Origin of the sequence: Vibrio jasicida CAIM 1864 = LMG 25398 (genome assembly GCF_000400365.1) — a bacterium.
GTDB classification, from domain to species: domain Bacteria; phylum Pseudomonadota; class Gammaproteobacteria; order Enterobacterales; family Vibrionaceae; genus Vibrio; species Vibrio jasicida.
Genome location: NZ_BAOG01000054.1, coordinates 57,672 through 115,342 on the forward strand (window position 1 = coordinate 57,672; position 57,671 = coordinate 115,342).

At 45.6% G+C, this 57,671-nt stretch carries 43 protein-coding genes and 1 pseudogene (2 of these 44 cut by a window edge); 33 read left to right on the forward strand and 11 right to left on the reverse strand.

From position 1 onward, the window contains the following. From VJL_RS16020 to VJL_RS16035, 4 genes and pseudogenes are all read left to right on the forward strand, one after another. Window positions 1-1,528 carry the 3' portion of a DUF262 domain-containing protein gene (locus tag VJL_RS16020; protein ID WP_038879361.1) on the forward strand. It extends 386 nt beyond the left edge of the window, so the window shows 1,528 of its 1,914 coding nt (coding positions 387-1,914); its start codon lies beyond the left edge, outside the window; it ends in the stop codon at window positions 1,526-1,528. Window positions 1,529-1,718: 190 nt separating this feature from the next. After that, window positions 1,719-2,303: pseudogene (locus VJL_RS16025) on the forward strand (class I SAM-dependent methyltransferase); the annotation flags it as partial. 20 nt (window positions 2,304-2,323) lie between these two features. After that, window positions 2,324-3,451 carry an HNH endonuclease gene (locus VJL_RS16030; protein ID WP_038879367.1) on the forward strand — a complete coding sequence of 376 codons (1,128 nt, stop codon included), beginning with the start codon at window positions 2,324-2,326 and terminating at the stop codon, window positions 3,449-3,451. Window positions 3,452-3,661: 210 nt separating this feature from the next. Further along, window positions 3,662-4,384: a transglycosylase SLT domain-containing protein gene (locus tag VJL_RS16035; protein WP_038879369.1), complete on the forward strand. Its 723-nt coding sequence runs from the start codon at window positions 3,662-3,664 to the stop codon at window positions 4,382-4,384. Between the two features lie 24 nt (window positions 4,385-4,408). Here VJL_RS16035 and VJL_RS16040 read toward each other — a convergent pair whose 3' ends face one another. Beyond that, window positions 4,409-5,200, reverse strand: coding sequence for a 2,3-dihydro-2,3-dihydroxybenzoate dehydrogenase (locus VJL_RS16040; RefSeq protein WP_038879373.1), 792 nt, complete (start codon window positions 5,198-5,200; stop codon window positions 4,409-4,411). A gap of 102 nt (window positions 5,201-5,302) precedes the next feature. On the opposite strand from VJL_RS16040, the gene VJL_RS16045 reads away from it, so the two are divergent. The 6 genes from VJL_RS16045 to VJL_RS16070 all read left to right on the forward strand — a co-directional run bounded on the left by VJL_RS16045 (window position 5,303) and on the right by VJL_RS16070 (window position 15,403). Further along, window positions 5,303-6,400, forward strand: coding sequence for a hypothetical protein (locus tag VJL_RS16045; protein WP_038879376.1), 1,098 nt, complete (start codon window positions 5,303-5,305; stop codon window positions 6,398-6,400). A gap of 289 nt (window positions 6,401-6,689) precedes the next feature. Further along, entirely contained in the window at window positions 6,690-7,910 is a 1,221-nt protein-coding gene (locus tag VJL_RS16050) for an isochorismate synthase (RefSeq protein ID WP_050566674.1), read from the forward strand. Further along, window positions 7,907-9,526 carry a (2,3-dihydroxybenzoyl)adenylate synthase gene (locus VJL_RS16055; protein ID WP_038879378.1) on the forward strand — a complete coding sequence of 540 codons (1,620 nt, stop codon included), beginning with the start codon at window positions 7,907-7,909 and terminating at the stop codon, window positions 9,524-9,526. Before VJL_RS16050 ends, VJL_RS16055 begins: the two co-directional genes overlap by 4 nt. A gap of 65 nt (window positions 9,527-9,591) precedes the next feature. Further along, window positions 9,592-10,482: an isochorismatase gene (locus VJL_RS16060; RefSeq protein ID WP_038865588.1), complete on the forward strand. Its 891-nt coding sequence runs from the start codon at window positions 9,592-9,594 to the stop codon at window positions 10,480-10,482. Between the two features lie 33 nt (window positions 10,483-10,515). Next, entirely contained in the window at window positions 10,516-14,463 is a 3,948-nt protein-coding gene (locus VJL_RS16065) for an enterobactin synthase subunit F (RefSeq protein WP_038879380.1), read from the forward strand. Beyond that, on the forward strand, window positions 14,456-15,403 hold the full coding sequence (locus VJL_RS16070) for a hypothetical protein (protein ID WP_038879383.1): 948 nt from the start codon (window positions 14,456-14,458) through the stop codon (window positions 15,401-15,403). Before VJL_RS16065 ends, VJL_RS16070 begins: the two co-directional genes overlap by 8 nt. Window positions 15,404-15,411: 8 nt before the next feature. On the opposite strand, the gene VJL_RS16075 is transcribed toward VJL_RS16070, so the two are convergent. Beyond that, window positions 15,412-16,125, reverse strand: coding sequence for a 4'-phosphopantetheinyl transferase family protein (locus VJL_RS16075; protein WP_239032696.1), 714 nt, complete (start codon window positions 16,123-16,125; stop codon window positions 15,412-15,414). A 149-nt stretch (window positions 16,126-16,274) separates the two neighbouring features. Here VJL_RS16075 and VJL_RS16080 point away from each other — a divergent pair, with 149 nt between their 5' ends. Further along, complete coding sequence (locus VJL_RS16080; RefSeq protein ID WP_038879386.1) at window positions 16,275-18,236, forward strand: TonB-dependent receptor domain-containing protein; 1,962 nt, start codon at window positions 16,275-16,277, stop codon at window positions 18,234-18,236. 113 nt (window positions 18,237-18,349) lie between these two features. Here VJL_RS16080 and VJL_RS16085 read toward each other — a convergent pair whose 3' ends face one another. Then, window positions 18,350-19,657, reverse strand: a complete 1,308-nt coding sequence (locus tag VJL_RS16085) for a hemolysin family protein (protein ID WP_038879388.1) — start codon at window positions 19,655-19,657, stop codon at window positions 18,350-18,352. Between the two features lie 182 nt (window positions 19,658-19,839). On the opposite strand from VJL_RS16085, the gene VJL_RS16090 reads away from it, so the two are divergent. Beyond that, window positions 19,840-21,072 (forward strand): DEAD/DEAH box helicase, encoded by a 1,233-nt coding sequence (locus VJL_RS16090; RefSeq protein ID WP_038879391.1) that lies wholly within the window; start codon window positions 19,840-19,842, stop codon window positions 21,070-21,072. Between the two features lie 109 nt (window positions 21,073-21,181). Here the strand turns inward: VJL_RS16090 and VJL_RS16095 are convergent, their stop codons facing one another. Beyond that, on the reverse strand, window positions 21,182-22,783 hold the full coding sequence (locus VJL_RS16095; protein ID WP_038865577.1) for a BCCT family transporter: 1,602 nt from the start codon (window positions 22,781-22,783) through the stop codon (window positions 21,182-21,184). 412 nt (window positions 22,784-23,195) lie between these two features. Here VJL_RS16095 and VJL_RS16100 point away from each other — a divergent pair, with 412 nt between their 5' ends. The 8 genes from VJL_RS16100 (at window position 23,196) to VJL_RS16135 (ending at window position 34,405) form a co-directional block, all read left to right on the forward strand. After that, window positions 23,196-23,858 (forward strand): potassium channel family protein, encoded by a 663-nt coding sequence (locus VJL_RS16100; RefSeq protein WP_038865576.1) that lies wholly within the window; start codon window positions 23,196-23,198, stop codon window positions 23,856-23,858. Next, the gene (locus tag VJL_RS16105) at window positions 23,855-25,222 is read left to right on the forward strand and encodes a TrkH family potassium uptake protein (RefSeq protein WP_038879394.1); all 1,368 of its coding nucleotides are present in this window, start codon (window positions 23,855-23,857) and stop codon (window positions 25,220-25,222) included. The genes VJL_RS16100 and VJL_RS16105 overlap by 4 nt, the downstream gene beginning before the upstream one ends. Window positions 25,223-25,449: 227 nt before the next feature. Then, window positions 25,450-28,431 carry a M6 family metalloprotease domain-containing protein gene (locus VJL_RS16110; RefSeq protein ID WP_038879397.1) on the forward strand — a complete coding sequence of 994 codons (2,982 nt, stop codon included), beginning with the start codon at window positions 25,450-25,452 and terminating at the stop codon, window positions 28,429-28,431. Between the two features lie 170 nt (window positions 28,432-28,601). Beyond that, a complete protein-coding gene (locus VJL_RS16115; protein ID WP_038879400.1) occupies window positions 28,602-29,417 on the forward strand; it encodes a hypothetical protein in 816 nt (271 codons plus the stop codon). A gap of 178 nt (window positions 29,418-29,595) precedes the next feature. Then, a complete protein-coding gene (locus VJL_RS16120; protein ID WP_038879403.1) occupies window positions 29,596-31,065 on the forward strand; it encodes a protein adenylyltransferase SelO in 1,470 nt (489 codons plus the stop codon). A gap of 216 nt (window positions 31,066-31,281) precedes the next feature. Further along, window positions 31,282-32,280, forward strand: a complete 999-nt coding sequence (locus VJL_RS16125) for a TRAP transporter substrate-binding protein (protein WP_038865570.1) — start codon at window positions 31,282-31,284, stop codon at window positions 32,278-32,280. 88 nt (window positions 32,281-32,368) lie between these two features. After that, a complete protein-coding gene (locus VJL_RS16130; RefSeq protein ID WP_038865567.1) occupies window positions 32,369-33,040 on the forward strand; it encodes a TRAP transporter small permease in 672 nt (223 codons plus the stop codon). A gap of 3 nt (window positions 33,041-33,043) precedes the next feature. Beyond that, window positions 33,044-34,405 carry a TRAP transporter large permease gene (locus VJL_RS16135; RefSeq protein ID WP_038879405.1) on the forward strand — a complete coding sequence of 454 codons (1,362 nt, stop codon included), beginning with the start codon at window positions 33,044-33,046 and terminating at the stop codon, window positions 34,403-34,405. Window positions 34,406-34,442: 37 nt separating this feature from the next. Here VJL_RS16135 and VJL_RS30005 read toward each other — a convergent pair whose 3' ends face one another. The 3 genes from VJL_RS30005 to VJL_RS16150 form a co-directional block, all read right to left on the reverse strand. Continuing rightward, window positions 34,443-34,625, reverse strand: coding sequence for a hypothetical protein (locus VJL_RS30005; RefSeq protein ID WP_038879460.1), 183 nt, complete (start codon window positions 34,623-34,625; stop codon window positions 34,443-34,445). A gap of 77 nt (window positions 34,626-34,702) precedes the next feature. After that, the gene (locus VJL_RS16145; protein ID WP_038879408.1) at window positions 34,703-36,040 is read right to left on the reverse strand and encodes a sigma-54-dependent transcriptional regulator; all 1,338 of its coding nucleotides are present in this window, start codon (window positions 36,038-36,040) and stop codon (window positions 34,703-34,705) included. A 12-nt stretch (window positions 36,041-36,052) separates the two neighbouring features. Further along, a complete protein-coding gene (locus VJL_RS16150; protein WP_038879411.1) occupies window positions 36,053-37,849 on the reverse strand; it encodes a sensor histidine kinase in 1,797 nt (598 codons plus the stop codon). Between the two features lie 523 nt (window positions 37,850-38,372). Here VJL_RS16150 and tig point away from each other — a divergent pair. The 7 genes from tig to VJL_RS16185 all read left to right on the forward strand — a co-directional run bounded on the left by tig (window position 38,373) and on the right by VJL_RS16185 (window position 47,230). Beyond that, the gene (gene tig, locus VJL_RS16155; RefSeq protein WP_038865559.1) at window positions 38,373-39,680 is read left to right on the forward strand and encodes a trigger factor; all 1,308 of its coding nucleotides are present in this window, start codon (window positions 38,373-38,375) and stop codon (window positions 39,678-39,680) included. 105 nt (window positions 39,681-39,785) lie between these two features. Continuing rightward, window positions 39,786-40,412 (forward strand): ATP-dependent Clp endopeptidase proteolytic subunit ClpP, encoded by a 627-nt coding sequence (gene clpP / locus VJL_RS16160; RefSeq protein WP_005430931.1) that lies wholly within the window; start codon window positions 39,786-39,788, stop codon window positions 40,410-40,412. A 72-nt stretch (window positions 40,413-40,484) separates the two neighbouring features. Continuing rightward, entirely contained in the window at window positions 40,485-41,765 is a 1,281-nt protein-coding gene (clpX, locus tag VJL_RS16165) for an ATP-dependent protease ATP-binding subunit ClpX (protein WP_038865557.1), read from the forward strand. A 130-nt stretch (window positions 41,766-41,895) separates the two neighbouring features. Then, window positions 41,896-44,247 carry an endopeptidase La gene (gene lon / locus VJL_RS16170; protein WP_038879414.1) on the forward strand — a complete coding sequence of 784 codons (2,352 nt, stop codon included), beginning with the start codon at window positions 41,896-41,898 and terminating at the stop codon, window positions 44,245-44,247. A 191-nt stretch (window positions 44,248-44,438) separates the two neighbouring features. Then, window positions 44,439-44,711 carry a non-specific DNA-binding protein Hbs gene (hbs, locus tag VJL_RS16175; RefSeq protein WP_005430934.1) on the forward strand — a complete coding sequence of 91 codons (273 nt, stop codon included), beginning with the start codon at window positions 44,439-44,441 and terminating at the stop codon, window positions 44,709-44,711. A 214-nt stretch (window positions 44,712-44,925) separates the two neighbouring features. After that, window positions 44,926-46,785, forward strand: a complete 1,860-nt coding sequence (gene ppiD / locus VJL_RS16180; protein ID WP_038879417.1) for a peptidylprolyl isomerase — start codon at window positions 44,926-44,928, stop codon at window positions 46,783-46,785. Window positions 46,786-46,930: 145 nt separating this feature from the next. Beyond that, window positions 46,931-47,230: a ComEA family DNA-binding protein gene (locus VJL_RS16185; protein ID WP_038865551.1), complete on the forward strand. Its 300-nt coding sequence runs from the start codon at window positions 46,931-46,933 to the stop codon at window positions 47,228-47,230. 134 nt (window positions 47,231-47,364) lie between these two features. On the opposite strand, the gene rrtA is transcribed toward VJL_RS16185, so the two are convergent. Beyond that, the gene (gene rrtA / locus VJL_RS16190) at window positions 47,365-47,916 is read right to left on the reverse strand and encodes a rhombosortase (protein WP_038879420.1); all 552 of its coding nucleotides are present in this window, start codon (window positions 47,914-47,916) and stop codon (window positions 47,365-47,367) included. Between the two features lie 3 nt (window positions 47,917-47,919). Between rrtA and VJL_RS16195 the strand changes: the two genes are divergently transcribed. Continuing rightward, complete coding sequence (locus VJL_RS16195; RefSeq protein ID WP_038879423.1) at window positions 47,920-48,537, forward strand: tRNA-uridine aminocarboxypropyltransferase; 618 nt, start codon at window positions 47,920-47,922, stop codon at window positions 48,535-48,537. Window positions 48,538-48,556: 19 nt separating this feature from the next. Here the strand turns inward: VJL_RS16195 and VJL_RS16200 are convergent, their stop codons facing one another. From VJL_RS16200 to VJL_RS16210, 3 genes are all read right to left on the reverse strand, one after another. Beyond that, a complete protein-coding gene (locus VJL_RS16200) occupies window positions 48,557-49,891 on the reverse strand; it encodes an anti-phage deoxyguanosine triphosphatase (protein WP_042602167.1) in 1,335 nt (444 codons plus the stop codon). 3 nt (window positions 49,892-49,894) lie between these two features. Continuing rightward, window positions 49,895-50,479 (reverse strand): 5'-deoxynucleotidase, encoded by a 585-nt coding sequence (yfbR, locus tag VJL_RS16205; RefSeq protein WP_038865545.1) that lies wholly within the window; start codon window positions 50,477-50,479, stop codon window positions 49,895-49,897. Between the two features lie 114 nt (window positions 50,480-50,593). Next, window positions 50,594-51,808 (reverse strand): pyridoxal phosphate-dependent aminotransferase, encoded by a 1,215-nt coding sequence (locus VJL_RS16210; protein WP_005437583.1) that lies wholly within the window; start codon window positions 51,806-51,808, stop codon window positions 50,594-50,596. 217 nt (window positions 51,809-52,025) lie between these two features. On the opposite strand from VJL_RS16210, the gene VJL_RS16215 reads away from it, so the two are divergent. The 5 genes from VJL_RS16215 to menC all read left to right on the forward strand — a co-directional run. After that, window positions 52,026-53,333, forward strand: a complete 1,308-nt coding sequence (locus VJL_RS16215; RefSeq protein WP_038879424.1) for an isochorismate synthase — start codon at window positions 52,026-52,028, stop codon at window positions 53,331-53,333. After that, a complete protein-coding gene (menD, locus tag VJL_RS16220; RefSeq protein WP_038879428.1) occupies window positions 53,330-55,048 on the forward strand; it encodes a 2-succinyl-5-enolpyruvyl-6-hydroxy-3-cyclohexene-1-carboxylic-acid synthase in 1,719 nt (572 codons plus the stop codon). The genes VJL_RS16215 and menD overlap by 4 nt, the downstream gene beginning before the upstream one ends. Continuing rightward, window positions 55,035-55,829 (forward strand): 2-succinyl-6-hydroxy-2,4-cyclohexadiene-1-carboxylate synthase, encoded by a 795-nt coding sequence (gene menH / locus VJL_RS16225; RefSeq protein WP_038879431.1) that lies wholly within the window; start codon window positions 55,035-55,037, stop codon window positions 55,827-55,829. The genes menD and menH overlap by 14 nt, the downstream gene beginning before the upstream one ends. Window positions 55,830-55,855: 26 nt before the next feature. Next, entirely contained in the window at window positions 55,856-56,722 is an 867-nt protein-coding gene (menB, locus tag VJL_RS16230) for a 1,4-dihydroxy-2-naphthoyl-CoA synthase (RefSeq protein WP_038879434.1), read from the forward strand. Between the two features lie 129 nt (window positions 56,723-56,851). Further along, a protein-coding gene (menC, locus tag VJL_RS16235; protein ID WP_038879437.1) for an o-succinylbenzoate synthase crosses the window boundary here: on the forward strand, window positions 56,852-57,671 show its 5' portion. The gene runs 170 nt beyond the window's last position; 820 of the gene's 990 nt are visible here — the first part of the coding sequence; it begins with the start codon at window positions 56,852-56,854; its stop codon lies beyond the right edge, outside the window.

Consider the following 57,671-nt stretch of genomic DNA (forward strand, 5'->3'; position numbering starts at 1 on the left):
TCCAAAATCCTCCAGAGCATTAGATGACATCTATACAGGCAGAACCAATGGCGAGTCAGAAGAGCCTAACATTCATGCTGCCTTCAACATCATCAAGCGTTACTTCAAAACCAAAGGATTAGATACACAGGCGAAGACTAAGCAATTCTTTGATTATTTATTAGAAAGCGTCACCATCCTTAGAGTCGTCGTGCCACCACAAACCGATCTTAACCACTACTTTGAGATCATGAATAACCGTGGTGAGCAGTTAGAAAAGCATGAAGTTTTGAAAGCGAAGTTTATGGCTACGCTCGATAATGATGAGGAGAGAGGCTGCTTTTCCACTGTTTGGGACGCTTGTTCGAATATGACGCGCTATACCCAAATGGGCTTCCAATCGGACTTACGAAAAGAGGTATTCGGCTCAGATTGGCAGACAATGCCAATAAGCTTTGAAGCGATTCAAGAAAAGCACACGAGCAAGCAGCAAAAAGAAGATGCAATGACTCTGCGAGAAATCATCAGTAACAAGGCATCTAGCTCAAATACTGACGATGATGATCGAGAGAAAGAAGAACGCTTTGGTTCGGTTATCGACTTCTCAAACTTCTTACTTCATGTCTTAAAACTGATGAAGACGGAAGAGAACGTTTCGCTTGATGATAAGAAGTTGATCGATGCATTTATCTCTAAAGACGATGGCTTGAGGGTTGGCGCTAAAGCTTTTGTCTATGAACTGCTTAAATGTCGAATTCTGTTTGATAGTTATGTAATCAAGCCTGACCAGTACGATGAAAAGCGTAAGTGGAGCTTGTTAAGGCTTAACTCTTACATAAACAAAAATAGTTTGAGTCCAGAGTACCCAAATACCTTCAGTAGCGATAACAACGAAAAGATTCGTATGATCTTGGCAATGTTCCATGTTTCGAACCCTGCTTTGGTATATAAGCGTTGGTTGAATGACGCTTTGCGGGTATTGAACGATCTCGCTACACATGAGCGGTTGGAAGTTGATGATAGTTCGTACTTAGCTGCACTTGAAAAGCAGAGTGACAAGTATTTTGATGAGATTTGTGGTGGTTCTCAGCTTGAGTTTACAGAGAACAATGTCGGTGTGTTACATCAGGGAACTGGTGTACAAAACTTTGTTTTTAACCGTTTGGATTACCTACTTTGGCGCAATCTATCAGACGGGAAGCCAGTTGGCGACATTACTAAAGAGACTCTAGGAGCCCACTTCACAAGCTTTCAGTTTGCGTTCAGGACCTCTGTTGAGCACTACTTCCCACAAACCGACCCATCTGGTGCAAGTAAGATGCAGGACGTAGATCGCTTCGGTAACCTTTGTCTTATTTCGCCAAGCAGCAACTCAAGGCTTAGTAATTACTCTCCTCAAGATAAGAAGAAGTTCTATCAAGAGAACAATCGTGCAGAGAGTTTAAAGCAAGCCATCATGATGAGTTATGACGATTGGGGACCTGATGGTAAAGGAAGAGCTAACATCCAGAGTCATGAAACACAAATGATAGAGGTGTTAAGAGGCTAAAGCCACTTTTAACCCACTCGGTTTACTTTTACGTATCACTTATCCCGATAGCTACTCGAGTTATCGGGGTTTTGTCGTTTTAGGCGACAGTACCTCTAACGCAACGTCTCCTACAACTTTTGCACTACCTTCTAGTCTTTGCAATCAATAGCACTTAATATGTGTTCAGTTCAATTGCAGCCTTACCTTTATGTCCTCTACCTTCAATTTCTATAACCAAAATGCGAGCTCATTAGCGGAGCAATACAACTCGACGACGTTTGAGAACGTTCATGCGAGCTGGCAGGCTTTTTGGCCTCATGCAGGCGATCGGATCTTGGATGTGGGAGCGGGGTCTGGGCGAGATGCGAAATGGATGTCGGAGCAAGGCTGTGAGGTGATTGCTCTTGAACCAGCGGCATCTCTACTAGAGCTTGGTAAAGTTAAGACGGGTGATTTGGTTACTTGGCTTGATGATGCCTTGCCTGCTCTTGAGAAAACCACCAACTTGGGACTTCGCTTTGATCTGATATTGGTGAGTGCGGTTTGGATGCATCTTGCGACTTCTCATCGTGAGCGTGCTTTTCGTAAACTCTCTAATCTGCTTGCGCCTAATGGCCGCTTGGTCATAAGCCTTCGCCATGGAGAGTTTACTGATGGGCGCAAAGCTTATCCTGTCTCCGTTCAAGAGTTAGAACAACTGGCAAAGAACAGTGCGCTTATGGTTAGGAATGTCTCGGACAGTGACGACCAACTCAAGCGTGATGATGTTCATTGGCAGACGGTTGTTATTTCAAAGCAAGAGAAGGATTAGTTGTGTCTCTCCAACATTATGCTGATAAATTCAGTAATTTGAACGTGAATAGTTCAAACGGAAAAAAGAGTCCTCACAAAGTGTGTATGCTTCTTGCCGTTATGGATTTGATGCAGGCTGGACATATCGTTTCAAACAAGATTGAACTTAATTCTGTTCTTAAAGAGCGATTCACACATCACTTCGAAAACTTAGCAATAGGAAATGATCGAAACACACCTGAGAACCCTTTTTTCTTTTTGAGAAGTGAGGGGTTCTGGCATCACTCTTATAATGAAGGCTATTCCATAGAAAATACAAAAAGGTACTCATCAAAGGCCATTTCATACGCTTACGTTGATGATGAGCTATTCGAATATATGAATAGCTACATAGTCTCGAATGAATTGAAAGAAGCGCTTGTTTCCAACTTATCAGACTTATCTTCATTGTTTTATCAATGGTTACTTGATTTGGGCAAATCAGAGAAAACGGCAAAGAACTACTTAGGAGCAGTCCGTGGTTCAATTTCTAACTGGTTGATGGATGCCGGAAAAATAGAAGCATCTATCACAGAAATAAAATCTTACTCAGACTTTAAGAGTTATAAGAAACAAGCGGTGCAGTTACCAGAGTTTCAAGTGCGCGATATAAAAGGCAAGGGTATGTATAGTGCAGCATTGTCTCACTACGACACCTTTCTCGCTGACTTAGCCCAGATTGATGTGAATGCAGATATCCGGCATGTAATGAATAATAAGCAACTAAGCACAACTGAAAAGACAATTTTAGTAAACACCAGAATGGGACAAGGTCACTTTAGAAACAAGCTCATTGATATGTGGGGAGGTTGCGCTGTTACAGGGTTTAAGAATACCCAATTACTGTTAGCATCGCATATTAAACCGTGGCGAGATTCCAACAACGAAGAACGATTAGATAAGTTCAACGGATTATTGCTACTTCCTAATCTGGATAAAGCATTCGATCTCGGTTTCATATCATTTGATGATAAAGGAAAAGTTTTAATATCACGCTACCTAGAAAAACCAGAAGTTCTTGGTCTACGCGAAGACATGTCTTTTCACGTCCATAATAGCCATAAGTATTACCTTGGCCATCATAGAGGGGTGCTGTTTAAGGGGCACTAGACTAGGAATGAACACTACTCATTTTAGCTTGAACTCATAAACAAATTTCTCATTGTTTTCAACGTACAGAAAAACGCTGAGTATACTTTTCAAACAACCTTATTTATAAACTTTCCATTTCTTATAAAGCTCACAGATCTACCTCACATTTTTGTGCCTCATAACTGATACAGATATTAAAAGAGTGAGAAATGGATTACAGTTTGGGACATGTTTTCCAAATGTGGTTGTATCGTGAAAACGGTTTCTAAGCGATTGTATCAGCTATTAAAAATTGAAAAGCTTAAGCACAAAAAAGATAAGGTTTTTTCCTTTCAAAACAGGTTGATAGATAATAATTCGAAAAGCCTGAACATTTTTTCACCTTCATCTTTATTCCTTAAAAAAAGTGATGTTTCTTCAGCGTCTTTATCGGTTCCAACTACCGATGCCCTTGCTTGGGGAAATCGCGTCTCGGTAGAGTTCAAAATCAAGGTTTACAACATTTCTAAAGAGCTCAATATCGATCCTAATCATTTGATGGCTTGCATGGCGTTTGAAACGGCTGAGACATTTAGCCCAAGTATTAAAAATGGATCGGGAAGCGGTGCGACAGGGTTAATTCAATTTATGCCTTCAACCGCAGAAGCTTTAGGAACAAGCACAAAGAAGTTGGCCAAAATGAGTGCTGTGGATCAGCTGGATTATGTCAAAGCGTACTTTATGCCATACCGAAATGACATGGCGTGTCTTGAGGATGTGTATATGGCGATCCTTTATCCTGCTGCAATCGGCCAACCGCCAACACATGTGCTTTTCAAGAAAGGCTCGATCGCTTATCGCCAAAACGCGGGGATTGACCGCAAGAACTCAGGCAAAATCACATTAGCTGATGTGTCCTATAAAGTGAGGCGCAAGTTAGAGAAGGGCATGCACCCCAAATTTTACGGTTAAACTTTCCGATATTTTGGCGGGGGATCAGAAGGTTGCTCCGCCATCCACTCTCAAATCATGCATGGTGATATGGCCAGATTTATCACTGAGCAAAAATTCAATCGCATTGGTGATGTCTTTGGTTTCGGCAATCTTGTTTAACGGAATGCCAATTCGATGCGACGCTAAGTTGCCTTGAACCGTTTCTCGCTCGCCATAAGATTCATTCCACATTTGCTCTTGCATTGGTGTTCTGGTTGAACCGGGGCTAACAATATTGCAGCGAATGCCATGCTCTGCCAGTTCTAATCCCAAACATTGCATCCACATGTGCAGGCCAGCTTTAGATGTGCAGTAGGCGGACATCTTCACGCGTGGTGTGTCTGCGGCATTTGATCCTACTGCGACAATCGCGCCTTTTCTGCCGTTTTCGACCAACATTTTTGCAAGCTTTTGGGTGAGTAGCATGGTGCCTTTTAAGTTGATATCTAGGGTTTTATTGAGCGCTTCATACGGCAGTTCGATAATAGAGGCGAGGTGTAATGTGCCAGCACAAGTGATGATGAGCTCTGGGATGAGGTTATCCTGCTGGAGGCTCTGGCAGGCATTGAGGATCGCATGTGGTTCGGATAGATCAAACGGGAGCAATGTGGTGCATTGTTGTTGGTTGGTCGACAAGCTTTGTTGTAGTCCATCCAATGTTGCTTGAGTCACATCGCAAGCAATAACATGCGCCCCTTGGTCTAATAAGCTTTTAGTACATGCTAGGCCAATCCCTTGTCCGGCACCAGTGACCAAGCACAGTTTGCCGTAGAATTCTGAGCGGTTTTCACGCATCACCTTCTCCCTTTCGCGATACAAATATGAAATCTAAGTTGGATAGATGATAATGATTTTTGTTATCGTTGTCATTATATTAACAAGGAGGTATAGAATTCAATGAAAATATTAGGCTGGAAAATCAAGCCCTTGATACTGGTTTTAGGGTTGGTTGGGATCTCAGGGTGTGAGTATTTACCGCACTTTGCAAAGGTCGATTTGCCGGAGCAAAAAATTGAACAAGTGGTTGAGCAAGCTAAGCCCGCTGATGCTGCAATTCTGAAGGCATTCGAGCAACACAGTTTTGTTGGGATTGGCGATTACCATTGGAATGACGCTTTTTTACGTTACGCAACGGAACTGGTTTCGACCGATGCTTTCTCTGACCAAGTTACCCATGTTGTGGTCGAATTTGGTAATGCGAAATATCAACCTGTATTGGATAAATATCTGGCAGGCGGTGAGGTCAGCGAATCACAGCTGAATGAGGTGCTACGTGGTTCGATTTACTTTATGGCTTGGATGCCAGATGCGTATATCAACTTCTTCAAGGCGATCAGGGCGCGTAATTTGTTGTTACCTGAAGGCAAAAAAATTCAGGTGCATCTCGCGGAAGCGCCCTTTGAATGGGGTGGTGTCGCGGATGCAAAAGTTTGGAAACAAGCGGCGCAGAGTAAAACGGATTACTTTTACCAAATTGCTCAAGAGCGAATTGAGCACAATGAAAAAGCACTGTTGATTTTCGGGGCTTTCCATCTGGTGAATGCACCGAAGGACTATGTCGCGAAAACGCAAGCCAGCGCTTGGCCGCTTGCGACTCGATTAGAGCAAGCGTTTCCTGATAGTACGTATTTAATTTGGCCGATGACAGAGCCCGAAGTCGTGCAAACCTTCCACAATGTAAAATCGCCAGCGCTACTCGAGGTGACGAATAGTCCTATTGAGCCACTTCGATTCATCGATTTATTACCTAAAGCGCGCTATAAACTGGCGGCAATGGATAAGATGGATGCCCCAGTCGGGGAACTGTTTGATGCGTTTCTGTACCTTGGTGAGAATGCGCGCTCCACCTTATTTCCACGTGAAGTGATGGCAGATCGTGAATGGGTGAATGAGATGCAAAGGCGTGTCGATTTGATCGGAGGCAAGATGCAAGATCGCTTCAACGAGATACGATCGCTGAGTGATGAGAAATATGGTTTTTCTGATAACGGGTAATATGGCTAATAAGCATTTCTAAGTAAGAACTATCACAACAATCAATGGCTGACAGCATAAGGTGTCAGCCATTTTTTATGCGTCATTTTGAGGCTATTTTACTGATAAGACTAAAGAATTATTTGCGTTTTTCCATATTAATACTATGGGATTAATTTATAAAACTATAAATAATACGAATGATAATTATTATCAAAAGTGTTTGAATAAATGGTTTTGTGTGTGTAGTCTCACCTCTTAAATGAGAAGGAATCTCATTTGGAACGCCATGTTTAATACAGTTTGAGAGATGATTATGCTTCGTAACTCAACGGGAAGCAGCACTATGCTCACAGAGTTTCTTAATGCCCATACGGATGATGCTTCGTTCTTCTTTAGCTCTCCGACAGTGACGTTATTGACTCAAGGGATTGCTGCCGAATTTTCCCAACAAGTCAGGTTCTCAGAATTAGATACTCACATCAGCCAATTATTGGAATCGGCGAAGGAAGAGGGCAATGAAAACCCTATCGCTGTAGGTGTGATCCCATTTTCTGAACACAACCCAGTACATTTTATTGTCCCTGAACGTCTGATTACGACATCACCAATTCGACCGGATAAAGTGTCGGATGTGGATGGGTTAGCGGATTGTCATCCATCTTCTATTCAACCCATTCCCGATCCTAGTGATTACATGCGTAGCGTTGAACAAGCCGTAAGGAGTTGCTGTCGAGAGGATGTGGAACTCGACAAAGTCGTCTTATCTCGCACCATGCAAGTCGAGACGGAAGAGGATATTGACCGCGCTCGTTTCCTAAAAACGTTACTCAAACAGAATCCCGGTGGCTACACCTTTTCGACTCGCATTGGAGGAAGCCATTCCGATGCATATTTAATGGGCTCTAGCCCTGAGCTTCTTGTTTCGCGCAAAGGCCCTCATGTTTGCTCCAACCCGCTAGCAGGCTCCCGTCGTCGCAGTGACAACGAATCAATGAACCAACAACAAGGTGAGTTGATGATGGAAAGCAGCAAGGATCTTCACGAGCATGCGGTGGTTGTAGATGCCGTCGAGAAAGCGCTCCAACCTTGGTGCCATAATTTGTATGTGCCGATGGTGCCATCGGTGATTGAAACCAAAGCGATGTTACACCTTTCGACTCGTATCGAGGGCATGGTTTCAGATGCCAATACCAGCGTATTAAAACTCGCGAGTGCATTGCACCCGACACCTGCGGTATGCGGTTACCCTACAGCGCAGGCTTATGATTTTATCAGCAATGTAGAGCCCTTTGACCGTGGTTACTTTACCGGACTGGTTGGCTGGGTGGATGCCCGCGGCAATGGAGAATGGGTTGTCGTGATCCGTTGTGCAGAGGTCGAGAAAAAACGTCTTCGCGTTTACGCGGGTGCTGGCATTGTTGCTGGCTCAGAGCCACAAAGTGAACTGGAAGAAACCGGCAACAAGATGCGAACCGTGCTTAACGCATTGGGTATTGAAATCCGTGAGAACATGGAGGTGGTTCAATGAACCGCCCGTGCATGAAGGCATCAGGATTTACCCCATGGCCGCAAGAGATGACTCAAAAGTATCGCGATGCAGGGTTTTGGACGCAGCAAACCATCCCAGAGATGCTTGAGGCGAGCGCACAGCGTTATTCAGAATGCGTAGCTTTGGTTGCGGGCGATCAGCAATGGACTTACCAAACGTTAGTCGAACAAGTTGACAAGCTTGCTGCCGGGTTCCAGCACAAGCTCAATCTAAAATCCGGTGATAAAGCGGTTTTGCATTTGCCCAACGTTGGTGAGTTTTATTTGAGTTTCTTTGCCTTGCTTAAAATTGGGGTTCAACCCGTTTTAGCGTTACCTGCGCATCGCTATTCGGAGATTCGATACTTTTGTCATTTTACTGAAGCGAAAGTATTGATTACCGCACCTCAATTAGGCGTCAAAACCGCTGAGATAGCTCAACAAGTGGCCGCAGATTTACCGAGTTTAAAAACGGTAGTGTGGGCTGGTGAAGAGAGCTTAATGCCTACCGGTGCTCAAGCGCTAAACACACTGTTTTTGGAAGAGGTTGATGCTCAATCTGATGTCGCCGAAGACTTTGCTTTTTTCCAACTTTCTGGTGGGACAACGGGTACGCCAAAGCTCATCCCAAGAACCCACATTGATTACCTTTATAGCGTTAGTGCGAGCAATGACGTTTGTCAGTTCTCTGCTTGCACTCGTTACTTATGCGTTTTACCTGCTGCGCACAATTTCCCATTAAGTTCGCCTGGTGCGTTGGGCTGCTTTATGGCTGGTGGCATGGTCGTACTAGCGCCAGATGCCAGCCCTCAAACGGCCTTTTCTTTGATTGAAAAACACCAAATCACTGTCGCGGCTTTGGTTCCTCCATTGGCGTTGTTATGGCTAGATGAAGCAGCAAGAACCCAGCAAAACATTACGTCACTTCAGTTACTGCAAGTCGGTGGCGCTCGTTTTAGTGAAGAGGCGGCAAAACGAGTGAAGCCAGAGCTTGGTTGTACTTTGCAACAAGTGTTTGGCATGGCTGAAGGGCTGGTAAATTACACCCGTTTGGATGATCCAGAGTCAGAAATTGTCACTACGCAAGGCCGTCCTATGTCACCTGCAGATGAGCTTTTGGTACTAGACGAAGCAGGTAATCCGGTTCCGAAAGGGACTGCGGGGATTTTGTTCGTGCGTGGTCCTTATACCATTCAGGGTTATTACCATGCACCGGAACACAATCAGCGTTCTTTCACCGATCTTGGTTATTACCGTACTGGGGATATCGTCGTCATGACTGAAGCCGGCAATTTGCAAGTTGTGGGGCGGGATAAGGACCAAATCAATCGTGGTGGTGAAAAAATTGCGGCCGAAGAGGTGGAGAATCACCTTCTTGCTCATGACTCCGTTCACGATGCGGCGGTGATTGCGATCCCAGATGAATACCTTGGTGAGCGCAGTTGCGCGGCATTGGTGTGTAGAGCGCAAAATCCCAAGCCTATTGAAATCAAGCGATTCTTGCGAGGTCGAGGATTGGCGGATTTCAAAATTCCAGATCGCGTGATCTTTGTTGATGTTCTACCCAAAACGCCAGTAGGAAAGATCAACAAAAACAAACTTCTAGAACTGATTTAATCGAACCACCACACCACGATATCAACGGTGTTGTGTGTATAAATAAAATTTTGGAGATTAGCCCCATGGCCATTCCATCTATCTCTGGTTATTCACTATCTAAGCCGATGCCAGAAAACCGCGTAAATTGGTCTGTAGAGCCAAAGCGCGCTGTGTTATTGATTCACGATATGCAGCAGTATTTTCTCAATTTCTATGATGTCGATAGTGAGATGATCCAAACGCTCACTCATCATATTAAGCAAATTAAACAAGCGTGTATCGATGCGGGTATCCCTGTGGTTTACACCGCTCAACCGGGTGACCAACGCCAAGAAGACCGTGCCTTACTAACGGACTTTTGGGGACCAGGTCTGAAAGCGGATGATGATATTACGCGTATTTTCCCTGCGCTTGCGCCTTCTGAACAAGACATTGTTTACACCAAGTGGCGTTACAGTGCGTTTCAGCGTACTCCGCTTAAATCCATGATGGATGAAACGGGTCGTGACCAGCTGATCATCGTAGGTATTTATGCCCACATTGGTTGTTTGCAAACCGCTGCCGAAGCGTTCATGACCGATATTAAAGCTTTTATGGTTTCTGATGCTGTCGCAGATTTCTCAGCGAACGATCATGAAATGGCTCTCAATTATGTCGCAGGTCGCTGTGGCTATGTGTTGGATAAGCAGCAATTGCTATCTCAAATCAGCAGTGCAGATGAATTTGTCGGTGATGACTTTTCCATTCCTCAATCTCAGCAACATTTAACTCAGCAGTTAGCGGCATTGCTAGAAGTGCCAGTCGATGAAATGACGCCGGAAGATAGCCTGCTGGATTTCGGTTTAGATTCGGTTCGTATGATGTCACTGGTCGGTGACTGGCAGCAAGCTGGTCTAGACGTGAGTTTTATGGAACTTGCCGCCAAGCCCAGTGTGCAAGATTGGTGGCAACTGATTGAGAAGAAGCTGACTTAACAGCCTACGAGGAAGAGTAACAAAGGAATGGACATGTACGATTTACCTTATACAGCGGAGCAATTGCTGCCGCTTACGGATGCCCAAGCAGGGATTTGGTTTGCTCAGTTGCGCGACCCGGATAATCCAATTTACAAGACTGGCGAATACTTAGTGATTGATGGCAAGGTGGATGAGCCTTGTTTTGTTGAAGCGGTAAAAACCGCCATTGATGAAGTTGACTCGTTACACGCGAAGTTTGTCACTACCACCGAAGGCCCTCGCATGGTGATTGATAGACAAAACTGGCAGGTAGAGCGAATCGACTTCTCGCAACATGATGTGCCACTCGAGTCTGCAGTCGATTGGATGAAGAAAGAGTTGAAGCAGCCCGTTGATTTGGAGCAAGGCCCACTGTTTATTATGGCGCTGCTTAAGCTTGCAGAAGATAAGTTTGTTTGGTTCCTGTCACTTCACCACATTGCTATTGATGGCTACAGCATGTCGTTGATCGCTTCGCGTATTGCTCATATCTATGGCCAACTTACGAAGGGAGAGCAGTTTGACGAGATCCAATTGGTGGATCAACACGCGTTGCTTAAAGAAGACAACGACTATAAAGCGTCGGAAAAATACCAAAAAGACCGTACCTTCTACTTACAACGTTATGCCGACCACTCTGATACGGTTAACTTAGCGGGTAAACCGACAGTGACATCTGATCACTTCTTACGCTTGAAAGGCGCGATGCCAGTAGAAGACTTCCAGCATATGGAATCGTTGGCGAAGCAATGCCGAACGCACTGGTACAGTGTGCTGATCGCTTCCATTGCTGCGTATGTTCATCGTATGACGCGTTCCAACGAGGTGGTGCTTGGTGTGCCGTTGATGGGGCGCTTAGGTTCAGTGGCAATTCAAACGCCGGCGATGCGAGTGAATATCTTGCCAGTGCGAGTGAGTTTTACTCAAGGTACGGACATCAAAACGCTAGTTAAGCAGGTAAACCAAGAATTCTCATCTGTTCGTCGTCACCAAGGGTACCGCTATGAAGAACTGCACCGCGAATTGAATCTAGTAAAAGACAACCGCAATCTATTTGGCCCTTTGGTCAATATCATGCCGTTTGAGTATGAACATAAATTTGGCGAGTTGGCTTCGAAAGCACATAACCTGTCAGCGGGGCCCGTGGATGATATTTCCTTCTATTGTTATGAGCTTGACGGTCAACTTCACATAGATATGGATGCCAATCCAGAGCTGTATTCTGGCCAAGACATTAAAGAGCACCAGCAGCGCTTGTTCCACTTTATGAGCGACTTTTTTGCAAGCGCGCAAGCTCAAGATCCATCGTTATGCCAAATCAGTGACGTGAATATTCTTCTCTCTGGGGAGAAAGAAAAGGTCATCGAAACTTGGAATGATACTGACCACGAGGTGCCAGAAACGACCCTAGCTGCCTTGTTGGCAAGGCAACGTATTCTGACGCCTCATGCTCCCGCCCTCATTTTTGAAGGACAAAAGCTCAGCTATGAGCAGTTAGCGAAAAAAGTGTACTCCTTGACTAACTGGTTAACCGCGCAAGGGGTTGAGCTGGGAGATCGCATTGCGGTTTGCATCCCAAGAAGTGAAGAACTGATTGTTGTACAACAGGCGATTCTTGCTGCTGGTGCGGTTTACGTACCGATCGATCCAGATTACCCAGAAGGCCGAATCCACTACATGTTGGAATCTTCTGCACCGAAGTTTGTATTCTCGACGACCGAGCTACAAAGCAAATTGCCGCAAGGTGTGGAGGTGAAGTTGGTTGATGACGCGACGTTGCCAACTATTTATAAGGTGGTTGAGGCATTACCACCACAAGTGCGTCCGGAACCTCACTCTCCGGCTTACATGATTTATACCTCTGGTTCTACGGGCAAACCAAAAGGTGTTGTGGTTACTCACGATGCTATCGTCAACCGACTACTTTGGATGCACGACCAATACCCAATTGATGCCAAAGACCGAGTATTACAAAAAACGCCTGCAGGTTTTGATGTCTCTATTTGGGAATTTTTCTGGCCAATGATCGTCGGTTCATGCTTGGTGGTCGCAAAACCGGAGGGGCATAAAGATCCTATTTATCTGCAAGATCTTATCCATCGAGAGAAAATCACGACCTTGCACTTTGTGCCTTCAATGCTGCAAATCTTCGTCCAACAAGCCGATGCCAATTTGTGCCAGAGTTTACGCCAAGTTTTTTGTAGTGGTGAAGCGCTACCGATGGAATTGGTGAATCATTATTACCAAGACTTTAGTGCGCCATTGCACAACTTGTACGGTCCGACAGAAGCGGCTGTTGATGTGACTTATTGGCCAAGTGAGGCGAATGCGCAAGGTAATTCGACACCAATAGGCCGCCCTGTGTGGAACACCCAAATTTACATTTTGGATGATGCATTAAATCCAGTACCGCCGGGTGTCGTCGGTCATCTTTATATTGCGGGTCGACAATTAGCGTTGGGTTATCACGGCCAGCCAGAACTGACCGCAGAGCGTTTCATTGAAAGCCCATTCGGACCAAAAGGCAGCCGAATGTACTTATCTGGTGATTTGGCTCGTTGGCGAAAAGACGGGGCGATTGAATACTGTGGGCGTAGTGATTTTCAGGTCAAGATTCGAGGTTTCCGTATTGAGCTTGAAGAAATTGAAAACGCCTTAGCAAATCACCCAAGTGTCGCGCAAGTTGCGGTATTGGCGCAGGAATATGCCGATGGTGACAAACGCCTCGTAGCGTATGTTACGGCAGAAGATCCAGAACAGGGTGTTGATAGCAACTTGCTGCAGCGATTCCTTGCCGAACCGCTGCCAGAGTACATGGTTCCAAGTTACTTTGTGACGTTGGATACTTTCCCGTTAACGCCAAACGGTAAGCTGGATCGCAACGCGTTGCCGAAGCCAGATTTGTCTGGTCAGGTCGGTACAAAAGGGCCAAGCAACCTTGTTGAAGAACGTTTGTGTAAGCTGTTCTGCCAACTGCTTGATTTACCTGCGGTAGGCGTTGACGACAACTTCTTTGAACTAGGTGGTCACTCTTTGCTTGCCGCACAGTTGATTGCTCATGTGAAAGAAATCATGGGAATTGAACTGTCATTGGCAGCCGTATTTGAATCGCCGACTGTCTCTGGGATTGCCGCCAAGTTGAATGGCAGTGAAAGTGATGATGCCCTGAACATGTTATTACCACTGCGTAAACGTGAAGGGAAAGCGGCCATTTTCTGTGTACACCCTGCGGGTGGCTTAAGTTGGTGCTACGCGGCTTTAACGCCGATCATTCCATCCAATGTTCCTCTCTATGGCGTGCAAGCTCGTAATCTGGGTGACCCTTCTGCGCCATTGCCAAAGAGCATGAAAGAAATGGCAGAAGACTACGTTGCCGCGATTCGTGAAGAGCAACCTTTTGGTCCTTATCATCTTCTGGGCTGGTCAATTGGTGGCATGATTGTTCACCTAATGGCGGGCATCTTACAAGAACAAGGCCAAGAAGTTGGTTTGGTTACGCTGTTAGATTCTTACCCTGCAGAGCAGTGGCAAACCATCCATCCACCAGGAGAAGAGCAAGCGCTCGGCGCACTGATTCGTATGGCCGGCGTTGAGTTTGATGAAGCCGCGCATTCCAGTATTACGAAGCCAGAAGTGATCGATATCTTACAGGATGCGGGCTCGTCTATGGCGCACTTAAGTACTGAAACTATCACGGCGATGATCGACGTCGTAATCAACAACAACCAACGTGTCCGTGATGCCATTGACTATCAATATCAAGGCGATGTGCTGTTCTTTAATGCTGAGAAGCCACCAGAAGAGGCCTTTTTGGATCGCAATGGATGGTTCAAATACATGGACGGTGACTTGAAAGTGATTGATGTGGCCTGTATTCACCGTGACATGATGCGCCCAGATATGCTGCGTGAAATCGGTACGCATATGGTGAAAGAGTTGAGAGAGAATTTCGATGTTTGATTCGACAGCTCAATTTAAGCCAAGTGCGATGTTGGAGGGGATGATTTCCCCTCTGACTTTCTTCAAAAATAAGTTGGAATCAGGCGCTATTTTGGCGCTTGGCGAGGCACATTGGTATGCCGATTTATTTGAGCAAATGACCGAGGTGTTGCTCGATCCTCAATTGGATGGGGCATTCACGCATTTGTTCATCGAGTTTGGTAACGCTAAGCATCAAGCGCTGCTTAACAACTACTTATTGGGAGAGGCGGTCACCGACACTGAATTGTCTGCCGTATGGTTAGATTCAATCGCCTTTCCTGCATGGATGCATCCGTGTTACGGCCAATTTTTTCATCGATTGCGAGCAGCGAATGCTGAGCGCAACGTGCCGATCAAAGTCGTGCTGACGGAGCCGTCGTTCAATTGGCAAGCCATTCAACATCCTTCTGAACTGAGTAAGTTGAATGCTCAACGTGACCAAGCCTTAGTGGACGGCGTTGAAAAGCTGCAACAGAAACAGGCACAGAGTGTGGTGGTGCTTGTTGGAGCAAGACACATTCTTAAGCGTTCCCCAACCTTAGGGTTCATGTCCAAACATAAAACTTTTGGTGACCTAGCGAAACAGAAGTTTGGCGAACAATATGTATCAGTTTGGCCACACATTTTACCAAGTGAATGGGGCTGCACTGAGCGGGGTATTTATACAACGACGCAGCATCATCTTAAAAAGAAATCGTTTCTCGACATTATTCCGAAAAAGCCACCGGTGAACCCTTACGCGTTTACTTCCCTTGAGCAGCTGGTGGATGCCTATTGGTATTTAGGTCCACAAACGCGTCAGTTCGATGCCAAGGGCGTCACAGTACCACCAATGTGGAAAGCGCTTTTAGAACAACGGTTGCCGCTGGTTAATGCTCGACAACAAATGGTGATCAAAAAGGTTATTGAACAAAAATAATGACACATTCATGAGGAAAAAAAGCACAACGAGAAAACGTATTGCTCGGTAAAGCAATAGCGGCCATGAAAGGAGAGATTCGGCAAGTTAGCCTGCAATAAAGTTCGATTCTCTCCAATCAGTTCGAAGTGAAATTGACCGGTGTTTTCAGCGTCCGGCTGCAGGGTGATTTGTGCATCTAGAAAGTCGAAGTACACCTGAACAAACGGGTAGAGACATTTAAACAGGCTCTCTTTAATGCTGAATATCAGTGTATCTGGGAGGGTGTTGGACGTCTCCATTAATGCCTTTTCGCTCTGGGTGTAGATGCTAGAAAAAAGGTGCGAGGCGAGAGGGGTATTGTTTTCCACATCAATACCCAAACTCGGTACTTCACTTTTTAACGCACACGCTGCGAGGCATAGGCTGTCGGTGTGACTGATGCTGCCGCTGATGAGGCTCGGGAATAAGGGCTCTCTAGCTTTGCCTGAAAGAATGGGTACCTGAGCTAATTCAGAATCGTTTGATACCAATCGCTTTATGGCTTCTCGAGCGGATTGACGTCCGGCTCGGAATTCTCGTTGACGCTTTTTAACGGCTTTATGAATTTGTTGCTCTTCCTCGAGAAGGCCCACTTTATCGTACATATCGGGTGTGGCTTTCACGATGTGAACCGTTGGACTGGCACTTTCTAAGTGAAGACAGAGAGGGGCAAGAATGTTAACTAGCTTGTCGTTTTTCAATAGTGTCACTTTTCAACCTGTTGCAGTTCAAAAATACAATACAGCTCAAATGTAAATGCTAATGCGAGTAATAATAATTGTCATTTATACATTCGTTTATTAGAGTTTGCGAGCTCAATTTATTTATAAAATAGATATAAGGATATGCAGTGAAAAGTTTAGTTAAAAAGCCCACATTTATGCCTTCTATGCTCGCAGGAGCACTTTTGACGGCGCTAAGTGGTTATGCTGTTGCTGATGATCAAGATGAAGTGTTGGAAATGGAACGTATGGTTGTTACTGCAACCCTTACCCAACACTCAGAATTGACCGCACCAGCTTCTGTTTCGGTTATCACCGCAGAAGACATCTCAAAGATGCCAGTGAAAGATATCTCAGAAGCGATTCGTAGTGCGACGGGTGTGAGTGTTTTGAGCAGCACCGCTTATGGTCGTAATACTATCCGTATTCGTAGTTTGGATTCCAAGCACACGCTAATCTTGATCAATGGTCGTCGAATTAACTCACAAGATGCGCTTATTCGAGGTAATGACTTTGACCTATCGAGTATCCCTTTAACGGCGATTCAGCGTATTGAAGTGGTTCGTGGCCCGGTTTCTTCCCTTTATGGTTCTGAGGCCATGGGTGGTGTGGTGAACGTGATCTTGAAATCACCAACGGAAGAGTTATCCGGCTCGGTTGGTCTTGAATACGAGAGCATTCTTGAAGGTGACGGTGGTGATGGTCTGAAAGGTCATGCTTACGCGAGCGGCGAACTGACGCAAAATGTAGAGGGCAGCATCATTGTTGAAAGCTCTACACGTGACCCTTGGCGCACAGACACAAATCCTAATTTTGATGCGCTAGAGCAGAAAGACACGACCAATGTGTTTGGTGAGCTCGCATGGCAATTAACCGAAGAACAGCGTTTGATTGCGGATGTTATCTACACCAAAGATGAGCGTGAAGCAGATTGGGTTCACCCTCGTTCAGGCCCTCAAACGAACACACAAGACTCGACGCGCTGGAACTACGGTTTAACGCATGAAGGCGCTTGGGACACGGTAGATTCACAAGTACGTCTCTACGGTGAGAGCATGCAACTTGACGATGCAAGTACGGCTTACACTAACGGCGCTGCGGATGTCGACTTACAAAATAATACTCTCGATTTCAAACTTTCTGGTTTGTGGCGAGATTCGCATGAGTGGGTATTCGGTGGTGAATACCGTACTTCTGAGCTGAAAAACAGCCGTGATGTTCCATCTGGTGATATCGATAACTACCAAGGTGCGGTATTTGTTCAAGGTGAATTTGATCTCGACAAACTGGCGCTGACATTGGGTGGCCGTCAAGATTTTCATGAGGTCTATGGCAGTCACTTTAGCCCGCGTGCTTATGCCGTTTACAGCATCACCGATGAGTTTGTTTTGAAAGGCGGTGCTGGTGGTGGCTTCCGAGCTCCTGGCATGATGGAAAGCAGCGACCAAGTTCGCGTAATCAGTTGTGGTAACCGTTGTTGGTTAACGGGTAATGATGATCTTAAACCGGAAGAATCAGAAAGCTACGAAGCAGGTCTTGCGTACGAATCAACATCAATGGGCGTAGGTCTGATGTACTACTACACGGACTTGAAGAACAAGATCGAACGTGACCTAACCAAGGTTGTTGGTATGGATGGCCCTATGCCAATCTTCACTTACCAAAACATCGGTAAAGCGGAGATCAAAGGTATTGAGCTTGAAGGTTGGTATGACATTACAGACAGCATCAACCTGAAAGGTAACTACACTTACACGGACGCTAAAGACAAGAGTACAGGTGATACGCTCATGCAAACACCTGAGCATCTAGCGAACCTGGACGTCAATTGGGAAGTGTTTGATTCATTCACAACGTTTGCTCGTGTGAATTACATCGGTGAACAAGTGATCACGAACCTAAGCCGTGAAAACAAAACGGTGGATGGTTACACGCTAGTCGGTCTTGGTGTGGGTTACGATTTCCAACAGTTGAACCTTAAAGCGGGTTTAAACAACATTTTTGATGTCGAGTTGGACGATGAAGACGATTACTACGGCTACTCTGAAAAAGGCCGTAGTGCGTATGTAAGCGCAACGTACTTGTTCTAATCGAAACGAAGATCGTGAATCTCATTTAGCAAAACAGCCTCTATCGAGAGGCTGTTTTTTGTTTGAGTCAAACACTCGTAAATTCGTAATTAGCCTTATTGCTCAGCTTCGAATTATCTCACCATTTCCGTTACTTTAACTTGTGTGATCCGATTGCTCTTGACCTGCAACACGTCAAATTGCCACTGTTGATATTCAACGGTTTCTCCTTGAGCAGGCACGCGGCCAATTAACCAAGTCAGAAAACCATTTAAGGTTTGGAAGCCCTCGCTTTCTTCTCCCTCAACGCTGCTGAGCTCAAGTTTGTATTTCAGCTCATTCATCGGAATCAAGGCGTCCATTATCCAACTGCCGTCTTTCTGCTTTTTCGCCCAGATTTGTTGCGGTGCCATGCCTAACTCACCAGCGATAGATTTGAGCAAATCGTAGTGTGTCACTAGGCCCTGCACGTCGCCATATTCGTCAACGATAAAGACCATTTCGGTGCTGGTTTGCTGCATGTAGTTGAGCAACGGTAGCCCTTTCATGGACTCAGGAACAAAACGTGAACGTTTGAGTAATTTTGCTAACCGCGATATTGATAGCTCGTCATACTCATCGAGCAACGCTTTAGAAGAAATGGTCCCAATGATGTTATCCAAGCCGCCTTTACATACCGGCCAAACGGAATGCTGAGTTTGACGTAAATTCTTCAGTATTGCATCGAGTGGTAAATCCAGATCGAGATAGTGAATGTCACAGCGTGGTGTCATTAAAGAGAGCGCCAAGCGGTCATTCAAGTGCAGAAGGTTACGGATCATCAGCTGTTCCTGAGGCTCGATTGCACCACATTCAGAACCTTCACTGACCACAGCAAATATATCTTCTTCTGTTACGATTTCACCGGTGTGGTTTTGGCGTAGCAATCTCAGTAAAGATTCTGTCGATAGCGTCAGTAACATGACAAACGGAGTCGTTAACTTGGCCAACCAATGAATAGGGTAGGCCACAAGAACAGCAATACGCTCTGCGTTGTTTTGAGCGAAGCGTTTCGGAACTAGCTCACCCACTACGATTGCAAAGTAGGTGATCATGACGACGACAATAGCGGTGGCAAGGATGGTGGCGACCTCTCGTTCTAGGCCTTGTGCGACAAGCCAATGCTCAAAGGGAACTGAAAGGGTGGCTTCACCAAAAATACCGCTGAGGATACCAATCACGGTGATGCCGATTTGGATTGTGGAGAGGAATTGCGTTGGGTTGTTTTTTAATTGCAGAGCGAGGCGGGCAGAAGCGCTGTGTTGGGCAAACTTTTTCAGTCGGCCGCTTTTGGCTGTGACTAACGCTATCTCAGACATGGCAAAAACACCATTAAGCGCGATTAATCCAACCAGTAATAAAATATCCATGAAGTTTTCCAGTGATGCACACTCTTGCAGCATAACGAGGTTCAAGGGGAAGAAATGTGAGGTGGTCAATAAATCATCACGCTGTAACAATCAGATGCCTTATTAAAAGGATAGAATTTGCTTATCGTCTCCGGCTTGTTCAGGTATGAATGATTCTGTTACTTAGTTCGGATTCTGATACACTACGCGCCCATTTCCTCTGTTGAGACTTTTCTATGCCATTTTCTAAGCTTGGTTTAAGCGCACCTATCACTGATGCAGTGAAGGCGCTGGGTTATGAAAAACCGACTTCTATCCAACAAAAAGCCATTCCGATTGTTTTGCGTGGCAGCAATTTGATTGCCGCAGCACAAACTGGTACCGGTAAGACTGCTGGCTTTGTACTACCAATCTTAGAAAAACTCAGCAAAGGGGAAACTCAGCGTAAGAAGCGCGCTCGTGCGATCATTTTGACCCCGACACGTGAGTTAGCACTTCAAGTACACCAGAGCATCGAGGCATACGGCAAAAACTTATCGCTTCGTTCTATGGCGATGTTTGGTGGTGTGGATTATGCGCCACAGAAACAAGCGCTGATTGAAGGCGTGGATATTGTCGTAAGCACGCCAGGCCGTTTGATTGACCTTTACGGCCAACGTGCCATTCACTTTGATGAAGTGGAAATGCTGGTTCTGGATGAAGCCGATAAGATGTTGGATATGGGCTTTATCGATTCGATTGATAAGATCGTCGATTGCATGCCAGAAGACATTCAAAGCTTGTTGTTCTCAGCGACGCTATCAAACCCAGTTCGTGACTTGGCGAAAAACGCTATCGTTGACCCTGAAGAGATCACCATTGCGAAGCACAGCGCATCTAAGTCGAACATCAAGCAGTGGATCACTACCGTCGATAAAGACATGAAGTCGTCACTACTGAGCCATATGCTGACGGAAAACGACTGGTCGCAAGTGTTGGTGTTTATCGAGACAAAACACGGCGCGGCGAAGTTGGTTTCTCAACTAGAGAAGCGTGGTATCGTGGCAGAGGCGTTCCACAGTGGTCGTAACCAACGCGTTCGCCAAGAGTTGATTGAGCAGTTTAAAGCGGGTGAAATCCAGTACTTAGTGGCAACGGGTGTTGCGGCGCGTGGTATTGATATCGACAACCTACCTGTTGTTATTAACTACGACTTGCCATTCCCAGCGGATGAATACGTTCACCGTATTGGTCGTACTGGCCGTGCTGGTGCACAAGGTGAAGCGATTTCACTGGTATCAAAAGATGACTTCAAAAACCTATGCATGATTGAAAGCCGTCTGGGTCACTTGCTTGAACGTTTGGAAATCGAAGGTTTCACACCAAGAAAGCCTGTGCCAATTTCTATCTTGAACTACGTACCAAAGAACAAACGTAAACCACAAGACAATGATCGTCCTCGTCGAGACAACGCTGACAAGCGCGATTAAAAATAATCCTTGTTAAAGACGCAGAACTAAAAAAAGAAGCCGCATTTCGATGCGGCTTCTTTGCTTTTTACAACCCTGTTCAAGCTAGGTGGGGTCAGGTTCTGTCTGTCTAGTTCGCTTTCGCTAAACGTCGCTGAATGAACTGAGGTTCTGTGCGCATACCCATCACCAGACTGACACACATAACCAATAGAATGATGGTGAATGGCAGACCAGTTGAAATCGTACCGGCTTGCAGGGCTTGAATTGCTTCTGTACCACCAATCCACAGTAGAACAGCCGCAATAGCACCTTCTATGGTTGCCCAGAAGATACGTTGTGGTACTGGCGCATCCACTTTACCACCAGCGGTAATACTATCGACAACCAGTGATGCAGAGTCTGACGAGGTAATAAAGAACACCATGATCAGAACAATCGAAATGACAGACAAAATCGAGCTCATTGGCATTGCTTCATAAGCATAGAATAGTGACAGTGTTAGGTCGGTAAGCCCATTCGTACCAAGCTCTCCCACTTTGTTCATTACTTGGTCTATCGCAATGCCACCAAATGCGGACATCCAAATTAGCGTTATGAGCGTCGGAATTAAAATCACAGCAGTAAGGAATTCGCGAACCGTACGTCCTTTTGATACTCGTGCAATGAACATACCCACACATGGTGACCATGAAATCCACCAAGCCCAGTAGAACACCGTCCAACCGTGCATCCACGCTTCATCTTCTCGGCCATACGGGTTGCTAAGAGGAATAATGTTCTCAACGTAACCCATTAGCGTAGTCGGGATAGTACTCAACGCGACGGCAAGACCCGCTAGGATAACAAAGACCAATAGAGCAAAAGCCATAGTAAGGTTGATGTTGCTCAGCACTTTTACGCCGCCATCGATTCCTCGAATGACCGACACAACCGCAAGTGTAGTAACGAAAGCGATCACCCCAAGTTGCATTCCAATGCCACTTTCAATGCCCATCACATGCGCGATACCGCTTGCAGCTTGCTGCGCGCCTAGACCTAACGAGGTTGCTAGACCAAAGAGTGTTGCGAGCACGGCCAGAACATCAATCACATGGCCAAACCAACCCCACGTGCGATCACCAAGCAGTGGGTAAAAGACGGAACGGATTGAAAGTGGTAGGCCTTTATTAAAGGCAAAGAAAGCCATAGACAGTGCAACAACGGCGTAGATTGCCCAAGGGTGCAGACCCCAGTGGAACATGGTTGCCCCAAGTGCGACTTGTTTGGCTTCTTCTGTAAATGGCGTTACGCCAAGTGGAGTCTCGTACCAACCTGTAAAGTATGCGACAGGTTCGGCAACGCCCCAAAACATGAGACCGATGCCCATGCCAGCAGCAAACAACATCGCAATCCAAGAAATGTTGGAATGTTCCGGCTTTGCGTTCTCACCGCCAATGCGGATCTTGCCAAAAGGAGAAAAGATCAAACCAATACAGAAGATTAAAAAGATATTGCCAGCCCACATGAAGAGATCATCAAAGCTGCCTATGATCTGCCATTTGACACCATCAAGGCTTGCTTTTGCAGTGGCTGGGTCGACGAGCAGAAGTGCGATTAAAAAAATAATGATCAAGCCAGCGCTGGTGCCAAAAACAGGGTTATGAACATCAAATCCCCACTTTTGAACGTTGTCTTGGCCGACCGTGTAGTCAGTATTATCAATACTGTACTTATCCTTAGTTGTAGACATCATCCCTCTCAAAACTACTTAGAGTACAAACTAATTTGTCGGCGCGCACTATAACAAACGTCAGAGTAAATGGCTAATTTGTTGATGAAAAGATCAACTTGGTTGGTTTTTATACGTGCAAAAAGCAAAGAACACGAAATAATTTTCGGGATTGATAGTCTTTACAAATAAAGCATCTGTCAAAAATATATATTGATAACTGTGTGAATAGCATGAGTGTGAGTCAGTTAGCTATTGTTCTGATTTAATTGACAATAAGTAGGAAAACTCGCTAGTTGCGTCTACGCTTTAAAAAGTTTTTGTGCGAATGTTTCAGTTAATCTTCTGTCAATTTTCTGTCGTCTAGTTTGCAGATGATAGGGAATAGGCGCAGACTTTCGCGCTTGCTATTCAACGCATAAATGAGGCACAAATGAAAACGGGTGATAAGCAATTTGCTGTAATTGGTCTAGGTCGTTTCGGCTTAGCCGTGTGTAAAGAACTGCAAGATTCTGGCTCACAAGTTTTGGCGGTAGACGTTAATGAAGATCGTGTAAAAGAAGCGGCGAGTTTTGTTAGCCAAGCCATTGTTGCAAACTGCACTCATGAAGAGACGGTGACCGAACTTAAGCTCGATGACTATGACATGGTCATGATCGCCATCGGTGCTGATGTTAATGCCAGCATCCTCGCCACTTTGATCGCGAAGGAAGCCGGCGTGAAATCCGTTTGGGTGAAGGCAAACGACCGCTTCCAAGCTCGCGTACTGCAAAAAATTGGTGCAGACCACGTGATCATGCCAGAGCGAGACATGGGTATCCGCGTTGCACGTAAGATGTTGGATAAGCGTGTGTTGGAGTTCCACCCTCTGGGCAGTGGCTTGGCAATGACTGAGTTTGTCATTGGCTCTCGTTGGATGGGCAAAACTTTGGGCGAACTGGCTTTGTGCAAAGTGGAAGGTGTTCAAGTGCTGGGCTTTAAGCGTGGTCCCGAAATCATCAAAGCGCCCGAGCTCACTACGACATTAGAAATTGGTGACCTTATTATTGTTGTCGGCCCTCAAGATAAATTAGCAAGCAAGCTGAAATCATTATGAGCCAATTTCACCAGAGTGTTTTTTTTCAAGCAGAAGACGGCATACGAGATAAAGCGAAAGGTGGCGAGCCGCGCATTATATTGCTGAGCTTTCTCGGTGTGTTATTGCCTTCTGCTGTTTTGCTAACCTTACCTATGTTTTCGGTGACCGGTCTGTCGATTACCGATGCGCTATTTACTGCGACTTCTGCCATCAGTGTGACGGGGCTTGGGGTCGTTGATACGGGGCAACACTTCACCTTGGCCGGTAAGATTTTGCTGATGTGCTTGATGCAAATCGGTGGGCTAGGGCAAATGACGTTATCTGCGGTATTGCTTTATATGTTTGGTGTTCGCCTTAGCTTGCGCCAACAAGCCTTGGCAAAAGATGCCTTAGGACAAGACCGTCAGGTTAACTTGCGTAAGCTGGTTAAGAAAATCGTGGTGTTTGCCCTGATCGCAGAAACGATAGGTTTTATTTTCCTTTCTTTCCGTTGGGTGCCTGAAATGGGTTGGCAAACGGGGATGTTCTACGCACTGTTCCATTCTATCTCTGCGTTCAACAACGCCGGATTTGCATTGTTCTCAGATAGCATGATGAGCTTTGTGAATGACCCAGTGGTGATCTTTACGTTGGCGGCATTGTTCATATTCGGTGGTTTGGGTTTCACTGTTATTGGTGACTTGTGGTTGCATTGGCGAAAAGGTTTTCACTTTTTGCACTTGCATACCAAGATCATGTTGATTGCGACCCCCGTATTGCTTGCCGTTGGGACCATCATGTTCTGGTTATTGGAAAGACACAATCCGAACACAATGGAATCTTTGCCTGTGGCGGGGCAGTGGTTAGCGGCGTTCTTCCAATCTGCCAGCGCACGTACAGCGGGTTTTAATAGTGTCGATCTAGCACAATTTACTCAACCAGCTCTGCTGGTGATGATTGTATTGATGCTTATCGGTGCGGGTTCTACCTCAACTGGCGGTGGTATTAAGGTGTCTACCTTTGCTGTCGCGTTTATGGCGACATGGGCGTTCCTTCGTCAGAAAAAGCATGTCGTCATTTTCAAACGTACCGTCAATTGGCAAACCGTTACTAAGTCGCTTGCGATTATTGTTGTGAGCGGGGCTATTCTCACGACGGCAATGTTTTTGCTCATGCTCACCGAGAAAGCCGACTTTGATAAGGTGATGTTCGAGACGATTTCTGCTTTTGCGACTGTTGGATTAACTGCTGGTTTGACGGCTGATCTTTCTGAACCAGGCAAGTACATCATGATAGTAGTGATGATCATTGGTCGTATTGGTCCACTGACGCTGGCTTATATGCTAGCGCGTCCAGAACCAACGCTAATCAAATACCCAGAAGACAATGTCTTAACTGGTTAGTAATAGATCTGTTATCAGCAAACGATTACGCGAGTATGGCGGTTTAACTGCGCTCGCGTTTTTTATAAATACGCTGCAGAAATGAGAATAATTTCGATTTATTTGCATTAGTAGTATTTCAATCCTTAACGATTTCTGTACTATCCCATAGTTCTTTCATATACAACTTGTTGTTTTATTTGCGTATGGAATGCGTAATTCGCGCATCGAACTCATGGAGCCGTAGTTTGAAGTTCAAGACACTAGCACTCACCATGCTGGCCGCTTTCGTATCTGGTCAAAGCATGGCAACCACCCCTCCTTCCCCCAATTGGCGAGTAGTCGCCCTAAGCGATGGTACTTCTAGTGATGTGATTCTGCGTGGTAGCGCAAGTTTTCACTGGCACGAAGATAAACAAGGTAATGCGCTGATCAAACAGGGTGAGACTTGGTTTTACGCCCAAATTGAACGTAAATCCGATCGCCCTATTTTGGTTTCAACGGGTGTTGAAAAGACACAAGCAGCCACTGCACCTGCCATTGCAAAAAATCGCCCAAGCGTCTTGCTCAAGCAGTCGATGTCTTCATTGAAAGGCATAGAACCAAGAGCGCGCGCCAATATGATGCGCCAAGCTCAGGGAATTCAAGCGATGAGTGGGGCGAGTGTTAAGCAGCAACCACTATTGGTTGTCGAAGTGTCCTTTAATGATCAAGCGATGGTGCATGATTTCCAACCTTTGGTGTTTGGTGAAAATCGTCAAAGTGTGGTGGATTACTACGACAAGAACTCGAAAGGGCAATATCGTGTTGTTCCAGCCGTTGAAACATACGGGACGGAAAATGATGGTGTGATCGGTGTTAGCGTTAACCAAAACCACCCAGATTGTAACAGCAGTTTTGGTGGTGATGCGTGTGATGTAAAGACCAAGGCCGTTTTTGCGGAGGCCTATCAAAAATTGGACCCGTACTTAAACTTGGCCCAATACGATGTCAATGACAACGGGCGTATTGACCCGACAGAACTGTCAGTGATGTTTATTTTTGCTGGTGGTGACCGTTCGACAGACTATCTTGATCGTCCATCAATTTGGCCGCACAAATTCTCTCATGATGATGTAACCATCGACGGTAAAACGATCACAGAGTATTGCGTGTTTGCTGATTTCCAAGTGACGCACCAATCGACATTGGGAGTGATCGTTCACGAACTCGGTCATCTTATGCTTGGTTTACCGGACCTATACTCCTACAACGGTTTGGCCTCTATTGGTCAGTGGGGAGTGATGGGCGCTGGTTCATGGGCGATGAAACCAGGGGACAGCTATGCTGGCGATACTCCCGTTAATATGAGTGCGTGGAGCAAGCATGCCGCTGGGTTTGTCGTACCAGAAATTGCCCAAACGGACGAATCTTCCTCGGTATCGAATGGCGAGGTAGAGCTGGTTTACCTTGATCCTTACTTAAAAGAACATGGCCCTCGCGTTTACCTTGAAAATCGTACCCATGTTGATTACGACCGTGCATTGGCAGGAGAAGGTGTTCTCGCTACGTCGGTGAATATCTTGAATCCTTTCAATGGTGCTGGCGATATGCAGGTGCAAATCTTGCAAGCCGATGGTGAGCGTGAGCTTGAGTGGGGATTCCCAAGTGACAGTGGCGATTTGTACCCAAATGGTGCTACGGCTATCTCTGATTTCTCTATTCCTAGCTTGAGTAGTATTACGGGATACAACACTGACGTCACTATTTCGAATATTACGAGTAACGCCAGTAGCGCGACCTTCTCATTAACGATGCCAAATGAGCCAAATAAATCGGCTTGGAAAAATTCGTTCTATCAAGGCTATGTGATGTCGGGAACGGATAATGCGTTGGGCATTGCTATTGACCTCAAAGCCGCATCGCAACTTGATGGCCTTCAGGTTTACGCCACGTTAGACAGCTTTGAGAATTCGATGAATTATAAGGTGTGGCGTTTTCCATCAACAGGTTTAGAAACTTACAGCCTGTGGTTAGAGGAAAGTGAAGCTCAGTTGCTACAAGAAGGTTCTTTGCAAGGTTCCTCACGTATTCTTTTTGATCAACCTAGTCAGCTAAGTGCGGGTCATCACTTGCTAGTCGTTGAGCTTGAAGGTGGGCGTTTTGAAACTAATTTCAATTTTGAAAGTGCGTTAGCGACAGAATTGCAATCTCAACCAACGATGTGGGCTGGTCGCAGCAACGCGATTTACGCAAATGGTTTAACGAGACAAAGCTTTTCTTTCATTCCTTTCGCCGCCTTATTTGATATCGACACAAACAGCCTTGTTGAAGCAAAAGCCGATATCATTGAAACCGATAAGAATGTTTCTGTTGATCTGAACTTAATGGACAATGACTTTGTTGCTCCAGGTTATCAATTTAATGTTGAATACACGCAGCAACCGACACATGGATCTATTAGTGGGAATAAATACCAACCACAAATGGGCTTTGTAGGGACTGATCGTTTCCAATATCGTCTTGTTTCTTCTGATGGTGCATTGAACTCGGCATCAGTCACCGTTCAAGTGACAGTGAATGGTCAAAATGAAGCGCCAACCGCGAGTATTGACGTTGATACCAGCAGCATGAGTGTTGATGGCAAAGTAAGCTTGTCAGCGGCATCGAGTACGGACCCAGATGGCGATACGCTTGAATATACGTGGGTACAAACCTCCGGTACGGCAGCAACATTGACGAATACAAGCAGCGCAGACGCAAGTTTTAGTGTCGTTCAAGGTACGAAAGCCGGTGAGGTTCTAACGTTCCAAGTGACGGTCACCGATCCAAGCGGATTGTCTTCAAGTGCAACAGTCGATGTTGAAGTTGAGAATACTGCGCCGGTGACGCAACCAGACTCTGCCAGTGTTGAAGCGGGTAAGAGTATTGTGATTGATGTGTTGAGTAATGATTCGGATTTCAATGGAGACACACTCATATTGCAAAGTGTAAATAACTTGTCTGGAGACGGCTCTGCGAGAGTCCTTAACGGTAAAGTCGAATATCAAGCACCAGATGATGAAGTCGCGAACGTTCAGTTGGAATACACTGTTTCTGATGGCATGGGTGGTACTACCAAAGGATCCATCAATGTTTCCGTCGTGGCTTCAGTTAAGAGTGTCGATTTCAAAAAATCTGACAGTGGCGGTAGTGTCTCTTATTGGGCATTAATGTTACTGGCGCTACTTGGTTGGCGTCGCCGTACTTAATTTATGTTTCAAAGCCACTCTTTTGAGTGGCTTTTTTCTGTTCATTCTTATTCCAACAATGTATTCATCGATCTTTTTACTATGAGATGAGTTTCACCTTTATTTTTGTACGCTTTCTATTCTTGAGGCGTAATCTATGGCTAGGTATTTATAAAAGTAAGGATATTTTTATGTCTGATAATCGGTTTTCTGTTGCGGCTATTTGCCAAGAAGCAGTAGTAATGGTCAGAGCAAATCTGCTCGCGATAGTTGTCGCTTGTATTCCTTTGATCGTGGTTCACACGATCTTTATTACCCAATACCAAGAAGCCCTAGTTCAAGGATCGCAAGAGCCTGACTTTTCTAACTTTGGTGCTGGTTTCTTTATTACGACTTTCCTTTTGTACCCGCTGGTTGCGGCAATGGCGGCGGTTCGCATCCACCGTATTTATCTTGCTCATGAATACATGCGTTCTGTTCTCGATGTGATGCGCTTATCCATGCGAGAGTTACGGTTTATTGGTTGGTGGATTTTGTTCGGTTTATCAATGGGCTTGATCATCGCGTTACCGATATTTCTCGTGACGTTTTTTATCGTCTTTGAAGGCGGAGAGATCAGTGAGTTCACAATGAACCTTGTTACCTTGCTGCTGAGTGTTCCGGGATACTGGGTTCTTTCCCGTTGGTCCTTAGTGTTACCTGCAACGGCGTTAGATCGTGAACCGAGAAGCCTTGGTAATGCATGGCGACAAAGTCGTCCTTTCAACAAGCAGATTTTTATTTTGATGGGGCTAATTCCTTTGGTTGTGGGATCGGTTAGTCAATTTGTGTTCGCTGAGTTCACCCATCTTTTCGCATTGATCGTGTCTGGCGTTATTTTCGGTATTTTTGGAGCCTTCCAAATCGCACTTCTATCTTTGAGTTATCGAACGATTCTGGATATCGAACGCGCTCGGTTTAAGGGTGTTCCAGATTCTCAGAGCGATGCATACGAGTTTCGAGGGTAAGCCATCATGGCAGCCCCGTTAACGATGCTGTAAAGCGGGGCCGCTTATTTTTACTCCTTTCTCTAAAGTGGTTTCTTTGATCTGCTCTTTCTGAAATACCCATGAATAATTCGTGGCTGAAAGCTATGGCATACAGGGCGTATACTTTCTAACAGGAAGCCGTATTTGAGGAACCATCATGCCTATCTTAGAAGGTGTCAATTTCACCCATCGATTTAGTGAACTACCATCTGCGTTTTTCACCTATGTTACTCCGCAGCTCTTAGACAATACGCGTTGGGTAGTGTGGAATGGCGAGTTTGCTCAACAGTTTGGTTTACCAGTGAAAGAGAGTGACGAGCTTTTGGAGGTATTTTCTGGGCAAACGGATTTTGTGCCTTTCGCGCCTTTAGCAATGAAGTACGCTGGTCATCAGTTTGGGGTTTATAACCCAGACTTGGGGGACGGTCGCGGCTTGTTGTTCGCTGAAATGCAGCACAATGATGGCACTTGGTTTGATATTCACCTCAAAGGAGCAGGGCTTACCCCGTACTCGCGAATGGGGGATGGTCGCGCGGTACTACGTTCTACTATTCGTGAATATCTGTGCAGTGAAGCGATGGCTGGGTTAGGCATTCCGACCACCAGAGCACTGGGTATGATGGACAGCGATACCCCCGTTTATCGCGAGAAGATGGAATATGGTGCGTTGTTGATTCGCGTAGCAGAAACGCACATCCGTTTTGGTCACTTCGAGCACTTCTTTTATACCAATCAACTTGCTGAGCAAAAGCTGCTCGCTGACAAAGTGATTGAATGGCACTTCCCTGCGTGCTCCCAAACGGAGAAGCCATACGCAGCTATGTTCGAGTCTATTGTGGAGAAAACCGCAGAGATGATTGCCTACTGGCAAGCTTACGGTTTTGCGCATGGCGTGATGAACACCGATAACATGTCGATACTCGGACAAACTTTCGACTATGGCCCGTTTGGCTTCCTCGACGATTATGATCCAAATTACATTTGTAACCATTCAGACTACCAAGGTCGTTATGCGTTTGAGCAGCAGCCACGCATCGCGCTGTGGAACTTATCTGCCTTAGCGCATGCATTATCGCCGTTGGTGGTGCGAGAAGATCTTGAAGCGGCGCTTGGTAAATTTGAAGTTCGCCTGAGCCAGAAATTCAGTGCACTGATGCGAGCCAAACTCGGTCTCCATACTAAGGTGGACGAAGATGGACGTTTGTTCGAAGCTATGTTTGAGCTGTTGAACCAAAACAAAGCTGACTACACTCGCTTCTTCCGTGAGTTGTCTAATCTCGATGTTAAGTCGCCTCAAGCTGTGATCGATTTGTTCCTTGATCGCGAAGCCGCTAATGCATGGGTGGATTTGTATCTTGCTCGCTGCGAATTAGAGGTTGATGAACGAGGTGAGTGTGTTAACGCAGCCACACGATGTGGATGCATGCGTCAAGTGAATCCGAAATACATCTTACGTAACTACCTTGCGCAGCTTGCCATTGATAAGGCAGAGGAGGGAGATTTCAGTGAAGTAAATCGTCTCGCTGAGTTGCTAAAGCACCCATTTGATGAACAGCCAGAGTTTGATGATTATGCCAAGTTACCTCCTGAGTGGGGTAAGACGATGGAAATCAGCTGCTCTTCCTAAAATGTGTCATTTCCCACCCATAGAGCCTGTTCTCGTGGGTGGATTTAACCCCTTATCTTCACCATTGATTATTCTTTATTATTTAAGTTGCTGAATAATAGGGATTAATTAACTTGGCCTGCAACTTGCCCCTTGTTGAACATCCGTACCCATTACCCTCTACCCATTTAGGTACTCATGGAAAGGATGGGATGTGATTCAACAAGGAGAATAATAATGTTTAAACCTCTAACCCTTCTGTCTGTCTCTGCTCTTGCTGTCACTAGTTTTAACGCTGCCGCAAATTGTGACCCTGGTGAAACCGTCATCAAGTTCAGCCACGTAACTAACACTGATAAACACCCGAAAGGCATTGCAGCTTCGCTGCTAGAAAAGCGCGTGAACGAAGAGATGAACGGCAAAGTCTGTATGCAGGTTTTCCCTAACTCGACACTGTACGATGATAACAAGGTGCTTGAAGCGCTCCTTAATGGTGATGTTCAACTCGCTGCCCCTTCTCTTTCAAAGTTTGAGAAATTCACCAAAAAGTACCGCATCTTTGACCTTCCTTTTCTATTCGAAGACGTGGCGGCTGTTGACCGTTTCCAAAACTCAGAATCTGGCGAGAAGCTAAAGAACGCAATGAAGCGTCGTGGCTTACAAGGTCTCGCTTTCTGGCACAACGGTATGAAGCAGATGTCTGCCAACAAGCCATTAATGCTGCCAAGCGATGCCGAGGGGCTGAAGTTCCGCGTGCAAGCATCAGACGTTTTGGTCGCTCAGTTCGAGCAACTTGGTGCGAACCCGCAAAAAATGTCATTTAAAGAAGTGTACGGCGGTCTTCAAACCAAAGTTATAGATGGTCAAGAAAATACGTGGTCGAACATTTACGGTAAGAAGTTCTTCGAAGTACAAGATGGCATCACTGAAACCAACCACGGCATTCTGGATTACCTTGTTGTAACGTCAAACGACTTCTGGAAAAAACTCCCAGATGATCAACGCGAGCAGCTTAATACCATCATTCAAGAGGTAACGACTCAGCGCAATGCAGAATCGACACAAGTTAACCTTGCGAATAAGAACAATATCATTGAAGCGGGTGGGGTAGTTCGAACTCTAACGCCTGAGCAACGCCAAGAATGGGTGACTGCACTTCAACCTGTGTGGAAAAAGTTTGAGAAAGACATCGGTACCGATCTTATTGATGCCGCAATAGCGTCTAACCAACAATAAATATTACACGAGCACTACGATTGGCCCTCATGTACTCAGCGTTCTGAGGAAGAGGGCCCTTTTCTCCCAATAATGATGTGATGTAATTATGGAACAGACTTTTTTTGCCAAGGCAGGGCGAATCACTGACGCCTTAGAAGAAACGCTGATTGCATTTTTTCTCGGTGCAATGACGTTGCTGACGTTTGCCAATGTGATTTTTCGCTATGTCTTTAACGACAATATACTTTGGGCGCTGGAGCTGACCGTATTCATGTTCGCATGGATGGTGTTGGTTGGTGCGTCTTATGGAGTAAAGAAACATTTTCACATTGGTGTCGATGTCATCATCAATATGGTTTCTGAGCCTAAACGTAAAATACTCGCGTTGCTTGCCGCTGTTTGCTGCCTAGCGTTTTCGGTTCTACTACTGATTGGTTCTTGGAATTACTGGTACCCATTTGCGACGGAGCGTGCATGGTATGAGACGGATGACATTCCAATGCCAGAGATGTTTCAATTCTTGGCCGATTGGCTTAATGAAGGTGAACGCTACGAAAAGCTACCAAGATTTATTCCTTACTTTGCGCTGCCACTTGGTATGGCGCTGCTGACGTTCCGTTTTGTACAAATTACATGGCAAATTGCGACAGGTAAACTCGACCGTCTAATTGCAGGTCATGAAGCGGAAGAAGAGTTAGAAGCGTTAAAGGAAGAGCTGAGTGAAGCGGCGGATGCCATTCCAAATAGTTCTTCTTCATCAGATCGCAAGGAGCAATAAACCATGGATATTCTGTTTTTATTCTTGATGGTGATTGGCTTCATGCTGATTGGTGTGCCAATTGCTGTCTCGTTGGGCCTTTCTAGTATTCTGTTCTTATTGATGCACTCGGATGCGTCTTTGGCCTCTGTTGCTCAAACTCTGTTTAATGCGTTTGCTGGTCACTACACCCTTTTAGCGATTCCCTTCTTTATTTTAGCCTCAAGCTTTATGTCTACCGGTGGTGTAGCCAAACGTATTATCCGCTTCGCGATCGCCATTGTCGGCTGGTTCCGTGGTGGCTTAGCGATGGCGTCGGTTGTGGCGTGTATGATGTTTGCCGCGCTTTCGGGGTCATCTCCAGCAACGGTAGTCGCGATTGGTAGCATCGTTATCGCCGGTATGATCAAAAACGGCTACTCGAAGGAGTTTGCGGCGGGTGTTATCTGTAATGCGGGGACATTGGGCATTTTGATTCCACCTTCAATTGTGATGGTTGTGTATGCCGCTGCGACGGATGTATCGGTGGGGCGTATGTTTCTTGGCGGTGTGATACCGGGCTTGCTTGCGGGTGTGATGTTGATGATTGCTATCTACATCGCCGCGAGGATTAAGAACTTACCCAAACAACCTTTTGTTGGTTGGAAGGAAACGTTCGCTGCCGCCAAAGACGCCAGTTGGGGATTGTTGTTGGTGGTGATCATTCTTGGTGGTATTTACGGTGGTATCTTCACGCCAACAGAAGCCGCGGCGGTGGCAGCAGTTTATTCGTTTTTGATTGCCAACTTTATCTATAAATATATGGGACCATTTGCGGATAAACATAATACCAAACCAGCGTTGGTGAAGATCTTCCAAACGTTTGTCCATAAAGACACCAAGCACACGCTCTATGAAGCTGGCAAACTGACCATCATGCTGTTGTTCATCATTGCCAATGCTTTGATTCTTAAACATGTACTGACAGAAGAACGCATCCCGCAAATGATCACTGAATCTATGCTGTCTGCGGGGCTCGGCCCGATCACCTTCTTAATTGTGGTCAACGTGTTGCTGCTGATTGGCGGTCAGTTTATGGAGCCTTCAGGGTTGTTGATTATCGTCGCACCTTTGGTTTTTCCAATTGCAATCGCACTAGGTATCGACCCTATTCACCTTGGTATTATGATGGTGGTGAATATGGAGATAGGCATGATAACGCCACCTGTGGGGCTTAATTTGTTTGTAACCGCCGGGGTGGCGAAAATGTCGATGATGAACGTGGTGAAAGCGGCTTTGCCTTGGGTGGCGGTGATGTTCTTATTCCTCATTATCGTAACGTATGTACCTTGGGTTTCGACTTGGCTACCAACCACGCTGATGGGACCAGAAATTATCACTAAGTAATGGTTTTTAGCCACAAAAGCAAAAGAGGTGTGACTGTTCACACCTCTTCGTTTATGGATTTATAGGTTGGCCTTCTCGGATCGGGTTTGATCCTCCGCTCGTAGCCAAGCCACTTCTTTTTGTTTTTGCGCCTATCTTCGCCAGAACGCCTTTCTTCTTGATAATGCCCGTCGACCATTACTGTATCAGTGATCACCGGTATTTTAATTTTTTCTGTCATATCCGTATGAGCCATCTTTTCGTTGTTATAAAAAGTATGATTCAAGTTGGATATAACAACAAACCGCAAACTGCGTTTTATTTATATAGATCTTTATCTATCTGATAGCGTTGCATTTTGTCATACAGGGTTTTTCGAGGCACATTCAATTGTTCCATGGTTTGCTTAATACTGCCGCGGCTTTCTAGTAAAACACTCTCTATTGCTGCTTTCTCAAATTCTGCCACTTGTTCTGCAAGGCTTGATGCCGTCGTTGGATGAGAGGGTGTCTCTCCAAGTTGTATCAGTTTACCCAGTAAGACAAAGCGTTCGGCTGCGTTGCGCAGTTCACGAACATTACCGGGCCAATCATGGGCCATTAATTGAGCGAGATCTTGTGACGAAAGGCTAGGTGAGGTTTTACCATAACGTGATGCAGCGACTAACAGAAAGTGGTGGAACAGCGCAGGAATGTCCTCTTTTCGTTCGCGCATGGGTGGTAAGTCGAGCGTGACTACATTGAGACGATAATACAGGTCTTGTCTAAAGTAGCCTTCTTCAGCGGCTTGCTTTAAGTCGACCTTAGTTGCGGCAATGACTCTGATGTCCAATGGCAGTAATTCATTTGATCCTACTCGTTCAATCACTCTTTCTTGAAGAACACGTAGTAATCGAATTTGTGCCTGAATTGGCATAGATTCGATTTCATCTAAAAACAGAGTGCCGCCCTGAGCGAATTCAAATTTGCCGATACGACGGGTTTCTGCGCCGGTAAATGCGCCTTTTTCGTGACCGTACAACTCGCTCTCAATTAGGTTTTCCGGTACTGCGCCGCAATTTACTGCGACAAAGTTTTGATTGCGGCGAGCACTTTGCTCATGCAGCGAACGAGCAATCAGTTCTTTGCCTGTTCCTGTTTCGCCAAATAGTAAAATATCGGCGTTCGTATCCGCGATGTGACTGATGGTTTCGCGCAGTATTTGGATGCTAGGAGTTTCGCCGATAATTCTTGGCCCAAGGGTTTTGCTGGCTTTGAGTGACTGTCGCAGTTTTTCATTTTCGTCGGTGAGCTTTCGCTTCTCAATAGCCCGCTTAACGGTTTCTACTAGATGCTCTGGCGCAAAAGGTTTCTCGATAAAATCGTAAGCGCCCTGATGGAGAGCTTGTACAGCCATGGATATATCGCCATGTCCGGTGATCATGATGACGGGGAGGTTTGCATCGCGCTGAGTGAGTGTGGTCAGCAAATCCATTCCGGAAATGCCCGGCAAACAGATATCAGTGACAACGACGCCAGCCTCTTCGCATTGCTGCATCTCAATTAAAGCCGATTCTGCATCGGAGAAAAACTTGGCGTCAATATCGGCAAGTTCGAAGGTTTGTTCTATCGCCAGTCTGAGATCGGCTTCGTCATCAATAAAAAATACCTGACACATGGTCTCATCCTTCTATGGTTTGGCGTTTGGTGAAGCAATAGGTAAACAGAGTGAGAATCGAGCACCACCTTGTTTTCTATTCTGAGCACTCAATCTACCGTTCATCCCGGCTAAGATTTGTTGGGAGATTGAAAGCCCTAACCCCAAACCGTTTTGTTTGGTGGTCAAAAACGGTTCGCACAATTCTGAAAGTGTGAATGCACCCAAACCTGAGCCGTTGTCATCGACATGAACCCAGACAGTTTTCGTTGTCTCATCACGTTCCACAGACAACGCCACTCGTTTCTGCTCTTGGGCTTTCATTGCTTCAATCGCGTTGGTTAGCAGATTTACTAATACTTGCTCAAGCTGGATAGTATTGATGTACACATCGATATCATGCTCTGGAACATTCGTTTCTAATGTCACTCGCGTCGATTTGAACGCGGGCTTCATCAACTCTTGTGCCGACGCAACGACGGGTAATAGGCGGGTTTGAAGTAGTTCACTCCCACTGGTTTTCTTGGCAAAAGAACGCAATTGTTGGCTGATGTTTGCCATTCGGTCGGTGAGTGTGGAAATGCGGGTGAGGTTATCTTCAACTCGTTCCCATTTTTCTTTTTGAAGAAATAGCTTCCCGTTCTCAGCAAAACTGCGAATGGCGGCGAGCGGGTTATTAAGCTCATGGCTGATGCTTGCTGACATTTGCCCAAGTACCGCCAGTTTTGCGGCTTGTATCAACTCATCTTGCGTCAAGCGTAAGGTCTGCTCGGTTTCGGTACGCTGGGCAACTTCGGCTTGCAGCTCAGCGGTACGCGCCATGACTTGATATTCAAGTTTCTGATTGGCTTCTTGCTGAATTCGATCAAGTTGACGATGGCGCTGCTGGCGGTGATAAACCAGTTGGCCTAGAAGGAATAAAACGGTAAAAGCTAGAGTCAAAACGAGCAAATAGCCCATGGTGAACCAAACTACCGTTTGCTTAGGCGAGAGTACCCGGATCGTCAGTTTGAGTTCGTCAAGGGGGAGGGAAGAGATCACCAAGGTTCCTTTATTGTAAGGGTAGCCCTGCTTTACCTCAGAATGTTTCGGCAACATGTCACCGACAAAACCAAGTGACTCAATTTGAGTGTCTAAATACTGTCGGCTTGCCCGAACTTCGGCTTCTTTTATTTCATCAAGTGATTGTAGGCTTTTGAACAACCAGTCGTTACGGCTGCTCATAAACACTATGCCATTTGGGTCACTGGCGACGAAAACACTTTTAGGCTGCTGCCAATTGTCTTCTATCTTGTTCAAATCCATTTTGACCACCACGACACCAATTACGCCACCGGCATAGACGATAGGGTAGGAATAGTAATAGCCGCGTTTACCCGAAGTGGAGCCGAGGGCGTAATATTCACTTCTCTCACCGACAATGGCTTGCTTGAAATAAGGGCGAAAAGCGAAGTTGCGCCCCACAAATGAACGCTCTTTGCGCCAATTACTGGCGGCGATCGTCGTCCCCCATTTGTCGATCAAATAGGTGTCTGCCGCTTCAATCACGTGATTAACCGATTCTAGATAGCGATTGGTGATTTCGAGCTGCGCACTGTTATTCGGAGTTAGTAGTGCTTGTACCAAAGGTTCATCTTTAGATAGTAAATGGGGAATGTGCGCGTATTTGTCTAATTTGTTTTGGATATGACTGGAAAAACGTTCCAGCTGAGACTGGTGTTTTTCGAGCAAAGATTGGTAGCTGTGACTCCAAACCCAATGCCCACCGATGAAAGCGCAAAGTAAATAGAAGGCAAAAAAAATCAGTAGAATACGGTTTTTCTGCGACATCATTACGCTCCTTGCCCCTTCCTTTGGTGACGTAAGAAAATGTTAATAGTTTGTAGTGATGAATAGGGATTTAGTTTTCAACTCTGTGGAGTAAAACAAGAGCAAGATCTCTTTTTAGGCTTTTCAATAAAAAAAGCAGTCGATTCTCTTGAAAAAGTCGCTATTGTCCCCATTCTAGATATGCTGGCTAAGGCGAAGCGATGCTAAAAGGGCATTTTTCGCAAAAATTGAGCCCGTATTCGAGAATTTAGCGCAGACAATGTCCACATAGTGGCTATTGGCTCGACAGGATTGCGACAGATCGCTAGAATGTCGCGTCTAAAAATTCTGTCCTGAGGCTAATAGGAGATACCTTTTGCGTTTGCTGAGGATATCACTGATTAGTCCGGTGTTGGTTTCCAGCATCGATACTCGGTTTTAACTTAGGTGTTCGGACAGAACACTACACAAGGATGAAGCGTGAACTCACAGAGTCTCGCTCATAAGCTCGGGAAGACCGAGCCACTTTAGAGGTTTATATATAATGCAAGTTACTGTTGAAACGCTAGAGGGCCTAGAGCGCCGTCTAAACATTACTGTTCCAGCTGCAAACATCGAAGACGCTGTAACAGCTGAACTACGCAACATCGCTAAAAACCGTCGTTTCGATGGTTTCCGTAAAGGTAAAGTGCCTCTAAAAATGGTTGCTAAGATGTACGGCAAAGCAGTACGTCAAGACGTTCTTGGTGAAGTTATGCAACGCCACTTCATCGAAGCGATCGTAAAAGAGAAAATCAACCCAGCAGGCGCTCCAACTTTCGCACCAGTTGAAAACAACGAAGGCGCTGACCTAGTTTTCGCTGCAACTTTCGAAGTTTACCCAGAAGTTGAGCTAAAAGGCCTAGACAGCATCACAGTTGAAAAACCAACAACTGAAGTTAACGATGCAGACGTAGAAGAGATGATCGAAACTCTACGTAAGCAACAAGCTACTTGGGCTGAAGTAGAAGAAGCTGCTGAAGCTGGTAAGCGTGTAAGCATCGACTTCGTTGGTTCTATCGATGGTGAAGAGTTCGAAGGCGGTAAAGCTGAGAACTTCCCACTAGAGATGGGCGCAGGTCGCATGATCCCAGGTTTCGAAGACGGTATCGAAGGTAAAACTAAAGGTATGGAATTCGAGATCGACGTAAACTTCCCAGAAGATTACCACGCTGAAAACCTAAAAGGTAAAGCTGCTAAGTTCGCAATCAAAGTGAACAAAGTTGAAGCTCGCGAACTACCAGAACTAAACGACGAATTCGTTTCTAAGTTCGGTGTTGCTGAAGGTGGCGTTGACGCACTTAAAGCTGAAGTTCGTAAGAACATGGAGCGCGAACTTAAGCAAGCTATTAAGAACCGCATCAAAGAGCAAGCTATCGACGGCCTAGTTGAGCAAAACGAAATCGACGTACCAGCTGCACTTATCGACCAAGAAATCCAAGTTCTACGTCAACAAGCTGCACAACGCTTCGGTGGTAACCCAGAAGCAGCTGCACAGCTTCCACGTGAACTGTTCGAAGAGCAAGCTAAGCGTCGCGTAGTTGTTGGTCTTCTACTAGGTGAAGTAATCAAGTCTGAAGAGCTAAAAGCTGACGACGAGAAAGTGAAGTCTCTTATCGAAGAGATGGCAACAGCTTACGAAGATCCAACAGAAGTTATTGCTTACTACGAGCAAAACGAGCAAATGATGAACAACATGCGTAACGTTGCTCTAGAAGAGCAAGCAATCGACGCGATCATCGCTAAAGCACAGGTTACTGAGAAAGAAGTAAGCTTCAACGAGCTACTTAACCAACAACAACCTGCTGCTTAATAAGCAATATCTTGCGTAGAAGGTTGACTTAACGTCGACTATTCTGCTAACAATGGTCCGTATGATAGTCATCATCCGGGCCATTTATTTTAGGGACATAAGAATATGAGCTACCAAGAAAAAAATGCAATGTCGCCAATTATTGACGCGCTAGTGCCAATGGTGGTTGAACAAACTTCCCGCGGCGAACGCTCTTACGACATTTACTCACGTTTGCTTAAAGAGCGCGTGATCTTTTTAACCGGTCAAGTGGAAGACCACATGGCAAACCTTGTCGTGGCTCAGCTACTTTTCCTAGAATCTGAAAATCCAGATAAAGATATTTTCCTATACATCAACTCTCCAGGCGGCAGCGTGACTGCGGGTATGTCTATTTACGACACTATGCAGTTCATCAAGCCAAATGTGAGCACAGTATGTATGGGTCAAGCTTGCTCAATGGGTGCGTTCCTGCTTGCAGGTGGTGCGCCAGGTAAGCGTTACGTTCTACCTAATTCACGTGTGATGATCCACCAACCACTTGGTGGTTTCCAAGGTCAAGCTTCTGATATCCAAATCCATGCTCAGGAAATCCTGACTATCAAGCAGAAGCTAAATAACTTGTTGGCAGAGCATACTGGTCAGCCTCTTGAAGTGATTGAACGTGATACTGATCGTGATAACTTCATGTCGGCAGATCAGGCAGTAGAATACGGTATTGTGGATGCAGTGTTGAGCCATCGCGGCGAGTAATTTAGCCAGCGCATTTTGGCTAAATTTGATATACACTCAATTCATAAAGAGTAAAGGCTAAGAGGTTAGCGAATGACAGATAAAAGCAAAGAAAGTGGCAGCGGCAAATTGCTGTACTGCTCTTTCTGTGGCAAAAGTCAGCACGAAGTTCGCAAGCTAATCGCAGGTCCGTCAGTTTACATTTGCGACGAGTGTGTCGACTTATGTAACGATATCATTCGCGAAGAAATCAAGGATGTTCTCCCTAAGAAAGAATCTGAGGCGTTACCAACGCCAAAACAGATCCGTGAACACCTTGATGACTATGTGATCGGACAAGATTACGCGAAAAAAGTGCTCGCAGTTGCGGTATATAACCACTACAAGCGTTTACGCAATGGTGATACAACGAGCGAAGGTGTGGAGCTTGGTAAGAGTAACATCCTTCTAATTGGTCCAACGGGTAGTGGTAAAACACTGCTTGCTGAGACGCTAGCTCGATTCCTGGATGTGCCATTTACAATGGCTGACGCTACCACACTAACCGAAGCTGGTTACGTAGGTGAAGACGTTGAAAACATCATCCAGAAGCTTCTGCAAAAATGTGATTACGATGTAGCTAAGGCTGAACGCGGCATTGTATACATTGACGAAATTGACAAGATTTCTCGTAAAGCTGAAAACCCATCAATTACGCGTGACGTATCTGGTGAAGGTGTTCAGCAGGCGCTACTAAAACTTATTGAAGGTACGGTTGCATCGGTTCCACCACAAGGTGGTCGTAAGCATCCACAGCAAGAATTCCTACAAGTGGACACGTCTAAGATCCTGTTCATCTGTGGCGGTGCATTTGCTGGCCTAGATAAAGTGATTGAGCAACGTGTAGCAACAGGTACTGGTATCGGCTTTGGCGCAGAAGTGCGCTCTAAGAACGAAACCAAAACCGTCGGTGAACTATTTACTCAGGTAGAGCCTGAAGATCTAGTGAAATACGGTTTGATTCCTGAGTTTATTGGTCGTCTACCAGTAACGACAACGTTAACTGAGTTAGATGAAGAAGCGTTAATTCAGATCCTATGTGAGCCGAAGAACGCACTAACCAAGCAATACGCAGCATTGTTCGAGCTAGAAGACGCTGAGCTTGAGTTCCGTGAAGACGCACTACGTGCTATCGCTAAGAAAGCAATGGAGCGTAAGACAGGTGCTCGTGGTCTACGTTCAATTCTAGAAAGCGTTCTGCTGGAAACCATGTATGAACTGCCATCAGCGACGGACGTAAGTAAAGTCGTGATTGATGAATCAGTCATTAATGGTGAATCAGAACCACTGCTTATTTACAGCAACGCCGACAGCCAGGCAGCTGGAGCAGAATAAATTCAACCATGAATAAAAAGGAGGTAAGTAATTACCTCCTTTTTTTATTTCTCTTATTGAATCCAAATAATTAGACCCCATATACTTCGTTAAGTAATACGTTAAACGTGAAAGCGGAAGAGAGAATTATATGAACTTGGAACGTTCCGAGCGTATCGAGATCCCGGTATTACCTCTACGTGACGTAGTGGTCTACCCACACATGGTTATTCCATTGTTTGTTGGTCGTGAGAAATCGATTAGTTGTCTAGAAACGGCAATGGAAACAAACAAACAAGTTCTGCTTGTGGCACAAAAGCAAGCTGATACTGACGAGCCGACGGTTGATGACCTATTTGAAGTAGGTACGGTTGCAACCATTCTCCAGCTTCTTAAGCTACCTGACGGCACAGTTAAAGTGTTGGTTGAAGGTCAACAGCGCGCGAAAATTAACCACTTTAAAGAAAGCGAATTCTTCCTAGCAGAGGCAGAGTTTGTGGTTACGCCTGAGCTTGAAGAGCGTGAGCAAGAAGTGATTGTTCGCAGTGCGATCAACCAATTCGAAGGCTTTATTAAGCTAAACAAAAAGATCCCACCAGAGGTGCTTACCTCACTAAATGGTATTGATGAAGCAGCTCGTCTTGCAGACACCATTGCTGCGCACATGCCTCTAAAGCTGGTGGACAAACAGCAAGTACTTGAAATTGTTGATGTGACTGAGCGTCTTGAATTCCTTATGGGTCAGATGGAATCAGAAATCGATCTTCTTCAAGTCGAAAAACGCATCCGTGGTCGCGTTAAAAAGCAGATGGAAAAATCTCAGCGTGAGTACTACCTGAATGAGCAAATGAAAGCGATTCAGAAAGAACTTGGCGAGATGGAAGATGCTCCTGACGAGTTCGAGACCCTGAAGCAAAAGATCGATGAATCGAAAATGCCTCAGGAAGCGCGTGAAAAGACAGAACAAGAGCTGCAAAAGCTTAAGATGATGTCTCCAATGTCAGCAGAAGCGACAGTGGTGCGTAGCTACATCGATTGGATGGTGAGTGTTCCATGGGCGAAGCGTTCAAAAGTTAAGAAGAACCTTGCGAAAGCAGAGGAGATTCTAAACGAAGACCATTACGGTCTAGAGCGTGTTAAAGAGCGTATTCTTGAATACTTGGCGGTACAAAACCGTATCAACAAACTGAAAGGCCCTATCCTTTGTCTTGTTGGTCCTCCTGGTGTTGGTAAAACATCCCTAGGCCGCTCTATTGCTGCTGCAACGGGTCGTAAATACACGCGTATGGCACTGGGTGGTGTACGTGATGAAGCGGAAATTCGCGGTCACCGTCGTACGTACATTGGTTCATTGCCGGGTAAGCTCATTCAGAAAATGTCGAAAGTTGGGGTGAAAAACCCACTATTCCTTCTGGATGAGATCGACAAAATGTCTTCAGACATGCGTGGCGATCCGTCTTCAGCACTGCTTGAAGTACTAGACCCAGAGCAAAATAACGCGTTTAACGATCACTACCTAGAAGTCGATTACGACTTATCAGATGTGATGTTCGTTGCAACGTCGAACTCGATGGATATTCCTGGTCCTTTGTTAGACCGTATGGAAGTGATTCGTCTGTCTGGCTACACAGAAGACGAAAAGCTGAACATCGCGAAACGTCACCTTGTTGATAAGCAAGTTCAACGTAATGGCTTGAAACCAAGCGAAATTGTTATCGAAGATTCAGCGATCATTGGCATCATTCGTTACTACACGCGTGAAGCGGGTGTGCGTAGCCTAGAGCGTGAGATTTCTAAGATCTGTCGTAAAGCAGTGAAGAACATCCTGCTTGATAGCAGCTTGAAATCAGTTACCGTGACAATGGAAAACCTAAAAGAGTACCTAGGTGTTCAGCGTCATGACTTCGGTAAAGCGGACGATAGCAACCGTATCGGTCAAGTAACGGGTCTAGCTTGGACACAAGTTGGCGGCGACCTACTGACCATCGAAACTGAATCAATGCCGGGTAAAGGTAAGCTGACGCAAACGGGTTCACTTGGCGACGTAATGAAAGAGTCGATCCAAGCTGCAATGACCGTTGTGCGTTCACGTGCCGAGAAACTGGGTATTAACTCTGACTTCTACGAAAAACGAGATATCCACGTTCACGTACCTGAAGGTGCAACACCAAAAGATGGCCCAAGTGCGGGTATCGCAATGTGTACTGCACTTGTTTCTAGCTTGACGGGTAATCCTGTAAAAGCAGAAGTGGGTATGACGGGTGAAATTACGCTTCGCGGTGAAGTTTTACCTATCGGTGGCCTAAAAGAGAAGTTACTTGCGGCACACCGCGGTGGCATCAAAACGGTACTGATTCCAAAGGACAATGAGCGTGATTTGGAAGAGATTCCAGAAAATGTTATCGCTGATCTGAAGGTTATCCCTGTACAGTGGATCGACGAAGTTCTTAAAGTTGCACTAGAGCAAGACCCGACAGGCGTTGAGTTTCCGTCTCAAAAATAGTGATGTGCAGCAAAAATAAGTAAAACTTTACGCTGATAGGCTCAAAAAGGCTTGTCAGCGTTTTTTTTGGAAGCTAAGTTAAGTTCGATAGCTTCCAGCCCTTGAAGGATAAGGGGTGGGGCATATTTTTTAATTATGGAACGAAACGTCATCACAAAAATAATCACAGATGACACAAAGGGGAAATCACAGTGAATAAAACTCAACTAGTAGAACAAATCGCAGAAAACGCAGACATCTCTAAAGCATCAGCTGGTCGCGCTCTAGATGCATTCATCGAAGCAGTAAGTGGTACGCTTCAGTCTGGTGACCAAGTTGCGCTTGTTGGCTTCGGTACTTTCAGTGTTCGCACTCGTGCAGCACGCACAGGCCGTAACCCAAAAACTGGTGAAGAAATCCAAATCGCAGAAGCTAAAGTACCTTCTTTCAAAGCTGGTAAAGCTCTAAAAGACGCTTGTAACTAATTCTTTGCGTCGATGACGCAGAGCTGGTTCAGCGAACGGCCATTGCATAGTTTTTGTTCAAACAGTCAGATTTGTACAAAAATTTACAAACTAAGAGCCGAACTTTCTTAAATTATGCGCATCCTACTGATGCGCATTTCTTTTTCTGATATTATCGCGACATTACATTTTCTATTAGAAGCAGTCGGCTTCAATTGTGGAGAGCAGTTAAATTATGATGGATCGACTACGCGAAGGCGTGAATAGCATCGCGGTCAAAATTATCCTTGGACTTATCATTCTATCTTTCGTATTTGCAGGTGTAGGTAGCTACATTGTTGGTGGTAACAACAACTCTGCGGCGAAAGTAGGTAATACCGAGATCGCTCGTGGTGAGTTCGAAATGGCTTACCAAAATGAGCGTAACCGCATGCAAGCTCAATTGGGTGACAACTTCTCTCAGTTGCTAGCAGACCCTGCATACGTTGAATCTTTCCGCAAATCAGTTCTAGATCGTATGATCAACGATGTGTTGCTTGATCAACAAGCTGAAGCACTAGGTCTACGCATCAGCGATGCTCAAGTACGTAGCATGATTCTAGACATGCCTCAGTTCCAGTCTAACGGCCAATTTGACCAAGATATCTACCAAGCTTCTTTGCGCCGTGCTGGTTTCTCTCCAGATTCATTTGCAGAGTACATGCGTCGTGAATTGGTTCGTGAGCAACTGCTTAACGCTCTACAAACCAGTGAGTTCACTCTACCAGGTGAAGTTCAGTCAGAAGGTAAGCTGTTCACACAAACTCGTGACGTTCGTACTGTGACTATCGACTTAGCTGAGTTTGCTAAAAAAGTAGATCTTACTGATGAAGAAATTCAAGAGTACTACAAAGCAAATCCAGATATGTTTACTCGCCCAGAGCAAGTAAAAGTCGCTTACATTGAACTATCAGCTGAAGCACTGAAAAAGCAAATCCAAGTTTCTGACGAAGAAGTTAAGAAATACTACGATGATCACCTAGATAAATACTCTTCAGAAGAGCAACGTCGCGTCGCACATATCCTAGTTGAAGGTGATGATGAAGCGAAAGCACAAGCCATTCTTGATGAACTTAACGGTGGTGCAGATTTCGCTAAGCTAGCAGAAGAAAAATCTGACGACTTTGGCAGTGCTGAAAACGGCGGCGACCTAGGTTGGATTGAGCGCGATGTAATGGACCCTGCATTCGAAGAAGCGGCGTTCGCACTTAAGAACCCTGGTGACGTGACTGGTCTAGTGAAGTCTGACTTTGGCTACCACATCATCAAGCTTGAAGAGCTTAAAGACTCTGTTGCTAAGCCTTTCTCTGAAGTCGCAGCTGAAATCAAACAAGAGATGGTTGACCAAAAAGCAGTTGATCAATTCTACGAGCTACAAAACGAGCTAGAGAAAGTAGCGTTTGAATTCCCTGACTCTCTAGACGACGCTTCTAAAGCGGTTGGCCAAGAAGTGAAAACGACAGACTTCATTTCTCAAGTTGACGCGCCTGAAGTGCTTAAGAACCAAGCAGTAATGCAAGCGATTCTAAGCCCAGAAGTGAAAGAAGATGGTCTAAACTCTGAAGCAATCGAAGTCGCACCTGAGCACATCATTGTTGTTCGCGTTGAAGATGCTCGTGACGAGACCGTACTTCCTCTTGCAGAAGTGAAAGACCAAGTTGTTGCTGAATTGTCTCGCGTAAAAGGCGAACAGGGTGCCATCGAGCTAGGTACGAAAGTGGTTGCGGCGCTTAAAGAAGGCAACACGGCTATCCTTGCTGAAAACAATCTAACGTTTGGTGAGCAAGAAACCGTAGACCGTCGTTCTTCACTGGCGAGCACAGTATTTGCTATGGCGAAACCAGTTGATGACAAGCCTGTTTACGGTCAGTCAAAAGACCTTGCTGGTAACATCGTGGTTATCGAGCTTGATGCTGTGAAAGCTGAACTAGATGCTTCTTTAGAAGAGCAAGTAGCAATGCAGATGCAACGTGCTTCTTCACAACAAGATCTTACTTCTGTTATCGCAGTACTACGCGCAAACACTGACATCGAGTACTTTGTTGTGAGCAACTAAGCACTACGAATGTAATTTGCATGTTAACTAAAACGGGTCGCATTAGCGGCCCGTTTTATTTTTATCTGAAGTCACTTCAATGCCGTGCTCGGTTTATCTAGAGTAGTCAGTACTTTGACAAGATAACTCAGGAGGAGCACTCAATATGAAATGGATGTTAACGCTGTGCTTAATGCTATTGGCACCAGTGGGATGGGCGGCCGGCGGTGAGACAACAAAGTCGAAATCGTCGAAATACGAAGGTATTGAGATTACTGTTAATGTGAATACCGCTTCAGCGGAAGAGATCGCGACATTACTTAATGGTATTGGCGAGAAGAAAGCCGAACAGATAGTAGAGTATCGTGAAGAGCACGGTCCATTCAAAACGGCAGCGGACCTAAGCAAAGTGAAAGGCATTGGGGAAGCAACGGTGAAGAAAAACCAAGAGCGAATTTTGCTGTAAATACATTTTGGCCATTGAAAAGCGAAGTTTCTGTTTCCTATTACTGCTTTCCCGAACCAATCCTCATTACCGGTTCGGGATTTTTTATTTGGTCAGATTTAAATTTGAGGAAGGCCAAAGATCGCTTAGCTGGTTTAACCAAAGATCCGGCGATGCATTAACTTTTCCAACCAAGCCATGCCTAAACCACCAATTGCACCAAATAAATGAGCGTCAACCGCAACACGTGCGCCAATCATAGCTGCAGTACTAGTGGAGGGGCCGTAGAATTGCTCCCACGCGACTTTTGCAATTAAGCCACCTACCAACACCAAACTGCTTCTTCTGCCGTCGAAAACCTCACTGAGCGCCCAGAAACCAAAGAGTCCATGCAATACACCTGACAACCCGACATAAACTGACATATTGGTAAAAAGATTCATCGCACCGACAAATGAACAAAGAATCAAAAATACGATGGTGAAGTTACGTGCTGTCGGTCGAAAGATAAAACCAATAACCCATAATCCAGCGAGATTCATGCCGAGATGAGCAAAGTTGGTATGCGTGAGATTTCCTGTTACGATTCGCCACCATTCGCCATGGCGTATATTGTAAGCATGCCATTCAGTCAGACTTGCCATGGGTTCGAATTGAAGAATTAAACAGATAACGCTGATGATGCTCAGCAATGTATAAAGGTTCACTCTATGTCTCGTTATTGTTCTCAGTGTGGAAAATCGCGCAAAGCCTGTATTTGCCAATGGATTGTACCGCTAGCAAGCGAGGTTGAACTTATCATTCTTCAGCATACGAGTGAAGAACATCGTCCTCTTGGTACGGCACGGATTCTCAATTTGAGCCTAAATCATTGTACTTGCCTGATTGGAGAAGACTTTTCTGACAGTGCGGCCTTGAATGCGTTGCTTGAAGATGAAACCTACCAACATTTCATTCTTTACCCTTCAGAGCAATCGTTGTGCCTTTCAGAATTGGCGACGGTTGCAGAAGTGCCCGATAAGAAAACACGTTTAATCTTACTCGACGGTACTTGGAAGAAAGCCTACAAGATGTGGCAACTGTCGACGAACCTTCATACTATCCAGACGGTTAAACTACCGGAAGACTTACAAGGTCATTATACGATTCGTAAAGCGCCTTCTGATAACAGCTTGTCGACGGTAGAAGCGGGGTTTCATGCGCTCTCGTTACTTCAACCTAGCGAGGATCTTACTCCTTTGTTGATTGCTTTTGAGAAGATGATTGAATTTCAAATCGCCCAGATGCCTCCGGGCGTATTTGAGAAGAACTATCTGAAAGGTGAGTAGCGAATCTATAGAGCATTCTCTATAAGACAATTGAAGAAAACAACTGACGGTGCAGCTTCTGTGCATGGCCGTCGGTCATCGCTGAGATGTAATCTGCAATGACGCGCATTTTTGCACTCTCATCCATTGCTTCTTTCCAAAGTTCTTGAGTGTGTTTGGGTAGCAAGCGTTCAGGATCTGCACTGAGCGCTTCAAATAAATCCATGATGATTTGCTGGCCTTTGTATTCAACAATCTGTACTTGATGAATTTGAATCACATATTGGCTCACGAAGTGTTTCAATACTTCTAGTGCTTTTGCCATATGAGGTTCTAAACAGGCGTTCCAAGCCAGTAAGTGGTTATTGAATGGCTCATCAACTACTTTGATTGAAATACTCGTCAATAGGGCGTTAACCATGCCACCAATCGCGTCTTTACGTCGATGATGTTTACCACTAAACAACATTTGACCGATGGAACCGATGTGTTCTTCAAACCAAGGGTCTCCGCAATCTGCAAGCTGGCTTGCTGCCCCTTCTTGCCACTGCTGTCGAGTTACCATACCAAGCACAATGGCATCTTCTAAATCATGTACGCCATAGGCGATGTCGTCCGCTAGCTCCATTATTGAGCAGTCCAAAGACTTAAACCGAGTTTTACAGTGCTCCAAGTCTGATTCAGGGCGGCAACGCATTTGGCTTAGTAGTGCTTTGTCGTTTTCGGTCAGGGGCGCAATGACCCAATCGAATAAATCCTTATCGCAATCATAAATGCCTTTGGCAGGGCTCCAATCTTTGGCTTTGAGTTTGCGTTGATGCTCAACCGGGTCCGGTAGGCGCGTGGAGCGTGTTTGACTAAGCAGAGCTGGGTACTTTATTAAACCGAGTAAAGCGCGACGTGATAGGTTCATGCCGAAGTGCTCGGTATAAGGTTCAAGCTTGGTGACGATACGGAAGGTTTGAGCATTGCCTTCAAAGCCGCCGTGATCACGCATCATGTAGTTTAAGGCGACTTCACCACCATGCCCATAAGGGGGATGACCAATGTCGTGTGCGAGACACAATGAATCGATCAAGCTGTCAGACGGCAGTAGATCTCGAAATTCAGGTTGCTTCTTTTTTAGTTGGGCAACAATACCTGTTCCAAGCTGCGCTGCTTCTAGAGAGTGGGTGAGTCGAGTTCGGTGAAAATCTTCCAAGCTGTTGCCATGCACTTGGGTCTTCGCTTGTAAGCGTCGAAATGCTGCAGAATGCAGAATGCGTGCACGATCACGTTGATACGGGCTACGATGGTCATCGCGGCGGATTTTATGTTCATCATCATGGCGTTCTTGCCATAAAGCGTTTAATTCAAATGACACATTTCTCTCCATCAACTAGCTAATTTCATCCAGCGATAATTCAAAACTTGGGGCAAAGGTATGAAGGAAGTATTCCATTTCCGGTGTTTTGCGTTCTTGCAATGTGATATCTAAGCGTTTCTTTGCCAAGGCAAATTCGTGATTACCTGCACTGAGTTCTTCCAAGCATTTAAGGTACGCACAGATAGAATCTGCTTGCTTAACGATTTTCGCGTCTTCTTCATGAGCGGAATGCGAGAGCAAGTAGGGTGCGAAATCATCTTGAAACTCTTCAGGTAACATTGAGAGCAGTTTTTGTTCTGCCGCTGCTTCAATCTTCTTATATTCTTTAGAAATTTCAGGGTTGTAGTACTTAACGGGGGTCGGTAGATCCCCAGTGAGTACTTCACTCGAATCATGGTACATGGCGAGTATAGCGATACGTTCAGGGTTTAGTGTACCGCCGAATTTTTTGTTTTTAATTAATGCTAGGGCATGCGCTACGAAGGCAACTTGTAAGCTGTGTTCAGAGACATTTTCTGGCGAGACTGAGCGCATCAGTGGCCAGCGTTGGATGAGCTTCATTCGGGCCAAGTGGGCGAAAAAATGGCTTTCTTTCATTGCACTCTCCTATGTACCGATCCCACAAACCGTTCGTAAGTGACATTGGTATTTGATACGAAAAAGGAGCTCACTAGGAGCTCCTCTAAGCATATGAGAGATCAGCAGTAATTACTACTGGCTATACGTTGATAGGAAACGCTCAAAGCGGCCAATCGCGGTTTCGAGATCTTCTACGTGCGGCAGTGTAACAATACGGAAGTGATCCGGTTTCGGCCAGTTAAAGCCAGAACCTTGTACCAGAAGTACTTTTTCTTGCTTCAAGAAGTCGAGCACCATTTGTTGGTCATTCTTAATGTTGTACATCTTGGTGTCGATTTTCGGGAATAAATACATCGCACCTTTCGGCTTCACACATGAAACACCAGGGATCTGGTTGATCAGTTCGTAAGCTCGGTTACGTTGCTCAAGCAAACGACCACCCGGCAAGATCAGCTCATTAATACTCTGGTAGCCACCCAATGCGGTTTGAATCGCATGTTGCATTGGTACGTTGGCACATAAACGCATCGAAGAAAGCAGTTCTAAGCCATTGATGTAACCTTGTGCTAGATGTTTAGGACCCGTTAGGAACATCCAACCACCACGGAAACCACAAACGCGATACGCTTTTGAAAGACCGTTGAACGTCATCACCAATACATCTTCTGTTAGCGTTGCAACCGAGGTGTGTGTCGCGCCGTCGTAAAGGACTTTGTCGTAGATTTCATCAGCGAAGATGATCAGGTTGTGTTGGCGCGCAATCTCGATAACTTCTAATAGGAAATCACGACTGTATACCGCACCTGTTGGGTTGTTCGGGTTGATAAGAACAATACCACGGGTTTTTGGCGTGATTTTCTTTTTGATGTCTTCAAGGTCTGGGTACCAGTCTGCCCCTTCATCACAGATATAATGCACAGGTTTACCGCCAGACAAAGCAACAGATGCCGTCCAAAGCGGGTAGTCTGGCGCAGGGATCAGCATTTCGTCGCCATTGTTCAGTAATGCTTGCATCGCCATCACGATCAGCTCTGATACACCGTTACCAACGTATACATCTTCAACATCTAACGATCGGATGCCTTTGCGCTGATAGTGCTGCACGACAGCTTTGCGCGCCGAATAAATGCCTTTGGAATCACAATAGCCTTGAGAAGTTGGCAGATTACGAATGACATCTACTAGAATCTCATCAGGGGCGTCAAAACCAAATGGGGCGGGGTTACCAATGTTTAGCTTTAGGATTTTATGCCCCTCTTCCTCCATGCGTTTAGCATGTTTGAGTACAGGACCCCTAATGTCGTAGCAGACATTGTCGAGTTTTGACGACATCCCGATATTTTGCATTGCTTAATTCCTAAAAAATCGTTAATTTCTTTATTAAAATACAATAATTTGTTTTTTATTAGAATAAAAATCTGTAAATTATCCGTTTGGTGATTAAGTTTTGTTCTGTTGGTATCACAGGAATTTGCAAAAGATCGTATACGACCTTGATTTGCTTTGGGTCTAAACTTAGAGTAGCCGTCAGTTATCCTTTATCCTCACACGTTTCGAGGTTGATTTGTCACAGTTCCATCAAGCCGTAAATAGAATTATCGAGCGAGTTCAGCAAACGGAAGGCAATCAAACACGTTTAATCGAGCCACTCAGCGAGAAACCCAATTTCGCGTTTATAGACTGGCTTGAAGCACAACCACTTTTTCCCAAGTTTTACTGGCAGTCCCGTGATACTCGTGAAGAAGTTGTTGCTCTAGGCCAACTCCACTCCTTTGTCGAGCCTGGACCTGCCTATACGATCCTTGGTGAAGGCCAACGCGTATGGGGCGGTCGTTCATTTGACGGTCAGCACGAGAAAAATCGTCGCTGTATGCCATCCTTCTTTTTTCTTCCGCAAATTGAGTTGATTCGGTTTGACCAGCAATGGTCACTTGCGGTGAATATCGCAGAAGATAAAACTCGTACATTAGCAGGCTTGAAAAAGCTGGTCTCTGATGTGCCTAGCTTAGCACCAATCTCTTCTCATATCCGTTCGATTGATCACGCTCCGACAGAGCCACAATGGAATAATTTGGTAGAGAAGGTGCTCACTGGTATCGACAATGACGAGTTTAAAAAAGTGGTGTTGGCTCGCAAATCGACTGTTCATTTAGATTCGACACTTTCTGCTGCGCAGCTATTGAAAGCGAGCTACCTCAACAACCATCATAGTTTTCATTTTCTGTTGAGCTTAGACAGTAAACACAGCTTTATGGGATCCACACCAGAGCGTTTGTATTCGCGTATCGGACACGAGCTACATACAGAAGCATTGGCCGGTACGATAGGCCGTGGCGAGAATGCGACTCAAGATATGGAGTTGGCGAACTGGCTATCTCAAGATTCTAAGAACCTCAATGAGAACCAGTATGTGGTGGACGACATTATTGAACGTCTTTCACCCCACTCAGAAAGCGTTGAAGTTGAAACTGATCCTCGTTTGGTTCGCCTGAGAAAAGTGCAGCATTTAAAGCGTAATATCCATGCGGATCTTAAAACGGGCATTAATGGCGTTCAGTTACTCTCTGCTTTACAGCCGACAGCCGCCGTTGCTGGGTTGCCCCGTAAAGAGTCGATGCAGTTTATTTTAGATAATGAGCCGTTTGCACGCGGCTGGTATGCAGGCTCCATGGGTTATATCAGCCATGAGCGTGCAGAGTTTTGTGTCGCAATCAGAAGTGCGTTGATCCTTGAAGAACAAGTTCAACTGTTTGCTGGCGCGGGTATTGTTCCAGGTTCCATTGCAGAGCATGAATGGGCCGAGTTAGATAAAAAAATGTCAACGTTACTTTCTCTTATTTCAGACCACCCACCGCTTGGGGTTGCATCATGAATGCTGATCAAGCTGTTTTAAATCGAATTTGGTCTGAAACCATCCTGACAGAATTAAACCGCTTTGGTGTAAATCATATCTGTATTGCACCAGGTTCTCGCTCTACCCCTTTAACGGTGGAGGCGGCGGATAATCCAAATTTTACCATTCACACGCACTTTGATGAGCGTGGTTTGGGCTTTATGGCATTAGGGCTAGCGAAAGCCAGTAGAGAGCCTGTGGCATTGATCGTGACCTCTGGTACTGCCGTCGCCAATCTGTTGCCCGCTATTGCAGAGGCAAAACTCACTGGTGAAAAGCTGGTGGTATTGACTGCCGATAGACCAGTCGAGTTGGTAGGGTGTGGTGCAAATCAAGCCATCAATCAACTTGGTATTTTCTCACAGCATGTTTCTGACAGTCTGAATTTGCCAAGCCCGACATTGTCTACGCCACTCAACTGGCTTTTGACCTCTGTGGATGAAGTGATGTTCACGCAGCGGCTAAAAGGCAGTGCGGTACACATCAACTGTGCCTTCCCTGAGCCGTTATACTCAAACGTAGAAAAAAGTACTCACCAAGATTACCTCGATACGGTTGCTGGTTGGAAAGAAAGTCGCGTGACTTATTGTCAACGATTCAACCCGAAAACGAACAGTGCGATTCCAAGCTGTGGTGACAACAAAGGTATCGTGGTCATTGGGAGTTTGCCTTTAGCCCAAGCACAGGCCGCACGTTCGTTTGCTGAGCAAATGGGGTGGCCTGTTTTGGCTGATCCTCAAAGTGGTGTGAGTTCGGATTGGGCCCATTTTGATATGTGGTTGCAGCATCCAAGATTGGCGAGCCAGTTAGATAGCTGTGATTTAGTGGTTCAATTTGGTAGCCGAATCATCTCCAAGCGTTTTAACCACTGGCTCGATAAACATGTTTCGCGTAGCCAACATGGTAGAGATATTCAATACTGGTATGTTTCTCCACGTTTAGACCGTGATAATCAAAGCCACTTGCCACAATGGCATTGGGCTGAACAACCGAGCTCTTGGGTAGAACGTACCACAGAGTTTGAATCGGAATATACTGGTTGGGCAGACGACCTTGCGACTGACATTAAGCAAGTGACTCAGCATGCAAAAGGTTTGTTCGTTTCTGATCCTAAGAGTGAGCTAAGCGAGATTGCATTAGCCATTGATGTTGCAGAGCGCGCAAAAGGTGTTGACCTGTTTGTGGGTAACAGCTTGTTTGTTCGCTTAATTGATATGTTTGGGAAGCTCGACAATACTGAAGTGTTTACCAACCGTGGTGCTTCAGGCATTGATGGTCTGTTTGCAACGGCAAGCGGGGTGCAACGCGCGCGCCAGAACCCGATGTTAATGTTTATTGGTGATACGTCGGCATTGTATGGGTTGAATTCACTGGCGTTGTTTACGCACAGTAAGTTACCGTCAGTGTTGGTGATTACGAACAATGATGGCGGCGCGATTTTTGATTTACTGCCGGTGCCGCAGGAACATCGTGAGTCGTTCTACCAAATGCCTCATGGTTACGACTTTGAGCACGCCGCGAAGCAGTTTGGTTTAGAGTATCGTCAACCAAGCTCATTAGCAGAATACCAATCTTTGGTTTCTGAGCATTTTGCTTCAGGGCAAGGCGCATTGGTGATTGAAGTGCAAACGCCGTCTAACCAAGCTGTTGAGCATTTAAAATCGTTCAACAAGAATTTGCATGCTCTATTCTGAGCACTTTTCAGCAACGGAAAAGCACCAAGGTAGCACTTTGCCTACTCTGGTGTTTTTGCATGGCTTGTTAGGTAGCGGAGCGGATTGGCATCTATGCTCAAACGCGTTACCTCAATTCGAACGTGTGACGATTGACCTTCCTGGTCATGGTCAAAGCCAATCTATTTCTTGCCGTGATCTAGATGATTGCTGCAAATTGCTCAATTCCACACTATCTTTACTATTTCCTTCACAACAGCCGCTTATTTTGATTGGTTACTCAATGGGGGGACGCATTGCTATGCATGGCCTTGCGCACCAGTGTTTTTCAGATCTCAATATTTGTGGTGCCATTGTTGAAGGAGGAAACTTCGGTCTACAAAACGAGTCAGATAAGCAGGCCAGATTAAAGAATGACACTCGCTGGGCAAAGCGTTTCAAAATTGAGCCTCTTGCTTGTGTTTTGAACGATTGGTACCAACAGTTGGTCTTTTCTTCACTAAACCATGAGCAAAGACAAACATTAGTGACAAAACGAAGTGCTAATCTTGGCTCGTCAGTCGCAGATATGTTGCTTGCGACTTCTTTGGCTAAGCAAGGTTATTTGCTACCAGCACTGCAACAACAAGCGGTTCCGCTGTATTACGTGTGCGGTGCTAAAGACAAAAAATTCAGTCAACTGGCAGAAATGAGCGGGTTGGCATATCGACAAATTGAGGGGGCAGGGCATAACGCTCATCAAGAGCAACCCCAAAAGTTTGCGATACAGATTAATCAAATAATTCATTCTCACTTTCAGTGAGAGCAACGAGAACAATGGGAATCACCATGGCTAAAACAGTAGGCATTTCTGAAGAAGAACTTTACGCTCCGGTTCAATGGAAAGATTGCAGCGAGAAATACGAGGATATCCACTATCACAAGTCTGTTGATGGTATCGCGAAAATTACCATTGCACGTCCACAGGTACGTAATGCTTTCCGTCCTCAAACTGTAAAAGAGATGATTGATGCACTGGCAGATGCGCGTTATGACTCGACTGTTGGTGTGATCATCCTGACAGGTCTAGGTGAAGATGCGTTCTGTTCTGGCGGTGACCAGAAGATCCGTGGCGACTACGGCGGCTACAAAGACGACCAAGGTACGCACCACCTAAACGTATTAGACTTCCAACGCGATATTCGTACTTGTCCAAAACCAGTGATCGCATCGGTCGCAGGTTGGGCTGTCGGTGGTGGTCACGTGTTGCACATGATGTGTGACCTGACGATTGCGGCGGAGAATGCACAATTTGGTCAAACTGGTCCTAAGGTGGGCTCTTTTGATGGCGGTTGGGGCGCGTCTTACATGGCTCGTATCGTAGGTCAGAAGAAAGCTCGCGAAATCTGGTTCCTATGTCGTTTCTACAACGCTCAAGAAGCGGTAGACATGGGTCTAGTAAACACAGTAGTGCCACTAGCGGATCTAGAGAAAGAAACCGTTCGTTGGTGTCGTGAAGTACTGCAACACAGCCCAATGGCACTGCGTTGCTTGAAAGCCGCATTGAACGCGGACTGTGATGGTCAAGCGGGCTTGCAAGAACTGGCTGGTAACGCAACCATGATGTTCTACATGACAGATGAAGGCCAAGAAGGTCGTAACGCATTCAACGAGAAACGTCGCCCAGACTTCGATAAGTTCCCTCGTAACCCATAATCCGTATAGAAGAGGAGCCTTTGTGCTCCTCTGTTTCGTTTTTCGTCCTGAGCGCCTCGCCCTCTGGGAGGTTAGCGGGTTCTCTCGCTAAAAAGTTCAGAATATATGGTATTACATAGGATTCGAATTATGCGTAAAGCGAAGATTTATCGTTACTCTCTACCAATGGACAGTGGCGTTATATTACGTGACAACAAACTGACTGAGCGTGTTGGCTTCATTCTTGAATTAACGGATGGCGACAAAATTGGTCGTGGTGAAGTTGCACCTTTAACGGGCTTTAGCCTTGAAGGTACCGAAGACGCTGGTGTTCAACTGCAAGCTCAAGCGGAGCGTTGGGTTGCGGATTTACCCGTGGATTACAACCACATGTATCCGTCTGTGGCGTTTGGCTTATCGATGGCTCAACTTGAGCTAGAAGGCGGTCTACCGGTACAAGGGCAGTATCAAGCTGCGCCCCTGTGTAATGGTGACCCTGATGAGCTGATTCCTAAACTGAACGAGATGGAAGGCGAGAAAGTTGCGAAGGTAAAAGTGGGTCTATACGAACCGATTCGCGACGGCATGCTAGTGAACTTATTTCTTGAGTCGATACCGCAGCTGACACTTCGCCTTGATGCAAACCGTGCTTGGACGCCAGAAAAAGCGCAGCAGTTTGCTAAGTATATTGCCCCATCACTGCGTCAGCGTATCACCTTCTTGGAAGAACCATGCCGCTCTCCGGGTGACAGTCTGTCGTTTGCTATCAACACGGGGATTGCTATCGCGTGGGATGAAACGCTACAGGATGCGGTTCGTCGTGAAGACTTCCGCCTAGAAGATCTTACCGGTGTGAAGACCATCATTATTAAGCCAACGTTGATCGGCTCGGTTGAGTTTTGTATTAAGCTGATTGAGAAGGCTAAAACTCTGGGTATCAAAGCTGTGATAAGCTCAAGTATTGAATCCA

What these genes read in the sequence shown, in the direction of transcription:
- VJL_RS16135 (WP_038879405.1), top strand. Translation starts at nt 33,044, where the DNA reads ATGGATATTCTGTTTTTATTCTTGATGGTGATTGGCTTCATGCTGATT.
- VJL_RS16115 (WP_038879400.1), top strand. Translation starts at nt 28,602, where the DNA reads ATGTCTGATAATCGGTTTTCTGTTGCGGCTATTTGCCAAGAAGCAGTA.
- clpP (WP_005430931.1), top strand. Translation starts at nt 39,786, where the DNA reads ATGAGCTACCAAGAAAAAAATGCAATGTCGCCAATTATTGACGCGCTA.
- VJL_RS16100 (WP_038865576.1), top strand. Translation starts at nt 23,196, where the DNA reads ATGAAAACGGGTGATAAGCAATTTGCTGTAATTGGTCTAGGTCGTTTC.
- VJL_RS16090 (WP_038879391.1), top strand. Translation starts at nt 19,840, where the DNA reads ATGCCATTTTCTAAGCTTGGTTTAAGCGCACCTATCACTGATGCAGTG.
- VJL_RS16130 (WP_038865567.1), top strand. Translation starts at nt 32,369, where the DNA reads ATGGAACAGACTTTTTTTGCCAAGGCAGGGCGAATCACTGACGCCTTA.
- lon (WP_038879414.1), top strand. Translation starts at nt 41,896, where the DNA reads ATGAACTTGGAACGTTCCGAGCGTATCGAGATCCCGGTATTACCTCTA.
- VJL_RS16200 (WP_042602167.1), bottom strand. Translation starts at nt 49,891, where the DNA reads ATGGAGAGAAATGTGTCATTTGAATTAAACGCTTTATGGCAAGAACGC.
- ppiD (WP_038879417.1), top strand. Translation starts at nt 44,926, where the DNA reads ATGATGGATCGACTACGCGAAGGCGTGAATAGCATCGCGGTCAAAATT.
- clpX (WP_038865557.1), top strand. Translation starts at nt 40,485, where the DNA reads ATGACAGATAAAAGCAAAGAAAGTGGCAGCGGCAAATTGCTGTACTGC.
- VJL_RS30005 (WP_038879460.1), bottom strand. Translation starts at nt 34,625, where the DNA reads ATGACAGAAAAAATTAAAATACCGGTGATCACTGATACAGTAATGGTC.
- VJL_RS16040 (WP_038879373.1), bottom strand. Translation starts at nt 5,200, where the DNA reads ATGCGTGAAAACCGCTCAGAATTCTACGGCAAACTGTGCTTGGTCACT.
- menH (WP_038879431.1), top strand. Translation starts at nt 55,035, where the DNA reads ATGCTCTATTCTGAGCACTTTTCAGCAACGGAAAAGCACCAAGGTAGC.
- VJL_RS16150 (WP_038879411.1), bottom strand. Translation starts at nt 37,849, where the DNA reads ATGTCGCAGAAAAACCGTATTCTACTGATTTTTTTTGCCTTCTATTTA.
- yfbR (WP_038865545.1), bottom strand. Translation starts at nt 50,479, where the DNA reads ATGAAAGAAAGCCATTTTTTCGCCCACTTGGCCCGAATGAAGCTCATC.
- menB (WP_038879434.1), top strand. Translation starts at nt 55,856, where the DNA reads ATGGCTAAAACAGTAGGCATTTCTGAAGAAGAACTTTACGCTCCGGTT.
- VJL_RS16145 (WP_038879408.1), bottom strand. Translation starts at nt 36,040, where the DNA reads ATGTGTCAGGTATTTTTTATTGATGACGAAGCCGATCTCAGACTGGCG.
- VJL_RS16070 (WP_038879383.1), top strand. Translation starts at nt 14,456, where the DNA reads ATGTTTGATTCGACAGCTCAATTTAAGCCAAGTGCGATGTTGGAGGGG.
- VJL_RS16035 (WP_038879369.1), top strand. Translation starts at nt 3,662, where the DNA reads ATGTTTTCCAAATGTGGTTGTATCGTGAAAACGGTTTCTAAGCGATTG.
- VJL_RS16125 (WP_038865570.1), top strand. Translation starts at nt 31,282, where the DNA reads ATGTTTAAACCTCTAACCCTTCTGTCTGTCTCTGCTCTTGCTGTCACT.
- VJL_RS16185 (WP_038865551.1), top strand. Translation starts at nt 46,931, where the DNA reads ATGAAATGGATGTTAACGCTGTGCTTAATGCTATTGGCACCAGTGGGA.
- VJL_RS16045 (WP_038879376.1), top strand. Translation starts at nt 5,303, where the DNA reads ATGAAAATATTAGGCTGGAAAATCAAGCCCTTGATACTGGTTTTAGGG.
- VJL_RS16095 (WP_038865577.1), bottom strand. Translation starts at nt 22,783, where the DNA reads ATGTCTACAACTAAGGATAAGTACAGTATTGATAATACTGACTACACG.
- VJL_RS16195 (WP_038879423.1), top strand. Translation starts at nt 47,920, where the DNA reads ATGTCTCGTTATTGTTCTCAGTGTGGAAAATCGCGCAAAGCCTGTATT.
- tig (WP_038865559.1), top strand. Translation starts at nt 38,373, where the DNA reads ATGCAAGTTACTGTTGAAACGCTAGAGGGCCTAGAGCGCCGTCTAAAC.
- VJL_RS16065 (WP_038879380.1), top strand. Translation starts at nt 10,516, where the DNA reads ATGTACGATTTACCTTATACAGCGGAGCAATTGCTGCCGCTTACGGAT.
- VJL_RS16050 (WP_050566674.1), top strand. Translation starts at nt 6,690, where the DNA reads ATGATTATGCTTCGTAACTCAACGGGAAGCAGCACTATGCTCACAGAG.
- VJL_RS16085 (WP_038879388.1), bottom strand. Translation starts at nt 19,657, where the DNA reads ATGCTGCAAGAGTGTGCATCACTGGAAAACTTCATGGATATTTTATTA.
- VJL_RS16210 (WP_005437583.1), bottom strand. Translation starts at nt 51,808, where the DNA reads ATGCAAAATATCGGGATGTCGTCAAAACTCGACAATGTCTGCTACGAC.
- VJL_RS16120 (WP_038879403.1), top strand. Translation starts at nt 29,596, where the DNA reads ATGCCTATCTTAGAAGGTGTCAATTTCACCCATCGATTTAGTGAACTA.
- menD (WP_038879428.1), top strand. Translation starts at nt 53,330, where the DNA reads ATGAATGCTGATCAAGCTGTTTTAAATCGAATTTGGTCTGAAACCATC.
- VJL_RS16055 (WP_038879378.1), top strand. Translation starts at nt 7,907, where the DNA reads ATGAACCGCCCGTGCATGAAGGCATCAGGATTTACCCCATGGCCGCAA.
- VJL_RS16060 (WP_038865588.1), top strand. Translation starts at nt 9,592, where the DNA reads ATGGCCATTCCATCTATCTCTGGTTATTCACTATCTAAGCCGATGCCA.
- VJL_RS16105 (WP_038879394.1), top strand. Translation starts at nt 23,855, where the DNA reads ATGAGCCAATTTCACCAGAGTGTTTTTTTTCAAGCAGAAGACGGCATA.